The sequence below is a fragment of the Microbacterium stercoris genome, assembly GCF_017592545.1.
Classification (GTDB): Bacteria; Actinomycetota; Actinomycetes; order Actinomycetales; family Microbacteriaceae; genus Microbacterium; species Microbacterium stercoris.
The window spans coordinates 282,693-340,363 of sequence record NZ_JAGFOA010000002.1 but is presented as its reverse complement, the minus strand read 5'-3'; the positions used below and the strand labels follow the sequence as shown (position 1 = coordinate 340,363).

The window sequence follows — 57,671 nt, the reverse complement described above, 5'->3', positions numbered from 1 at the left end:
GACCGCTTCGGCGTGCGGTGGATGATCTCGATCCTCGACGAGGACGACCTCGACGAGGACGCCGAGGAAGAGGACGACTTCGAGGACGACCTCGAAGAGGAGTGACCCTCCCCGTGGGCCTGCGAGCGCTCAGAACTCCTCGTGGGTGTCGGGATCGCCGTCCCACAGACGCCCGCGCTCGAGCCCGCTGATCGCCGCGACGTGCTCCTCGTCGAGCGCGAAGCCGAAGACGTCGGCGTTCTCGATCTGGCGCTCCGGATCCGATGACTTCGGGATCGGGGTCGATCCCAGCTGCACGTGCCAGCGCAGCACGATCTGCGTCGGCGTGACCTGGTACACCTCGGCGAGGTCGCGGATGAGCGGGTCCTGCAGCAGCTCCGAGCGTCGGGCGAGCGGGCTCCAGCTCTCGGTGCGGATGCCGTGCTCGGCGTGGAACGCGCGCAGCGCCCCCTGCGGGAAGTAGGGGTGCAGCTCGACCTGGTTCACGGCCGGCACCACACCGGTCTCGTCGATGAGGCGCTGCAGCATCGGCTCGGTGAAGTTCGACACTCCCACCGATCGCACAACGCCCTCCTCGCGCAGGGCGAGCATGCCGCGGAATGTGTCGACGTACTTGTCGACGCGGGGGTTCGGCCAGTGGATCAGCAGCAGATCGATGCGGTCGAGACCGAGCGTCGCCTTCGACTCGCGTCCGCTCGCGATCGCCTCCTCGTAGCCGTGGTGACGGCCCGGGATCTTCGTCGTGACGATGAGCTCGTCGCGCTGCACCGCGCCCGCATCGACGGCGCGGCGCACCGCCTCGCCGACCTCGCGCTCGTTGCCGTAGTTGACCGCGGTGTCGAGCACGCGGTATCCGGTGCCGATGGCCGCTTCCACCGCCGCGACGCCCTCGTCGCCGGTGAGCTTGTAGGTGCCGAGGCCGAGCTCGGCGAACGTCGTGCCGTCGTTCAGGGTGACCTGGGGGATATCGATCGTCGCCATGTCTGCGAGCCTATGGCTCCCGGCCCCCGGAGGGGCCGGGAGTGTGCGAGTCAGGCGGCGAGAAGTGCGCGGATCACGTCGGCGCGCGGCGTCAGCGGGCGACCGATCACGCGGGCGAGGGTCGGATCCGTCGAGGCGAGCACCCCGCGGGCCACACCGTCGTCGATCGCCGCGACGAAGCCTGCCGTGCCCTCGTCGAGCCCGTACGCGCGCAGGCGCGCGACGTGCTCGTGGGCGTCCAGGCGCTCGTAGTGCACCTCGCGTCCCACGATCTCGGCCACGGCGGCCGCGAGGTCGTCGTAGCTCCAGCCATCCGTCGCGGCCAGCTCGAGCGTCGAGCCGTTGTAGTCCTCGAGCGGGGCGGTCAGCACGGCGGCCGCGGCCTCGGCGTAGTCGCGGCGCGCGGCGGAGGCGATGACCCCGGATCCCGCGGAGTGGCAGATCACGCCGGTCTCGACCGCCTGGCGCACCTCATCGGCGTGGTTCTCGATGTACCAGCCGTTGCGCAGCAAAACGACCGGCACACCGGCGTGGGCGAGCAGCTCCTCGGTCGCCTTGTGGTCGGGCGCGAGCACGAAGTCGGCGTCGGCCGCGTCGAGCAGCGACGTGTACGCCAGCTGCGCCACCCCGGCGCGCGCGGCGGCCTCGATCACGTTGCGGTGACCCGCCAGACGCGCCCCCGGCTGCGACCCCGAGACGAGCAGCACTCGCTCGACGCCCTCCAGCGCGGCGGCGATCGTGTCGGGCTTGTCGTAGTCGAGCTCCACGGTGCGCACGCCCTCGGCTGCGAGATGCGCCAGCCGGCGCGGGTCGCGCGAGGTGGCCACGATCTCGGACGGCCGCACGCCGCGTTCCCGCAGCGCCTCGACGACGAGTGCGCCCAGCTGTCCGCTCGCGGCGGTGACGAGGATGGTCATGAGTGTTCCCTTCTGCGACGGATCCGGCGATCCGCGTCACGATCGGAAAGCACCTCCGATCTCAGAACATTCCATCCGTGGGGTACCCACTTTCGCGTAAGGTACTGGCGTGATGGTGAGTCTTGCGCAGATCCGCGGCGAAGATCCTTCGACCCTGACGGCCGGATGTCCGTCGCGCACGGTCATCGACCACGTGATGAGCAAGTGGGGAGTGCTGGTGCTGCTCTCGCTCGCCGAGGGCACCCGGCGCTGGGGCGAGCTGCGCCGCGAGGTGGAGGGCATCAGCGAGAAGATGCTCGGATCGACCCTGCGCACCCTGACGGCCGACGGCCTGGTGCTGCGACGCTCCTTCCCCGAGGTGCCGCCGCGCGTCGAGTACGAGCTCACCGATCGCGGCCGCGAGCTGATGTCACATCTCGGTCCGCTCGTGCACTGGATCGTCGACCACGCGCATGAGATGGTCGGCACGACCGACTGACCCGCCCCCGGGCCCGGACAGTGCGCCGACTCTTCGCGGAATAGTTGCGTGCGCAGACAGGTTGGACTCGATATGCCCGACTATGGCCAATCCCTGAGCTTCGGCTCCTTCGTCACCCCGACCAACGCCGACCCGCATCGCCCGGTCGCGCTGGCTCAGGCATCGGAGGCGGCAGGACTCGACCTCGTGACGTTCCAGGATCATCCGTATCAGCCGTCGTTCCACGACACGTGGACCCTGCTCACCTGGGTGGCGGCGAGCACCTCTTCGATCACGGTGTCCGGCAACGTGCTCAACCTTCCGCTGCGCCAGCCCGCGGTGCTGGCGCGCTCGGCGGCCTCGCTCGACCTGCTCTCCGACGGGCGATTCGCGATGGGCCTCGGCGCCGGCGGATTCTGGGATGCGATCGGCGCGATGGGCGGGCGAAAGCTCACCCCCGGCCAGGGCGTCACCGCGCTCGGCGAGGCGATCGAGATCATGCGCGGCATCTGGGACGCCGGAAACCGGATGCCCCTGCGCCACGACGGCGAGTACTACCGCGTGAGCGGTGCGAAGCGCGGGCCGAAGCCGGCGCACGACATCCCGATCTGGCTCGGGGCGTACAAGCCGCGCATGCTGAAGCTCACCGGGCGCACGGCCGACGGCTGGCTCCCGTCGCTGGCCTATCTGCAGCCGGGCGATCTGCAGCGCGGCAACGCGACCATCGACGAGGCGGCCCTCGCCGCCGGACGAGAGCCGTCGGAGATCCGGCGTCTGCTCAACATCGCGCCGGTCGCCGACACGGCCCGGTGGATCGACCAGCTCACGGCCTTCGCGCTCGAGGACGGCATGTCGGCCTTCATCCTGGCCAGCGACGACGAGTCGATGCTGCACGTGTTCGGCGAGGAGATCGCGCCCGCGGTGCGCGAGGCCGTGGCGCGCGAGCGCGCGGGTCGCGGCACCGTGGCGGCCGAGGCGCGACGCGGCGCGATCGCGTTATCGCTGCGCCGCGACGGCATCGACTACGACGCGATTCCGCCCTCGCTCGCGGCGAGCGCCGTCGAGCCCGGAGACCGCGGCCACGCCGACCTGCGCCACAACTACCTGCGCTCGGGCGATCCCGGCCTCGTGCTGCTGCCGTCGACCCCCGCAGAGGTGGCCGACGCGCTCGGATACGCCCGCGCCCAGGACGTGCCGCTCGGCGTGCGCTCCGGCGGCCACGGCGTGAGCGGCCGCTCGACCAACGACGGCGGCGTCGTCATCGACCTGCGCCGCTTCCGCGCGATCGAGCCGCTCGACGGCGCGAAGGTGCGGATCGGCGTCGGTGCCACCTGGGGTGAGGTCGCGGCCGCGCTGGCCCCGCGGGGGCTGGCGATCAGCTCGGGCGACTACGGCGGGGTGGGTGTCGGAGGCCTCGCGACCACGGGCGGCATCGGCCTGCTCGGCCGCAAATACGGCCTCACGATCGACCACGTGACGGCGGCCGACCTCGTGACGGCGGACGGGCGGATCCTTCGCGCGAGCGCCGAGGAGAACGCCGATCTGTTCTGGGGTCTGCGAGGAGCGGGCGGCAACCTCGGCGTCGTCACGGCGGTCGAGATCGACGCGATGCGGCTGGGCAACGTCGTGTACTCGCAGATGGCCTTCGACGCGACCGATACCGTCGGCATGCTGGAGCGGTGGGGCGCGGCCGTCGAGGCGTCGCCGCGCGAGCTGACGAGCTTCCTGATCCTCCCGCCCATCCGCGGCGGGCAGCAGCCGGTGGCGCAGCTCATGACCGTGTTCGCGGGCGACGACACCGATGAGGCGATCCGAGCCCTCGAGCGCCTCGCGGATGCCGCTCCCTTGCTCGATCACAAGGCGTACCTGCTGCCCTACTCGGGGGTCGTGCAGCCCGCAGACCGCCACCACCAGGGAGGCGGCGATCCGGTGTCGCGCACGGGCCTCGTAGACCACCTCGATGTGGCCACCGCGAGCGCGTTCTCGAACCTCGCCCGCTCGGGCGCCGCGCACTTCCTGCAGGTGCGCGCGACGGGCGGCGCCGCGCACGACCTCGCCCCCGACGCCACCGCCTATCCGCACCGGCACCAGAACTTCCTGCTCACGGCACTGGGCGCATCGCACGAGCGTCTCGACCCCATCTGGGACGCCGTGGTCGCGCCGCACACCAACGGGCTCTATCTGTCGTTCGACACCGACCAGCGCCCCGAGCGCCTCGTCGACGCCTTCGGCGTCAACCTGCCGCGCCTGCGCGAGGTGAAGGCGACCTGGGATCCGGACAACGTGTTCTCGGCGAACTTCCCCATCCGCTGAGCGCGCGCCCCGGGGATCAGAGCGGCAGGTCGTTCCAGACACCCGGGGTCGCGAGCTCGGCGTACTGCACACGCGAGCGATCCGGGGTGATCTCGGCCACGCAGGCGAGCAGCGACATGGTCGGATAGCCGTGGGAGTGGTTGTCCCGGATGATCGCCCGGTCGTCCGACGGATCAAGCGACGCGCTCTCGCCGAGCACCCGAATCCACTCGGCCGGATCGGCGTTCTCGAACGCCCCGTGCCACGCGGCGATGCGTGCCGTGGTGGGATCGTCGACGTCGTCATGGGCGAGCATGTGCGTGCCCGGGCCGAGCGTTTCACGGCGGATGTCCGTGCCGTCCCAGGAGGTCACCGTGACCTGGGTGCCGTACACCTCGACGAGGTTGAACCCGAGCGTGCGCGGAGCGCCCGAGGGCGAGGTGCCCTCCAGCGCATTCAGCACGATGCCGCCGCGCGACTCCAGCTGCGACGCGGGAACACCCTCGGGGTGACCGGCGCGGTTGAGCAGCACGGCGAGGCGCGGCCCGCGGGCGGCCAGCCAGGCGCCACCGGCCAGCTGATCGCGCACGCCCTGCACACCCGGGCGATCGGGCCACCACTCGCCGAGGGGGTTCCAGGGCCGGTGCGGATCCTCGTCTCGCACGGCGAGCAGCCGCACGGGCTCAGCGGAGGCGGGCGCGGGTACGCGAACGACGACGGTGCACATCGGGGCACAAGCCTACGGGCGCTGAGGGCGACGGGACGCGCGGCGTCCGAGGTGGAAGACTTGCCCCGTGAAGATCGTGGTCGGAGTGACAGGCGGGATCGCCGCGTACAAGACCGTGCAGCTCGTGCGACTGCTCGTCAAGGACGGCCACGAGGTGCATGTGGTCCCCACCGACGATGCGCTGCGCTTCGTCGGCCTGCCCACGTGGGAGGCCATCAGCCGGCATCCCGTCACCACCTCGGTGCACGACGACGTGGCCCAGGTGCGCCACGTCGCCCTCGGCCAGACGGCCGACCTCGTCGTCATCGCCCCGGCGACGGCGAACTCGATCGCGAAGATCGCGGCCGGCCTCGCGGGTGACCTGCTGGGCACCACGCTGCTCGCCACCCAGGCGCCCGTGCTGATCGCCCCCGCCATGCACACCGAGATGTGGCAGCACCCCGCCACTCAGCACAACATCGCCACCCTGCGCGCACGCGGGGTGCACCTGATCGGCCCCGACGACGGCCAGCTCACCGGTGCCGACAGCGGCCCCGGGCGCATGAGCGAACCCGAGGCGATCCACGCCGAGGTGCGGCGCCTGCTCGGCGCGCGCCGCGACCTCGACGGCCTCCGGGTCGTGATCTCGGCCGGCGGCACACGCGAGCCGATCGACCCCGTGCGCTTCATCGGCAACCGCTCCAGCGGACGTCAGGGAGCCGCCATCGCGCTCGCGGCCGCCGACCGCGGCGCCGAGGTGACCCTCGTCGCCGCGCACATCGAAGGATCCGTGCTCGAGACGATCCCCGATCGGATCCGGATCACTCATGTCGGCACCGCACAGGAGCTCGGCGAGCGGATGGCCGCCCACGCAGGCGAGGCCGATGTGCTGATCATGAGCGCGGCCGTCGCCGACTACCGCGTGGCGAACGTGGCCGAGCGCAAGCGCGCGAAGGAGGACGGCCCGCTCACCCTCGAACTCGTGGAGAACGAGGACATCCTCGCCGGGCTCGTCGCCGCACGTCGCCCCGGACAGACGATCGTCGGCTTCGCGGCCGAGATGCCGACCGACACCGAATCGGTGATCGAGCGAGGCATCCGCAAACGCCGCCGGAAGGGTGTCGAGCTGCTCGCCGTCAACGAAGTGGGCTGGCAGACGGGCTTCGAGCGCACCGACAACTGCGTGACCCTCATCGGCGCCGACGACGCCGTGGTCTCGACCACCACCGGCACGAAGCGCGAGGTGGCCGACGCCCTGCTCGACGCCGTGGCGTCCCTGCGGGGCTGAGGCGCCGCGAAGGCTCGGGGCGTCTCGACTCGCTCCGCTCGCTCGACGAGCGACGGGGGTGGGGGCGAGCGAAGGCGGTGGGGCGAGCGCGGGGGCCGGGGCGAGCGGGTGGGGCGGGGCGTACCCTGGCGGCATGACGGATCCGCGTCAGGAGGCCGCACGCTACCTCGCCGAGCGGGGCCTCGAGCGCGAAGAAGGCGAGGAGCGCGCAGAGCGCGAGGAGTCCACGCCGACGTGGAGCACCCCGGAGGAGCGCGCGGCGATCGTCGAGCAGGCGATCCAGCAGGCCATCCGCCGTGGTGATTTCGACGGTCTTCCGGGAGCGGGAAAGCCGCTCACCGGCCTTGCCGCGTCGAGCGATCCGGACTGGTGGATCCGCCGCAAGATCGAGTCGGAGAACCTGCGGGGGCTCGGGCCTCCCGCCCTCGCCCTGCGGGTGGAGGACGCCGAGCTCGAGGAGCGTCTCGACCGCCTCGGCCGCGAGCAGGATGTGCGCGAGACGCTGGAGGACTTCAACCGGAGGGTCAAGCGCGCCCGCCTTCAGCTGCTGGGCGGGCCGCCCGTCGTCACGAAGACGCGTGATGTCGAGGTCGAGCTCGTCGCTTGGCGGGAGCGCCGCGAGCAGCGCGCCCGCGAGCGCGCCGCGGCCGTCGAGCCCGAGCCGCCGCGTCGATCGTGGTTCCGCCGCCGCTCCGGTCGCGAAGACACCCCTCGGGGCGAGGCGAGCGAGGCCGAGGGATAAAGAACTTTTCTTTCTTTACTCCCCGGGCAGCGTCGACCGACGATGGTCAGGGTGCTCTGCACCTCGACTCCTCGGCCCCCAGTCCGGGAGGGCACGTGCGGCTGAGGAGATCGCGGGGGAAGACGGCCCCGGGTCGACGATGGGTCTCGAACGTCGTCCCCGGGGTCGCACCGGTCTTCAGCGCACGGGCGTCATGAACTCGTGCACGAGCCCGCGCACGGCGATGCCGAACAGGCTCCATCGGCCATCCGGCCCCTCGTGGCCCGGCTCGAGATCGAGGCGCGGATGCGCGATGCCCTGGAGGGCCCGGATCGCGAATCCCTCGCCGAGTGCTGCCATCGCCTCCGTGAAGTCGCGGATGCGGTACGGCGTCTTCATCCGCCAGCCGTACGCGTCCATCAGCCGCTGGTAGAAGACATCGAAGCCCGCGATCGAGTCCTCGTGGCGTCGCCGGCTCGCCTCGCGCAGCTCGGGCGCCGTGCCGCCGGCGGCCCGCAGGGCCAGGGCCAGCAGGAACGCCTGTGTGTCCCGGCCGTTCGAGACATCCTGCTTCTGCTCCGCGTCGATCGCGTGGGTCTCGGCCGCCACCCGGATGACCTCGTCGATCGGCGCCTGCCGGGCGATCAGCGGGGCGACCGCGGCGGAGGCGTTGGCGATCGGATCCGAGTAGCGCAGATCGATCATCGCGACCGCGAGGTCTCGCTGGTACTCCGTCTGGTCGGTCCAGAGGCGGTATGCCGCGCCCGTGGTGAGCCCGGCGCGCCGCAGCACGTCCTGCAGCCGGATGTGCTGAACGCCGGCGGCCGCACCCCGCTCGAACAGCATCTCGATCCCCACCCGCAGCAGCAGTGCGCGGGTCTCCTCCCCCGTCCGACGAGCCACGGATCCATCATGCACGTCCCCGAGGAACTTTCCGGAGGGGGCGGAAGAAAGCCTGGTCGGATCTGGCGCGATCCGATCGGCCGGATCGCCGACTCCCGCGGGAGCGCCACCCTATAGTGAAGTACCCTCCCCAATCGCCCGCTTGCGGCGTGCCGCCCGCGCGCCCTGCACGACCACGGGAACACCCATGCAGAGCATCGACGCGCTGCACCGGACCGCCGCCGGTGCGAGTGAGCGGGTCTTCGCCGCCCTCGCGCGCGGCGAATGGGCCGTCGCATCCAGCGCGGCCCTGGGCGCGTGGGGGCCGCTGATCAGCTTCCGCCCCGACGTCGTCGCGGTCGTGTGCGAGGCCGCGCCGGCCGAGGTGCTCGATGCGCATCCGGAGTGGATCGTGCTGCGCGCGTACATGCGCGTGGTGCACACGCGGCCGGATCTGCGTCCCGCCCTCTATATCGACGACGCGCCATCGCCCTCGCCGACAGATCCGCCCCTTCCGCGCGCGATGCTCACCCTCAGCCGAGCCGTCGCCGCCCGCACCGAGGGTCACCACGAGCGCGCCACGGCCCTCGCCTACGAGGCCGAGGCCTGGGCCCGGGAAGCCGACGCGGACGATCCGACTACCGCCGCTCTGCTGGTGCCGCTGCTGATCCAGTGCGCCGTGACGCACGAGTTCTCCGCGCGACCCGGGCCGACCGCTCGACTGCTGCAGGAGGCGTTCCGCCGAGCGAACGAGACCGGCAATGTGCGCGCGGCCCTGGACGCGTCCGGGGAGCTCGGCTGGCTGTTCTCCCTCACGGGCGACGGCACCGCCTCCGACCTCTGGCTCGCCGAGCATGAGGCGTTGCGCGCCGCCGCGCCGACCGCGGTCTCCGATCCGCTGCCCGCCCAGCTCGGGAATGTCATCCGGCGCTGGGATCAGCTGGAGTTCGACGCCGCCCAGACCCTGCTCGCGCAGGCCGACCGCCGGTCGGCCGGCGAGTACGCGCTGCTGCTCGCGGGCGCCGAGGTGCTCGTCGGAGCACGCCGCGCGGCCGATCTCGGGGGCGCCCTGCTGAGCCGCTTCGACAGCCAGGTGATGAGCACCGTCGAGTCGCGCCGCGCAAGCGGCCTCAACGCCTACGCCGACATCGTCGTGCGGTGCGAGGTGCTCGCTCTGCGCGGCGAGGCGTCAGCTGCCCTGCGCGTCTTCCAGGGCTTCGATCCGCAGGTCGCGCCGATGGTCGCCGCCCGTCACGCCCGAGCGCAGCTGCTGGTGGGCGCGAACGAGGCGGCCGATGCGACCGCCCAGACCTCGATCGAGGCCTCGATCGTGTGGGCGCGTGCGCACACCGAGGCCACGCTCGTGCGTGCGGCGGTCGCCCTGCGGCGCAGCCAGGAGGGAGCGGCTCGCGAGCTGTTCGGGCGCGCACTGCAGGCCGCGCGAGACCATCGCTCGTTTATGCCGCTCGCGGCTCTTCCGCTCGCCGACCTGCGGGCCCTCGCGCAGCTGGTTCCCGATGACGAGCACCCGGCCGAACTCGCGACGCTGCTCAGCGGTGAGGTCGCGCTTCCTCCGTCGGCGCAGCGCTTTGTGGTGCCCACCCCGAGCGAGCAGCGTCTGCTGTACGCCCTCGCGGAAGACGCCGACGAACAGAGCATCGCCGATGCCCTCGGCCTGTCGCGCAACACGATCCGCTCCCAGCTGCACACGCTGTATCGCAAGTTCGAGGTGAACAGCCGCGGCGCCCTGCGTGCGGCCGCTCGCAGAGAAGGCCTGCTGTGAACCTCACCGAGCCGATCGTCGCCGCGTTCGTGCGCGGAGACTCCGCGGAGGCCATGCGCCTGCTGCGCGACAGCAACGCGCACACCCCGCAGAGCATCGCCGACCGCGAGCGCCTGCTGCGCTTCGCGACGCTTCTCGAGGCCACGCGCGTCGCACGCGGCCGCGGCGACCACGCGCGCACCGTGGCGCTCGCGCGGGAAGGCGTCGACCTCGCCCTGCGCCTCGAGCCGCCCGAGCGCGCGCGTCTGATGCAGGTGCTGCCGGGCCTGCTCATCGAGTGGTCCCGCGATATCCGCGAGGACTTCGACCTCCGCACGCGGCACGCGCTTCTCGATCGCGCATACGCCTGGGCCATGTCGTGCCGCGACGACCGCGCCGCCGCGATCGCAGCCGGCGAGCTCGCCGCCGATCGCGCCTTCACGGGGCGCACCGAGGAGGCGACGATCTGGCTCGATCGGTCGCGCTGGCTCGCAGACGCCGCGGGGCTCGGAGAGACCAGCCGCGCGCGCCTGGCCACGGCTCTGCTGGCCTCGTCCCGCCTCGACTTCGCCGGCGCGGTGCGCATCGTCGAATCCCTGCTGCCGAAAGGCGGCACCGTCGGCCCGCACCTTCTGCCGCCGCGGGTGATGCGCGCGATCTGGACCGCCCAGCTCCGACCCGAGCTGCTGCCCTCGCTCATCGCCGACCTCGAGAGCCTGCTCGCGGCGGCCCCATGGCCACCGCTCTCACGCGCATACGTCACGATGTCGATCGCGCGCCTACATCTGCGCTCCGGGCGACCGGAGCGCGCGATCCCCCTGCTCGACCCGCGGGAGGCCGGAGCCCTGCGTCCCATGCTGCTCGTGCACCGCTCGGCCGCCCACCTCGCGCGAGGCGACTTCCACGCGGCGGAGCTCGATGCGACCGAGGCGGCGGACACCCCCGACAGCTGGCCTCGCATCCGCACGGAGATGGGAGCGCTCGCTGCGGTGGCGCGCCTGCGCCTCCAGGACGCGAAGGGGGCGGCCGAGCGCTTCCGCGATGCCGTCGCCCAGGCCGAGATCCATGACTCGCCGATCGGGCTCACGGTGATCTCCTCCGCCGATCTGGGGCGTCTCGCCGAGCTCGCCTACGGCTCCGAGGTGCCGCCGATCGTCAGGACGGTGCGGGAGGCCGCGCTTCCCGACCCCGCGGGCCCGCCGCGGACGCACCGGATCACGGAGAAGGAGTCGCGCCTGCTGCACACCCTCCTGGAGCATCCCGACCTGCGGGTGCAGGAGCTCGCGGCGCACCTCGAGGTGTCGCCCAACACGATCAAGACCCAGCTCGGATCGCTGTACCGCAAGGCCGGCGTGTCGAGTCGCGCGCAGCTCCTGCGTGCGGCGCGGACGCGGCTCGAGCTCTGAATCCCAGGGCTCGCGTCGCCGCCGCGCGCCGCCGATCCCTCTGGGCAGAGGTAAGGGTGATCGCGCGGATGAAAACCCCCCATTTGGGGGACAAACCTCTTCTAGTTTCGGTAACCAGATAACCGATATCCGTATCCGGCGCCGCCGATGCGCCCGGCAGGAGGCAGTATGAGCGTGGACCTCGCGCCCGTGAACGTGCAGCCCACGCGGCTCGCGGAGATCGTGTTCGACCGCCTGTCCGCCGCGATCCTCGACGGCACCTTCGCCCCCGGCGCCGCGGTGCGCGACAACGTGATCGCCGCCCAGCTCGGCGTCTCCCGCATGCCCGTGCGCGAGGCCCTGCAGCGTCTCCAGCGCATCGGCCTCATCGACATGGCGGCCAGCCGCTACACGCGCGTGGCCGATGTCACCCCCGAGACCGTGCGCGACACCCTCGAGTTCGCCGCCTGCCAGGCGGAGACCGTCATCCGGAACGTCCTCCCGACGCTCGACCTGCGCCAGGCACGCGGCATGCAGTCGCTGGTCGCAGATGTGATCGCCGACATCGACCGGGGCGCCCCGGCCCTCGCCTCGGCGCACCGCGTGTGCAGCCGCCTGGCCGAGATGTCCCGCAACGTGTACCTGCGCGCCTACCTCTCGGACATCGACCTCGCGATCCAGCACAACCTGCGCCACGCCGACGACAGCACCCCGGTGCGGGAGCACGTGCGCGCGCACCTCGTCGAGCTGGCTGAGGCGGTCGGCCGAGGCGACGCACGCGCGGCCGTGAAGGCCTCGACCGCGCTTCACGACCTCTCGGGCGTCGAGCGCGTGACCGCCGCCGTCTAGCGGACAGGACCCCGCGGGACGCGCGGGTCAGCGCACGATGAGCTCCGGCACGATGAGCGCGTGCGCGGATCCGGGCTCGATGCTGCGCGGCGCGACGACGTCGCCGGTCGCGCCCATCAGCATCTCGAGCACGGCCGATGCGACGTCCTCGGGGCGCTGCTCCACGCTCGAGAACCCGAGCGCCTTGGCGGTCGGGGTGTTGTCGAAGCCGATCACCGGAAGGCGTCGTCCCGCGTCGGCCAGGGCGAGCAGCGCCCCGACGGCGAGGGAGTCGCTCGCGCACACGATCGCGTCGGCGTCGAGGCCGCCTGCCAGCGCATCCGTCACGCTCCCGCGCGCGTGAGGCACGGACTCCTCGGCCACGAGCCGATCGGCGGTCGCCTCCCCCATCTGCTCTCGCCAGCCGCGCTCGCGATCGTCGCCCGTGCCGGATCCGGCCGGCCAACCGAGGAACGCGACGCGGGGCCCGAAGCCGAGCGCGTGAGCGGTCGCGGCACGGGTGCCGGCTGCGCCGTCGACGTCGACCCAGAGGTGAAGCGGGTCGTGGATGTCGTCGTCGCCCCACGGGCGTCCGAACGAGACGAACGGCAGACCGGATCCGTCCAGGCGCGGCACCCGGGGGTCGTCTCGCACCGTGCCGGTGAGCACCGCTGCCCCGATCTCGGAGCCGTCCCAGAGCTCGGCCAGCCGCGCGATCTCCTCCTCCGGCGTGCGCGCGGAGTAGACGAGCATGCGGGTGCCGCGCTCGCTGGCGCGCTCGGTGATGGCGTGCACGAACCGATCCAGCACAACGCCGGAGATGCCGCCGACATAAGGGTCGAGCCGGATGCCGATGGCGGAGCTGCGCCGCAGGCGAAGCAGACGCGCGCCGGCGTGGCGGCGATAACCCAGCGCGTCGATGGCGGCGAGCACCCGCTGACGGGTCGCGGGGCGCACGATGTCGGGCGAGTTGAGCACGTTCGAGACGGTCTGGCGAGACACCCCCGCATGCGCGGCCACATCCTGGACCGTCGGCGTCTTCGCCATCGCACACCTCCTCCGCAGTGCGGACAGGAACCGTTGACAGCCCTGCCCCGCGCGCCTAGCGTAAGCCGCATACGCAATTTGAACGATCTAATTGCGTGTCGACCGCATCCGGGCGGCACCGCACCCCGCACTGAGGCAATGACTCGTCGAAGGAGACAGATCATGACACGGCACATCACGCGCGCGCTCCTGGGCACCGGAGCGGTGCTGATCACGGGCGCACTGACGCTCACGGGCTGCGGCTCGGGCTTCGCCGACGACGGTGGCGAGACCGGCGGCGGTGGCGGTGGCGGCGGACTCACCTCCTCCGACGACGCGCTGACCATGCTCATCGGCTCGTCCGGCGACGCCGAGACGGCCGCCGTGCAGCAGGCGCTCGACGACTGGTCGGCCGACTCCGGCACCGAGGTCTCGCTGCAGGTCGCGAGCGACCTCGGCCAGGAGCTCTCGCAGGGCTTCGCGGCCGGCGAGCCCGCAGACCTCTTCTACCTCTCCACCGACCAGATCGCCGGCTTCGCCGCGAACGGCTCTCTGCAGGCCTACGGCGACGAGCTCGGCAACAAGGACGACTTCTATCCGTCGCTGGTCGAGAACTTCACGATCGACGACACGTTCTACTGCGCCCCCAAGGACTTCTCCACGCTCGCGCTCGTCATCAACACGCAGATGTGGACCGAGGCCGGCCTCACCGACGCCGATCTGCCGAAGACCTGGGACGATCTCGCCGCCGTGGCGAAGAAGCTCACGACGGCGGATCACGTCGGCCTCGCGTTCGGTGCCGAGTACCAGCGCGTCGGCACGTTCATGGCCCAGGCAGGCGGTGGTCTCGTGCGCGACGGCGAGGCGATCGCCGACGACGAGGCCAACGTCGAGGCGCTCGAGTACGTCAAGTCCCACCTCGCAGACGGCACCTTCGCGTTCGCGAAGGACGTCGGCGCCGGATGGGGAGGCGAGGCGCTCGGAAAGGGCGCGGCTGCGATGGTGATCGAAGGCAACTGGATCACCGGTGCGATGTCGAACGACTACTCCTCGATCGACTACACGGTTGCCGAGCTGCCGGAGGGTCCCGGCGGCAAGGGCACTCTGCAGTTCACCAACTGCTGGGGCATGGCCGCCGACAGCCCCAACCAGCAGGCCGCCCTCGACCTCATCGAGTACCTCACGAGCTCGGACAGCCAGCTCGCGTTCTCGAAGGCCTTCGGCCCGATGCCGTCGATCAAGTCGGCCGCCGACGCCTGGACGTCCGACAACCCTGACCTCGCGGCGTTCCTCGCGGGAGCCGACTACGCGCAGTTCCCGCCGAACCAGGACGGCGCCTCGGATGTCATCGCCGACTTCAACGCCCAGCTCGAATCGCTGAAGACCGGCGACCCCGCGACGATCCTCGGATCGGTGCAGTCGAACCTCGAAGCGATCGTCGGCTGAGATGAGCGCACGCGCCGCGTCTCGACGCGGCGGGGCCTCCGGGCTCCGCCGCGGCGAGGCCGCCGCCGGATGGCTGTTCACCGCGCCGGTCGTGGCCATCCTCGGCATCTTCCTCGTTGTGCCGGTGCTGATGGCGCTGTGGGTGAGCGTGTCCGATTGGGGCGGGCGCGGCAGCCCGCTGTCCCCGTCGGTGTCGTTCGTCGGCGCGGACAACTACCGCGCCGTGCTCGCCGACGGCGGCCTCGCGACGAAGGACTTCGGCACCGCGCTGCGCAACAACACCTGGTACGTCGTGCTCGTGGTTCCGCTGCAGACCGCACTCGCGCTGCTGCTGGCCGTGCTCGTGAACCGCGCGGTGCTGCGCGGGCGCGGCTTCTTCCGCACGGCCTACTACTTCCCTTCGGTCACGAGCTCGGTGGCGATCACCGTGCTGTGGATGTTCCTGTTCTCGGCGACGGGTGCCGTCAACGACGTGCTGTCGGCGTTCGGCGCCCGCGGGCCGAACTGGTTCAACGACCCGCGCGGCATCCTGCATCTCCTGCTCGGCGGGCTCGGGGTCACCGGCGGCCCGGAGGCGCTGACCCAGGGCGGCGCGCTCGGGATCTCGTGGTGGGACTGGCTGGCGGGGCCCTCGATCGCCATGACCGCGTACATCCTGATGGCGGTCTTCACGACCTCAGGCACCTTCATGCTGCTCTTCCTCGCGGGGCTGCAGAACCTCGGTGCCGACGTCGACGAGGCGGCGATGATGGATGGCGCGGGCGGCTGGCAGCGCTTCTGGCGCATCACGCTGCCGCAGCTGCGGCCGACGCTGTTCACCGTGCTCACGCTCGGCCTCATCGGCTGCTGGCAGGTCTTCGATCAGATCTACACCGGCACGCAGGGCGCCCCGAGCAAGACGACGCTCACCCCGGCGTTCCTGTCGTACCAGACGGCGTTCAAGAACCAGGACTGGGGTCAGGGTGCGGCGATCGCCTTCCTGCTGTTCGTGATCATCGTGGTCTTCACGCTCATCCAGCGCTGGGTGCTGCGAGACCGCGCGGTGTCGCGCCGCCGCATCCGCGCGTACCAGGCGACGCAGGACGGGGGCGCATCGTGAAGCTCGCGCGCAAGCAGCTGGCCGCCCAGATCGCGCTCTACGTCGTGCTCATCGCGCTCGCGGTGGTCTACATCTATCCGTTCCTGATCCAGGTGGGCACGAGCTTCAAGTCGGACGAGGAGGCCGCCTCCAGCGGCATCTCGCTGATCCCGGATGTGTGGACGTTCGCGGCCTACGAGCGGCTGTTCGCCCACTCGGACTTCCCCCTGTGGTTCGTCAACAGCACCGTCATCACGCTCTGCGTGACCGTAGGCCGCGCGTTCTTCGACTCGCTTGCGGGCTACGCACTGGCCCGCCTGCAGTTCCGCGGTCGCGCGGTGGTGTTCGCGGCGCTTGTGGCGGTGATGTCGGTGCCCACCGTGGTGCTGCTGATCCCGAAGTTCCTCGTGATCAACCAGCTCGGCATGTTCAACTCGTATGCGGGCATGATCCTGCCCCTGCTCGTCGATGCGGCCGGTGTGTTCATCATGAAGAACTTCTTCGAGTCCATCCCGGTGTCGGTCGAGGAGCAGGCGCGCATCGACGGCGCAGGCGCCTTCCGCCTGTTCTGGTCGGTGGTCCTGCCGATGGCGACGCCCGCGCTGACGACCATCGTCATCCTGTCGTTCCAGGGTTCGTGGAACGAACTCAGCCACTTCATCGTGTCGGCCAACGACCCGAGCCTCACCCCGCTCACCAAGGGCGTCGCCTCGCTCGCGAGCGGGCAGCTCAGCCAGGGCACCCAGTACCCGCTCAAGCTGGCGGCCGCGCTCATCATGACCATCCCGGTGGCCGTGATGTTCTTCGTCTTCCAGCGCCGGATCATGAACTCGACAGAAGGAGCCGTCAAGGAATGACCTCCGCCTTGCCTCTTCAGCCGCTGCTGGATGCCGCCGTCATCGTGCTCGAGGCGCCCACGCAGGTGTGGTCGGATGCCCGCGGGCGGATCGGGGGCGAGCCGATCCACGGCGTCTATCACGGCGATGTGCGCCACCTCCGCGCCGTCGAGGTCGTGGTGGAGGGCACCGCGCTCGAATCCATCGGCTGCAGCTCGCCCGATCCGCGGCGCCTGCTGCTGAGCGACCTGCTGCGCGGCATCGACGACGCCGCCGCCGATCCGAAGGTGCGCCTCGACCGAGACCGCCGCGTCTCGGCGGGCCGGCTCACCGAGAGCCTGCGCGTCGCGTCGCACCTCGACGCCGCGCTGTCCCTCTCCCTCTCGGTGCGGCTGGTGCCCGACTTCGCGCCCATGCAGCGGATCAAGGCGGGCCTCGCGGGCGAGGCGCGCTGGCGCTGGGAGGGCCGGACGTGCCGCTCCGGCGAGGCGTCTTTCGAGCTGGAGGCCCCGGGAGCCGACGTGACCGTCGACGACGAGGGCATCCTGCTGCGCTGGGAGGCCACGGTGCCGCGGCGCGGCGATGTGGAGCTGGCCTGGTCTATACGGCTCGCCGACACCACGCTCGTCGTCGCCCCGCCCGCCCCGGCACCCCGGGCCCTTCCTCCGTCCGCTTCCGACCCGCGGTGCGCCCGGTGGCTCGAGCGGGCATCGGCCGACCTCGACGCCCTGCGACTCGCGCTCCCCGACCGACCGGGCGACGCCTTCTATGCGGCGGGGGCGCCCTGGTTCTTCACGCTGTTCGGCCGCGACTCGATCTGGGCGGCCCGCCTGGCGCTGACGGAGGACACCCGGATGGCCGCGTCCACGCTGCGGGTGCTCGCCCGCCTGCAGGGCACGAAGACGGATCCCGCGACCGCCGAGGCGCCCGGGAAGATCCTGCACGAGCTGCGCAGCGGCGAGCTGTCGCTGCCCGGCGAAGGCGTGCACCTGCCGCCGCTCTACTACGGCACGGTCGATGCCACTCCGCTCTGGGTCTGCCTGCTCGCCGACGCCCATGCGGCCGGGCTGCCCGAGGCCGAGGTGCGGGAGCTGCTGCCCCACCTGCGCGCGGCGCTCGCGTGGATGACCGAGCACGGCGACGGCTCGGGCGGCGGATTCATCGACTACCTCGACACCACCGGGCACGGCCTCGCCAACCAGGGGTGGAAGGACTCGGGCGACTCCATCCAGTGGCGCGACGGCCGCCTGGCCGACGGCCCGATCGCGCTCAGCGAGGTGCAGGCGTACGCGTACGAGGCCGCCACGCGCGGCGCCGCGCTGCTCGATGCGCTCGGCGAGCCGGGTGCCGCGCCGCTGCGCGCGTGGGCCGCCGACCTCCGCGCCCGCTTCCGCGCCGCCTACTGGGTGGAGACCGCCGAGGGCCGGTATCCGGCGATCGCCCTCGACGCGCACGGCGCGGCCGTCGACTCCCTCTCGAGCAACATCGGTCACCTCATCGGCACCGGCCTGCTGGATCCGGACGAGGAGCGCGCCTGTGCCGCCCTGCTCACGGCGCCGTCGATGTCGAGCGGCTACGGCATCCGCACGCTCTCGACCGGCGCGGCCGGGTTCTGGCCCCTGAGCTACCACGGCGGCAGCGTGTGGACGCACGACACCGCGATCGCCGTGCACGGCCTGCTGCGCGCGGGCCTCGTTGAGGACGCCCGCCGGATCGCGGAGCAGCTCGTCGATCTGGCCGAGGGCTTCGACTACCGCGTGCCCGAGCTGCACGCGGGCGACGAGCGCGTGCCCGGCGGGCGCCCGCTGGCGTACCCCGCCGCCTGCCGGCCGCAGGCGTGGTCGGCCGCCGCCGCGATCGTCTGCGCCCGCGCGCTCGCCTGACCTCGCTCGACGGGCGAAATCGGCCCTTCTGCGTCAGTCAGGCTCGTGACTACGCTTGCGGACGCCATGCATCCCGCCGTGCGGTGCAGGGCCGATGCACATCAGAGAGGGCGCCCGCACATGCCACACGAACTCCTTCGCACCCGATTGGCCGGCGCGGCTTTTGTGGTCGCCAGCGCCCTCGCCCTGCTCCTCGCGCAGGGGCAGGACATCGCCCTCGGAGGGCGCGACTCGCTGGGCTCGCGTGCGGGCGTGATCGCGGGTGGGCTCGCGGCGGTGTCGTTCGCTGCGGCATATCTCGCCCCCGGCTCCGCCGCGCCCGGCGCCGATCTGCATCGACCTCCGCTGAAGCGGATCCTCGCGCTCGTGGCGCTGGCATCCGGAGTCGGTCTCTCCGCCTACCTGATCGTCATCGCCGTCGCCCAGGTCTTTCAGATCGGCTTTCGCGGCCTGACGATCGATCCGCTGGGCGGCGCGGCACTCGCAGGCTTCGCCGCTGCCGTGGCCAGCTACGCCGCCGCGTCCTTCGGGCCCCGCGTGACCGGCTCGAGCATCGCCTCGCTGAGCGTCTCGCTTCTGTTCATGGGAACTCTGGCGAGCATGGTCAGCTCCCCCGATGCCTCCTGGTGGCAGCTGCATTTCTCGCAGCTGGGCAACACCGCGGGGGTCACCGGGTACCGCTTCAACCTCGCGCTCATCATGACCGGCCTCCTGCTCACCGTGCTCGCCGACTACATCGCCCACTCCTTCGCCCGCGGTCTCAGAGTGCGAGAAGTCGACAGCGTGAAGACGCCGCGCACCATCGCCTGGATCTTCACGGGCATCGGTGTGTGCATGATGACCGCAGGCTGGGTTCCGGATGCGACGAACTTCGCGGTGCATGTCGGCGCGGCATCGGGCATGGTGGTGTTCTTCGGCGCGCTGACCTTCGTCGTGCTGCGCGATGTGCCCGACCTGCCCCGCGAGATGGTCGCATTCACCTACGTCGTCATCGCCGGGATCATCGTGGCCGTCCTGCTGTGGATTCCTGTGGGCTACTACAACCTGACCGGGATGGAGCTCGTCTCGGCAGGCCTGCTCTTCTCCTGGCTGATCGAGTTCACACGATCCGCGGAGTCATACGCGGGTTCGCCGCGGCGTGAAGCCGTCGATGCGTCTACTCAGCGAAAAGCGTCCGCACCCGCGGGATCACCCGCGCGTAGGTCTCCCGGACGTCGACGTACGCGCTGACGAGCCGCGGGTCGGGCTGCATCTCGACGCCGGCGTGAACCATGCCACCCACCGCGGCATCCCACGTGGGATGAATCCCGGTGCCGACCGCGGCACAGATCGCCGCGCCCATTCCGGCCGCATCGTGCACGTTCGGTGTGCGCACCGGCACGCCGTACACGGCCGCGAGGATGCGCAGCATCAACTCCGAACCGCTCCCACCGCCGGTCACGACGAGCCCCCGCCGCTCGCGACCCAGCGCGCGCCGGGCTCGCGCGTCGCCGTTCTCCGTCTCGATCGCCAGTGCTTCGAGGATCGCGCGATAGATATGGAATCGCCCTTGGGTGCCGTCGAAGCCGAGCAGCGCGCCGCGACGCCACGGCTCGTCGTGCGGCGCGAGCCAGTCGAGGGCGGCGACCAGACCGCCGGCGCCGACCGGCACGGCCTCGGCGCCGCGGTTGAGTTCTTCTTCCGACACTCCCCCGGCCGATCCTGACACGAGGTTCCGGAACCAGCTCACCGTCCACATCCCGCGGCGCACACCCGAGCTCTCGTACAAGTATCCGCCGGGCGTCGAGGAGAAGTTCGTCCACACGTCCGGATGCGGCGGCAGCGGACGGTCGCCCGGGGTCATCGTCGCGACGTAGGTGCCGAGCGACAGCAGCGCCTCGCCCTCGTCGCGCAGTCCGGCACCGAGCGCCTCCACCGCCTTGTCGTTCGAGGTCGCGATCACGGGGATGCCGGCCGGGAGGCCGAGCAGCGCCGCCGATGCCTCCGTGAGAGCGCCCAACGGCTCACCCGGTGCGACGAGCTCGAACAGCATCTCCGGCGCCATGCCGGTGCGGACGTACTCCTCGGCATCCGTGCTCCAGGCCCAGCGCCTGGTGTCGATCGGCCAGGTGCCCTGCACGTTGCCCGCCGCGTCCCTCCGCTGTCCTGTCAGCCGATGCCCGATGTACCCCGACGAGGTCGTGACGTACGCGGCATCCTCTGCCTCGGCTTCGTGCGCTCGCGACAGCCGCTCGTCCATCCAGCTCATCACCGGCTGGGCGAGCGAGCCGTCGGCGCGCAGCACAGCCCGGCAGAAGCGGATCGTGCAGAGGCCGACACCCCGGATCGCCGCCGGATCTCCCCGGAATTCGCCCATCGCCGCGCGGGTGGCGGCGACGATCGAGTCCCACAGGTCGTCGTCCGGATGCTCCCAGCGACCCGGCGCGGGCGAGGAGTACGGTCGCAGCGGGACACGGGCGCTCGCGTGAACCGTGCCGCAGCCGTCGACGATCAGGACCTTCGTGCTCTGCGAGCCGTTGTCGATCGCGACGACGTACTCCGCCGCCGGTGCGCTCACGCCGACGTCGCCGTCGTGGCTGCCCGCGTCGAGGACACGTCCTCCCGCGGGTAGATGGTGCCGAGATTCATGATCCCGCGCGGGTCGAGCCCGTCCTTCAGCACACGCAGCAGACGGTAGGCGCTGCCGTGCTCCTCGTGCGTCCACGCCGTGCGGTACTTGCCGACGCCGTGGTGGTGCACCATCGAGCCGCCCAGCCGCAGCGCCTCCTCGACCACGATCGCGTTGAGCGGCTCGTGGTACTCGGTGATCTCCTCCCGCGGCTCGCACGTGATGTCGTAGTCGTACACGAAGTAGAGGTTCGTGCCGGTCTGGTAGCTGTGCGACGAGTGCGCGCCGAGCATCGTCAGGTCGGCGGCGCGCGGGAACTCCGTGCGAGCCCGGCGCATCACCGACTCGAACAGCTCCGCGACACCCGACCAGTCGATCGACACCTCGGTCGTGTACCCGAGATGCGACTTCTCGAGCATCTCGCGCTTCTCGGCGTCGATCTTGTCCTGGCCCCAGTTGAGGTTGTCGAACCACTTCTCGATCAGCGCGGGGTCGACCTTCTCGTGCGGGATGCCGGCGAAGATCTGCTCCACGCCGGCGGCGGTGGCGTCGGCGATGCCCTTCGGCCCCTCCGCGACGACGACCACAACGGCCTTGCCGTCGGCGAAGTGCGAGAAGTGCTGCGCCGCGTCCTCCTCCGAGTACGCACGGGCGACGGAGGGACGGTAGCCCGTGACGATGATCTCGCGAAGGCCAGCGACGCCCGCAGGGAGGGAGTCGACGAGGTAGCCGAGGAAGCGGTTGTTCTCGGGCTGGTAGCTGAACACCTTGACGGTCACCTCGGTGATGACGGCGAGCGCGCCCTCGTTGCCGATCACGATGTGGCGGATGTCGGGTCCGGCCGCGCGACGCGGCACGTTCTTGACGCGCACGACCTCGCCGCCGGGGAGCACCGCCTCGAGCCCGACGACCATGTCCTCGATCCCGCCGTAGAGCGTGGAGAACTGGCCGATCGATCTCGTCGCGACGAGTCCGCCCATCTGCGCGAGCGGCTTCGACTGGGGCGAGTGACCCGTGGTGAGGCCCTGAGCACGCAGGGTGTCCTCGAGCACCTGCAGCGGCACGCCGCACTGCGCGGTGACCATCATGTCGACGGGGTCGATCTCGAGGATCGCGTCCATGCGGGAGCCGTCGAGCACGATCGAGTCCTCCACGATCGTCTCGAGGCCGCCCTCGGTTCCCGTGCGGCCGGTGCGGGGCACGACGTTGACGACGTTCTCCTCGGCGAACGCGAGGATCGCCGAGACGTCGGCGGTCGAGCGCGCATAGGCGATGGCCGCGGGGATCGGTCCGTCGAAGATGCCGTGCACCGAGGTGTACTTCTTGAAGCGGTCCACGCTCGCCTCGCGCAGCGCCTGCTCCTCGGTCTCGACCTGGTCGGCGCCGAGGATCTCCTGCAGTCGGGTGACGATCTCCTCGCGCGAGAGAGCGGATCGTGAAGTGACCATGGGAAAGGTGTCCTGTTCGTTAAAGGTGTCGGCGCGCCGCAGTCAGCGCACCAGGTAGCCGCCGTCGACGGACAGCACGTGTCCGTTGACGAAGTCGGAGGCGGGGCTCGCGAGGAAGACCGTCGCACCCATCAGGTCGGCGACGTCCCCCCACCTCCCCGCCGGGGTGTGGTCGACGATGCGCCGGTTGGCCTCGGCATCGGCACGCGTCTCGGCCGTGATCGGGGTGGCGAAGTACCCCGGCGCGATGGCGTTGACCTGGATGCCGTGACCGCCGAGCTCGTCGGCGTAGGCCTTGGTGAGGCCGGCGATGCCGTGCTTGGTCGCGGCGTACGCGGGCGACCCGATTCCTCCGAGGAAGGAGAACAGCGAGGCGATGTTGATGATCTTGCCGGAGCCCTGCCGGATCATCCGCTTGGCCGCCTGGTGCGACATCTCGAACGCGGCCGTGAGGTTGACGGCGACCATGGGGTCCCACAGCGTTCGGCCGAACTCCGTCACGTCGGCGATGCGGCTGATCCCGGCCGAGTTGACGAGCACGTCCACTCCCCCGAAGGCCTCCACGCACGCGTCGAGGACGCGGGCGGGCGCCCCTTCCGCGGTGATGTCGATGCGGAGCTCGCGGTAGCCGACGCCGGCTTCGGCGAGCAGCGCGGCGGTCTCGCCGTCGTCGTCGAACAGTGTGGGGACGAAGACATCCGCCCCCGCCTTGGCGAGTGCGAGCGTGAACGCCTGGCCGAGGCCCGTGTTGCCGCCCGTGACGATCGCCCGCTTTCCCCGGAGGGAGAAGTGGTCGAGGGAGAAATCGGTGATGTGCACGATGATCCTTTATGCGTGAGAGCCGGCGAACGGGTCGGCGACGCCGATGTAGGTCGTCTCGAGGTACTCGTCGATCCCCTCGAAGCCGCCCTCGCGACCGATGCCGGACTGCTTGACGCCGCCGAACGGCGCAGCCGGGTTGGAGACGATTCCGGTGTTGAGGCCGAACATCCCGGTCTCGAGGCGCTCGGCGAGACGCAGCGCGCGGTTCAGGTCGCGTGTGTAGGCGAAGCACACCAGCCCGTACTCGCTCGCGTTCGCGAGGCGCACGGCCTCGTCCTCGTCGCGGAACACGGTGATCGGCGCGACGGGTCCGAAGATCTCCTCCTGCAGGATGCGGGCATCCTGCGGCACGTCCACGAGCACCGTCGCCGGGTAGAAGTAGCCGCGTCCCTGAGGGATGCTGCCGCCGAGCGCGATGCGCGCACCGTCCTCGACCGCACCGGAGACGAGCTCGGCGACCTTGGTCCTCGTCGACTCGTCGACGAGCGGGCCCAGCGTCGACGCGGGGTCGGTGCCCCGGGCGTTGACGTAGCCCGACATGCGCTCGACGAGGCGCGAGGTGAACTCCTCGGCCACGCTCTCGTGCACGAGGAAGCGGTTCGCGGCGACACAGGCCTCGCCGCCGTTGCGCAGCTTCGCGAGCAGGGCGCCCTCGACCGCGGCGTCCACGTCGGCATCCTCGAACACGAGGAAGGGGGCGTTGCCGCCGAGCTCCATCGAGACGCGCAGCACCTGGTGCGCGGCGTCCGCGATGAGGCGACGCCCCACCTCGGTGGATCCGGTGAACGACAGCTTGCGCAGCCGCGGATCGGTGATGAGGGGACCCGTCACGGCGCCGGCTCGACTGGTGGGGATCACATTCACGACGCCGTCCGGCACGCCGGCCTCGCGGAGCACCTCGGCGAACAGCAGCGCTGTGAGCGGCGTGAGGGCGGCGGGCTTGAGCACGGAGGTGCATCCCGCGGCGAGCGCGGGCGCGATCTTTCGCGTCGCCATCGCGAGCGGGAAGTTCCAGGGGGTGATGAGCAGGCTCGGGCCGACGGGGCGCTTGGCGACGAGCAGCCGGTTGCGGCCGTCGGGCGCGGTCGCGTAGCGCCCCGAGATGCGCGGGGCCTCCTCCGAGAACCAGCGTAGGAACTCGGCGCCGTACGCGACCTCGGCGCGGGACTCGGCGAGGGGCTTGCCCATCTCGAGCGTCATCACGAGTGCGAAGTCCTCGGCGCGCGCCGTGACGAGCTCGAACGCGCGCCGGAGGATCTCGGCCCGCTCGCGCGGAGCGGTTGCGCCCCACGCGGCCTGCGCGGTGGCCGCGGCGTCGAGCGCGGCCATGCCGTCCTCGGGCGTCGCGTCCGCCACGGAGGCGATCACCTCGCCGGTCGACGGGTCGTGCACCTCGAAGGTCCTGCCGGAGCTCGCGTCGCGCCACTGCCCGCCGATGAGCAGTCCGGTCGGGACGGAGGCGATCACCTCGGCCTCGCGTGCCGCGGTCATGCGGCCACCTCCCGGCGGAGCTCGCGGCCCAGCAGCTCTTCGTAGAGCCGCACCGGGGTCATCTCGCCCGCGCTGTCGCCGTAGCGGGCGCGGGCCCGCCGGAAGATCTGCTCGACCAGCGACGACAGCTCGACCGGCATCCCGACGGAGCGGGCGAGGTCGATCGACAGTCCGAGGTCCTTGCAGGCCAGGGCGATCGCGAAGCCCTCGTCGTAGTCGCCGTCGTCGAGGATCGACAGCACGTCGCGCGAGACGAAGGTGCTGTTGGCGGGGCTGGCAACGAGCGCGTTGCGCAGGACGTCGAGGTCCACGCCGGCGGCGACGCCCACGGAGAGGACCTCCGCGGTGGCGACGAGGTGGGAGAACCACAGCTGGTTGATCATGAGCTTCACCGCGTAGCCGGCGCCGTGATGGCCGACGTGGAGGATCCGCTCGGGGTCTCCCATCGCCTCGAAGACGGGGCGCAGTCGTTCGACGTCGTCCGCGTCGCCGCCGACGAAGATCTGCAGCATTCCGTTCGCTGCTCCGACGGACATTCCGCTGACCGGGGCATCCAGGAGGTGGAGCCCCCGGCCCGCGGTCGCGGCGCGCACACGATCGAGCACCTCCGGCACCGAGGTGGACATGTCGATCCATGTGCCGCCGTCGGGGAGTCCTGCGACGAGCCCGTCGGGGCCGGACGCGACGGCCTCGACGTGCTTGGGCGTCGGCAGCATCGTGATCACGAGGTCGCTGGCCTCGGCCACCGCGCGAGGCGACTCGGCCCACTGTGCACCGCCGGCGATCAGCCCGGCCGCCGATTCGCGGCGGAGGTCGGTGACGACGAGGGGGAAGCCGGCCGTCTGCAGGTTGCGGGTCATGCCGGAGCCCATGTTGCCGAGGCCGATGAAGCCGATCGTGGGCTTCGTCTCGACGGGTGTGGCGTCCAGGACGGGTGTGGGAGAACTCATCGGTCGTGTGTGTCCTTGTGAGCGGAGGGGGACGTGGGGGTGAAGAAGGGGTTGCTCGGCGCCTGGCGCGCCTCGAGCACCTCCTCGAGGTCGGGCAGCGATGCCGCCCCATTGGCGAGCGCGGTGCGCATCGCCGTGCGATTGTTGCGATAGACGCTGTCGGCGTCGTCGGCTGCGGGGTTCACCCAGACGGCCGCGATGAGGGCGTGGGTGTCGGCCGCGTCGCGCGGGATCACGCCGTCGGCGACGGCATCCGCGACGCCCGCGGCGACGCCCGCCTGAGCCGGCCCCCAGATGAGGAGCCCGTGCTCGTCGCTCGCGGGGGCGGCCTTCGTGACGAACAGCGTCAGGGGCTTCACCGGGAGAGACGGCCGGAGCACCGCCACGAAGGGCACGTGCCCCTGGCTGGGGCTGGCGAGGGCCGTGGCCCACGCCGTGCCCGCCGGGCCTTCGCGATGACCGAGCACCGTGTTGATGTGCGCCGCGTTGACGCCATCCCCGACGAAGCTCTCGCCGAGCTGGAGGGTCGCGGTCATCAGATGAGTCCCTGCTCCTCGAGCCACTCGATCGCGACGTCTTCGGGGTCCTCGCCGTCGACGTCGACCAGGGCGTTGAGCTCCTGCATGACCTCGGTGGTCAGCAGGGGGCTGAGCTCTGCCAGCACGTCGGCGATCTCGGGGAAGTCGTCGAGAGTGCTCTGCTTGAGGGTGAAACCGCCCTGGTAGCTCGGGAAGAACTCCTTGTCGTCCTCCATCACCACCAGGTCGAGCGCGGGGATGCGGCCATCGGTCTGGAACACCTCGCCGAAGTTGCAGTCGTCGCCCTTCTGCGTCGCGGTGTAGATGACGCCGGTGTCGAGCATCGTGACGTTCGCATCCGGAGCATCGAAGCCGTAGGCAGCCTTGAGTCCGGGCCATCCGTCGTCGCGCGTCGAGAACTCGCTCTCGATGCAGAACGTCTGGTCGGCGCTCGGAAGGGATGCGACGTCGCTCAGCGTCTTCACGCCGAGCTCGTCCGCTTCGCTCTTCCGCACCGCGAAGGCGTAGGTGTTGTTAAAGGGCGCCGGGTCGAGCCACGCGATGCCGTTCTCGGCATCGGCCTCCTTGACCGCGTCGAACTGGGCTTCGGCGCCCTGCACCGGCGCGGTGTTGCCGTTGTAGGTGATCCAGGACGTGCCCGTGTACTCCCAGTACCCGAGGAACTGGTCGTTCTCGAGCGCCTGCCGCACGTTCGCGGATCCGACGAGCTTGGTGTTCGCCTCGACGTCGGCACCGTGGGCGTTGAGCAGCTCGGCCGTCATGTAGGCGAGGATGTACTGCTCCGAGAAGTCCTTCGAGCCGATCTCACCGGTGAGACCGTCCAGCTCGTCGCCCTGAGCGCCGGCGCCTCCGGCGGAGCCCGACGAGCATCCGGTGAGGGCGAGGGCGCCGACGGCGAGCGCCGTGAGCGATGCCGAAGCGATGGTGCGCGAGTTCATTGCTATTTCCTTTCGGGAAGGGAAGAGGAGTATCAGAGACCTTTGGGGCGCACGATGTCTTCGACGACACCGGCCGCCCAGTCGATGAGCACGGCGATCGCGGCGACCAGGATCGCCCCGACGACGAGCACGGGATAGCGCTGCAGCTTGAGGCCGTTGATGATCATGTCGCCGAGACCGCCGGCGTTGATGAAGGTCGCGACGGTGGCCACTCCGACCGCGAAGACGAGGGCGGTTCGGAGACCGGCGAGGATGACGGGCGAGGCCAGCGGCAGTTCGACGCGGCGCAGCACCTGCGTGGAGGTCATGCCCATGCCGCGAGCCGACTCGCGGACGCTCGGATCGACCTGAGCCAGTCCCGCGATGGTGTTCTGCAGGACGGGGAGGAACGAGTAGATCACGAGCGCCAGCAGCGCCGTGGTGAATCCGGTCTGCCAGACGATCGCCAGCAGGATCACCACGCCGATGGCGGGCGTCGCCTGACCGATGTTGGCGATGCCGATGACGATGCCGCGGAACGCCTGGGAACGCGAACGGCTCACGGCGATGCCGGCGGGGATCGCGAGCACCGCCACGAGCACCGAGGCGATGATCGACAGCACCAGGTGCTCCCCGATGCGGGCCGCGATGTAGTCGGCGTTGAGCGTTCGCTGCTCGATGGAATCCAGCTCGAGACTCGACACCCACACGTAGGTGACCAGCAGAACGACGGCGACGACGATGAGCGGCATGAGCCGGCGCAGCAGCACGGGCATCCCCCGCCGGGGAGCGGCGCCCTGCGTCTGCAGCACCGTGGTCGCCGAGGGCACGACCTGGGGCCCGGTCATGCTCATGCCTCCTCGGCACGGCGCGCAGGACCCTCGGAGCCCAGCGCCGCCGAGATGGCCGCGTGGTCGATCGAGCCGACGACGGCTCCAGCCCGCGTCACGTTGACGCGGGGACCCCCGGTCAGCACGAGCGTGTCGAGGGCTTCGCGCAGCGAGGCGTGCTCGTCGACGGTGACGACCGGCGCTGAGGGATCCGCGGATCCGATGCGCGCGTCCGTCACGGGGATCAGCGCGAGCCGCTTGAGCGCCGCGCCCTCGCCGATGAAGGAGCGGACGTAGTCGTTCGCGGGCTCCGCGAGGATGCGCGCCGGGGTGTCGAACTGCTCGATCTGGCTGCGGTCGCTCAGCACGGCGATGCGGTCGCCCATGCGGATCGCCTCTTCGAAGTCGTGCGTGACGAAGATGATCGTCTTGCCGATATCGGCCTGCAGGCGCAGGAACTCCGCCTGCAGCTTCTCGCGGGTGATCGGGTCGGTCGCACCGAACGGCTCGTCCATGAGCATGACGGGCGGGTCGGCGGCGAGGGCCCTGGCGACACCCACGCGCTGCTGCTGTCCGCCCGAGAGCTGGCGCGGGTAGCGGTGCGCGAAGGTGCCGGGGTCGAGCTGCACCGTGCGCAGGAGCTCGTCGACGCGCTCGGCGATGCGGGCCTTGGACCAGCCGAGCAGCTTGGGCACGATCGCGATGTTCTCGGCGATCGTGAAGTGCGGGAACAGGCCGATCTGCTGGATGACATAGCCGATGTGGCGGCGCAGCTCGTTGCCGTCGAGCGACAGCACGTCATCGCCGTTGATGCGGATCGATCCGGACGTCGGCTCGATGATGCGGTTGATCATCTTCATCGTCGTGGTCTTGCCGCAGCCGCTGGGGCCGACGAACATGATCAGTTCGCCGGGCTCGACCCGCATCGAGAAGTCCTCCACGGCGGGGGTCTGCTGCCCCGGGTACTGCTTCGTGATGTGGTCGAGGACGATGTCGACGCCGCCCTGCTGCGCTGCGAGCGAGGTGAGAACGCCGGTGTTCGTGGTGGTGTCAGGCACGGAGACCCCTTGAAGTGGTGAGGCGGGAGACGAGCACGAGGATGCCGTCGAGGACGAGCGCGAGGATGATCGCGGCGACGGTGCCCGTGAGCGCGTAGTTGAGCGCGTTCTTCGAGCCGAGCGAGCTCAGGCCCTTGAAGATGTACTCGCCGAGCCCGGGGCCGGCGACGTAGGCGGCGATCGCCGCGATGCCGACGGTGAGCTGGGCGGCGACGCGGATGCCGGTCATGATGACGGGCCACGCGATCGGGAGCTGCACCGTGAAGAGGATGCGCGTGGGCCCGAGCCCCATGCCGCGTGCTGATTCGAGCACCGACAGCGGCACCTCGCGGAGGCCGACCACCGTGTTCCGGACGACGGGGAGCAGCGAGTAGAAGACGAGGGCGACGACGGTCGGCAGCCAGCCGAGGCCGAGCACCGGGCTCAGCAGGGCGAGGAGCGCGAGCGACGGGATCGTGATCGCGACCGCGGCGGCGGTGAGCACCGTCGTGCGGGCGATGCGGCGGTTTCGGACCAGGATGCCCAGGCCGATGCCGATGAGCGCCGCCAGGGCGACCGAGATGAGAACCACGACGAGGTGATCGCGCGTGAGCTCGAGGATGTCGTCCGCGCGACGGGTGAGGAAGACCATGAGGTCGTTCCAGTTGAATCCGGTCAAGAGGGCTCCTGTCTCGTCGTTGAGGCCGGTACCGGGCGTAGGACTCACGGTAGCTCGCGTGTCCATTTCGTCAAAGGAGGTTGTTGATATGGCAACGAGGATCGGTAGACTGCGAGCGTGACCTCCACCTCGGCCAGCCCCCGCCGCAATTCCTCCGGACTCGGGCGCGACATCCAGATCCTCGAGCTGCTCGGCACCGATGACGCGCTGCGTTCAGGGGGCCTCGGGGTCTCACAGGTCGCCCAGCTCACGGGTCGCGACAAGGCGGTGGTCTCGCGCACGCTCGCGACGCTCGCCGAGACCGGCCTCGTCGAGCGCGACGAGGAATCGCTGCGCTACCTGCTCGGCCCCCGGCTGTACGCGCTCGCCGCTCGCACGGCGAGCTCGACGCTGGTGCACGCGTCGCGGAGCATCCTGCGCCGCCTCGTGCAGTCCACCCGGGAGACGAGCCACCTGTGCGTGCTGCGCGGCGGCAACGTGCTGACGCTGCTCAGCGAGCTGAGCCCGCACGATGTGCGCACGGCAGGCTGGGCCGGCACCACGACGGCCGCGTGGCGCACGCCGTCCGGGCGCGCGCTGCTGAGCGACTGGGACGAGGAGTCCCTCGCACGCTGGTACGACGACCACGGACAGGACCAGCCGCTCGTCGGCCGGTTCGACCAGGCGGATCCCTCGGGGTTCCCGGTGCTGGATTCCCCTCCGCCGGGGAACTCCCCCGTGACCGACCTCGCGAGCCTCCACACGGAACTCGGCCGGATCCGCGAGCAGGGCTACGCCCTCTCGGACGAGGAGCTCGAGTTCGGCGTCGTCGCGGCATCCGCGCCGGTCGTCGACTTCACAGGTCGGATCGTCGCCGCCGTCAACGTCAGCGCGCCGAAGGCGCGGATCGGCCCGCGGCTCGACGCGCTCGGCGGGCTGGTCGCGCGCGCCGCGGGGGAGGTGAGGCGACGCCTGGGGTGGGCTGCGGCCGACGCGAATCGACGCTGCACGACCTCACGGTCGTGCAGCGTCGGTGATCATCCAACGAGACGCTCGCGGACCTTCACACAGCCGGTGCGGCAGTCGCGGCCGATGCCACATTCCCGCCCGCGCGCGGACGGAGACCCTGGAAGATCAGGGTGAACGCGAACCAGATCTCGAACGCGAAGACGGGCACGGCGCAGACGCCGGCCACCGGGCCGTTCAGAGGGATGACCCCGAACAGCTGCGCCGTGTTGCTGCCGAGCACGAGGGCTCCCCCCACGAGGCCGAGGACCGCGAGTGCCCGGGGGACGAGACCCGAGTCCAGGAGCAGCCACCCCAGGACGATCGTGTTGACGCTGATCACCAGGCCCTGGCCGACGAGGAACGCGGCCGTGTGCAGGGCCTCCAGCGTCTCGCCGACAGCGGTTCCCGAGGCGCCGATCCACATCAGGGCCAGCATGGGGAGCGTGCCGGCCGCGATGACGGCCGCCTCCAGGGTGCGCAGGAGCGCGAAGGTGAGCGCCCGCGCCTGGCCCGCCGCGCGCAGCAGGGGCAGGAGAAGCAGGCCCGTGAGCAGGCAGCCGAGCGCGAGGACGACCTCGAGCGCGACTCCCAGCGGCAGGGCCGACGCGCCGTACGCGGCGACAGCGGTCACGGAGGTCACGTGCGTGACGAGATACAGGATGCCAGCGCTGCGGGCATAACGGCGGGACGGGTCGCTCATGGGTGGTCCTCTCGGTTTACGGCGTATACCGCTCAGGTCAGAGTAGGTATACGCTGTACACATGTCAACCGCCGGTCTCCCTCTCGACCGCGACCGCGTGCTGGACGCGGCCATCTCCCTCGCGGACGACGCGGGGTTGGACGGCCTGACGATGCGGCGTCTCGGGCAGGCCCTCGGCGTGACTCCGATGGCGCTCTACAAGCACGTGGCGAACCGAGAAGAGCTCATCGACGGGATGGTCGAGCGGATCGTCGCGGCTTTCGACGTCCCGAAGGAGGAAGGCGACTGGGCGCGCGAGCTGCGGGCGCGCATCCTCGCCGCTCGCGCGGCGATCACGCGCCACGCGTGGGCGCACTCGGCCATCGAGACGCGGACGATGGCGGGCGCCGCGGTGCTCGCGCACATGGACGCGCTCATGGACATCATGTTCCGAGGCGGCCTCTCCGCAGACCTGGTGCACCACGCCATGCACGCGCTCAGCACGCGCATGTGGGGTTTCACGAGGGATGTCATGCCGACACCGTCGCTGCCCGCGGATCCGTCCGAGCGGGCAGCGGCGCTCGCGGAGTACGCCGAGTCGTATCCGGCGATCATCCGCCTGGCGACGACGGCGCCGCACGCCGGCGCGGCGTGCGACGAGGACGCGGAGTTCACCTTCGCGCTCGACATCCTCCTGGACGGATTCGCCCGTCTCCACCACACCGGATGGCGGTCAGCTCCGGGCGAGTGACCCCGTCGCCCCGAGCCATGTCACGGTCCCTATCGAGAGCGCCGCAGGCTCAACCCGGGCGGGGCCACGGCGGGTCAAAAAGCGCCGCGACACTTGCCGCGAGACCGCCCTCGCCAGGCCGAGATATCCGGTCACGAAAAAATAACGGAAACCGCTTGCGGGTCGTTACCCGGCCGTTATAGAGTCCTTTTCACCGGCCAGCTGTTTTGCTGTGGCAGCCCCGGTCATGTGATTGCAGGACACTCTTGGTGCAAGGGACAGGAGCCCTGTCGGATGCCTCTCCGACAGGGCTCTCTTGCTGCCCGCTGACTGCCGCAGCGCGCCCGCGAGCACCCCGGCCGCGATGACCCAGACGAGCGGCTCGCGCCCCGCGATCAGGATGAGCAGCACGGCCCCCGCCGCCGCCAGCAGCGCCGCCGCGGGCCTGCCCGCGCGCACTGCCCGTGCGGCAGGGCGCCGGGGCGCATCCTCGAGGCGCCCGACCGCGCGCACCGTGGCGAGCACCGCGGCCGCCACCACCGCGAGCCACAGCGGGCGGCTCGCCCACCAGGCGCTCGAGAGCGGATCGGGCAGGGCGGCGCCGCCGAGGAGCAGCGCACCGGTGAGCAGGATCAGCACGAGCATGTGCCACGAATAGAGGGTCATGGCGCGCGCGTTCACGCCCGCGACCGCCCGCCCGATCCAGGGCCGCTCCGCGAATCGGCGCAGCCGCGGGCGCAGCAGCGCGAACGCGCACAGCTGCGCGAGGCCGAGGAGCGCGAGCACCGTCGACGGCGGGTTCAGCGCGTCGAAGAGGCTCCACGACGCGAGCCCCATCGCGCACAGCGCCACCGCCGCGGCAAGCGCCCCCGCCCCGACCCGCCGGATGGTCGCCGTGCGCATCCGATCCACCGTGCCGTCGGCGAGGAAGAAGCCGAGCTGCTGGCACAGCAGCCAGACGAACAGCAGATTCGCGAAGCCGATCGCCTCGACGCCGGTGGCCTGCCGCGTGATGTCGACGATCAGCGAGACCGCGGCGAGCGCCCCCAGCGTGAGGAACGGATGCCGGCGGTGCGCCGCGATCATGGCGGGCACAAGACCGGTGCACAGCAGGAAGACGCCGAGGAACCACAGCGGCTGGCCGATCCGGAATCCCGCCTCGGCGACCACCTGCTCCGGCACCCCGCTCGCGCGCAGGCCGAGCAGCAGGATCGCCGTGGCGGCGACCGCGCCGATGGCCGGCGGCAGCAGCCGGCGCAGGCGCGAGGCGATGTAGGCGGCCGCGGGCTCGCCGCGCTCGCGCATCCGGGTCCACTGCGTGAGCGCCGAGAACCCGCCGAGCACGAAGAACAGCGGCATGACCTGCACGACCCACGTGAGCGGGGCGAAGCCGTCCCACCGCTGCATCGCGTTCTCGAACACCGGATGCGCGGCGCTGCCGCCGACGCCCGCCATCATCGCGTGCAGCGCGACGACGATCAGCAGGCAGGCGGCGCGGGCGACGTCCACGGCGGCGTCTCGCGCGAGGCCGCGGGGACGGCCCGCGACCGTCGGGCTCGGATCGATCCGGGTGTCCTGCAGGGTCATGGCCGTCCTCTCTCGGCGGCCGGGCGGCGCGCCGGGACGAGCGTCGCGGTGCGGTGCGGCGCGGCGCATCCCGCGCAGGCTCCGACGGATATCCCTCTCGAGTAGGGGTGCGGATGGCTCCTGCGGACGATGACCGGCGAGGTCGCGCGTCCGTACCGTCAGGGAGACCGAGAGGACTCCCCCACCCATGGACGCCATCACCGCCTTCCTGACCGACGCGATCTCGTCGCCCCTGATGCCGCTGATCGTGTTCGCGGCGTGCGTGATCGACGGGTTCTTCCCGCCCGTGCCCAGCGAGACCTCGGTCGTCGCGGCGGGTGCGCTGGCTCTCACGGGCGGGGGCGACCCCGCGACGCTCGCCGCGGTGGTGCTCGCCGCCGCGGCCGGCGCGTTCACGGGCGACAGCCTGGCCTATCTGATCGGACGCCGGATCGGCACGGATCGCTTCGCCTGGATGCGCCGCCCCGCGGTGCGACGAGCGCTGGGGTGGGCGGCCCGGCAGCTCGAGCGGCGCCCGGCTACGCTCATCCTCACGGCGCGCTACGTGCCGATCGGACGGGTGGCGGTGAACACGATGGCGGGTGCGACGCGGATGCCGTATCGCCGCTTCGCGACCTTCAGCGCGATGGCCGCGGTGAGCTGGGCTGTGATGTGCCTGCTGATCTCGGCGCTCGCCTCGACGTGGTTCCCCCACACCCCGCTGGCGTCCGCGGCGACCGCGGTGGTCATCTCGCTGCTCCTAGGCGTCGCCGTCGATGCCGGCATGCGCCTTGTGCGGCGACTGCGCCGCCGCGGCGCTCCGGATGCCGCCCCGTGCCCGGAGGCGCCCGCGCACGAGGAGGTGCCGGCGTGAACGCCACGTGGAGCCGGGCGCTCTGGAGCCCTCCCGTGCGCGCACTGACCCGCGCCGACTGGATCGCATGGAGCATCGTCGCCGTCGGCGTGGCTGCCGTAGGCATCCCCGTCCAGAGCGCGGTGCACGGCCTCTGGCCGCCGTTCGCGCTCGTGCTCGGCATCGCGCAGGCGGGCAGCCTGCTGCTCGCCGCGCTCTCACCATGGCTCGGCGCCCTCGTGCACGTGCTCGCGCTGCTCGGCATCGCGCTCGGCTCGGCGCCGCAGCTGGCCCCGTGGCCCCTGAGCGTGGTGAGCATGATCGCGCTCAGCGCGCTGCTCGTGCTGCTCGGTCTGCATGCCCAGTGGCGGCTGCAGATGGTCACGTGGGTCGCGGCGATGTTCGGATCGGCCGTGCTCGCGGGCGTCGTAACCCTGCAGCGCGACGACACCGACGCCGGCAACGGCCTCATCGTCGCCGCGAGCATCACCGCGCTGGCGGCCCTGACCGGCGCGATCATCGGCCTGCTGCTGCGCCAGGTGCGCACGGCGCAGCACGAGACCGAGCTCGAGCGCGCCCGCGTCGCCTGGGCCGCCGAGCGCGGCCGCATCGCGCGCGAGATGCACGACGTAGTGGCCCACGGCATGTCGGTTGTGCACATGCGCGCCACCTCCGCTCGCTACCGCATCGAGGGCCTCGACGAGCGGGCCGCCGCCGAGTTCGACGGCATCGCCGCCCAGGCGCGCGATGCGCTGCGCGAGATGCGCGGCCTGCTCGGCGTGCTGCGCGACGAGGACGGCGTGCTCACCGCTCCCCAGCCGGGGCTCGAGGCCCTGCCGGCGCTGATCGACGCGACCCGCGCGGCGGGCACAACGATCCACGCCGACGTCGAGCCGATCGATCCGGCGCCCCCGTCCGCCGTTCAGCTCGCGCTCTACCGGGTGGCGCAGGAGTCGCTGAGCAACGCCGTCCGCCACGCGCGCGGCGCCGACATCACCCTCTCGCTCACGGAGGTCGGCGAGGACATCGTGCTGCGTGTGGCGAACGGGCCCGGAGTCGCCGCCCTGCCGCCGTCCGAGTCCGGGGGTCACGGCCTGCGCGGCATGATGGAGCGCATGAGCTCGGTATCCGGATCCCTCGCGCACGGCCCGGATGCGGCCGGCGGCTACGCGGTGGAGGCGCGCGTGCCGCGTGCCGCCGCGCAGGGTGAGGAGCGCGCGTGACGATCCGGGTGCTCGTCGTCGACGACCAGCAGATGTTCCGCGTCGGGCTGGCGGCCATCCTGAACGCGCAGCCCGACATCGAGGTCGCCGGCGAGGCCGAGGACGGCGCCGGCGCGCTGGCGCGCACGCGCAGCCTGCGACCGGATGTGGTGCTTATGGATGTGCGGATGCCCGGCATAAACGGCATCGAGGCGACCGCGGCGATCCTCGGCGATGAGCTGTCGGCTCATCGGCCGCGCATCCTGATGCTCACGACCTTCGACATCGACGACTACGTCTTCGCCGCGCTCCGCGCCGGCGCGAGCGGGTTCCTGCTGAAGGACGCCACTCCCGACGAGCTGATCGCGGCCGTGCGCACGGTGCACGCGGGCGATGCGCTGCTGGCCCCCAGCGTGACGCGCACGCTCATCCAGGAGTTCGTCGGGGCGCCGGCGCGCCGGGCGACGCCCTCCCACCTGCTCGCGGCGCTGACCGATCGCGAGCGCGAGGTCTTCGCGCTGATCGCCGCGGGCCTCTCCAACGCCGAGATCGCCGGGCGCCTGTTCGTCTCCGAGCAGACGACCAAGAGCCATGTGAGCCGGATCCTGTCCAAGCTGGGGCTGCGCGACCGCGTGCACGCCGTCGTCTTCGCCTACGACTCGGGCCTCGTGCGCCCCGGCGACTCCTCCCCCGCGCCCTAGACGCCGACGCCGGACCCCGCGCCCTAGACGCCGCCGCCCGAGGTGCCGCCGCCTCCGCCTCCGGAGAAGCCGCCGCCCGACGATCCACCCGACGAGCTCGACACGCTCGACGAGTACGCCGTCGACGAGAGCGAGCCGATCCCCGCCGAGAACGCCGCGGCGTTCATCGGCCCCGCCCCGGAGTACCAGCCGGGGGCACCACCCGGGTAGAGCACCGCGAGACGCTCGGCCCACTGCCGCTCCTGCCCGAACACCACGGCGAAGGGAAGCAGGCGCTCGTAGAGCACAAGCATCTGGTGCGGGTCGCCCGTGTCGATCTGACGTCGCTCGGCGCCCCGCGGCGACTGCAGCATCCGGATCCGGTCGGCCTCGGCCCACTCGATGAACAGCTTGAGGCCGAGCAGGTGGTCCCGGATCTCCGCCCCCTCGCGGGTGAACGGGGCTCGCGCGAGCAAGATCAGCACCGCGAACAGCGCGAGGAAGCCGAACACCAGCAGCACGATCGGCACGACCGGGTTCACGAAGGTCGCGATGGCCGCGATGCCGAAGCCCAGGGTGAGCAGGAACGCCACCACCACGAGGATCACCGCGCCGGCCCCGATCCGGAATCCGCTTCTGCCGCGCAGCTTCGCATCGCGCTCGGTCGCCCACGCCTGCAGGTTCTGTGCAGCCTTGCCGAATCGTGTGCTGGTCGTGCCGAACTCGAACGTCGATCCCGGGGCGAGCTTCTTGCCGAACAGGCCCTTCAGGATGATCCGGCCGTTGTCGTCGGCCCGGGAGGCGTCGACGAGCTCCGCCGTGAACTTCGAGCGCCCGAACGCACCCGTCGACTCGATGATGCGCAGCGATCCGATCACCGCCTGCTCGAGGATCTCGGCGGGCACGATCTTGCTCGCCTTGCCCAGGATCACCGCGGCCGTCGCGGCGTCGATGCCCTTCGGCGGCTCGTACTCGGCGATGATGGTTGGCCGGCCGGGCTCGTGCTGCAGCTTGCGGCGCCGGATGGCGAGCGCCCATCCGAGCGCGCCGAGGGTGAGCGCGCCGCCAGCCATCTGCAGAATCGCCCACGGCGACGAGAAGGGCGACGCGTCGAAGGGCGTGAAGGTGCCGGGCTCGAAGCCGATCGCGACCGTGGCGCCATGGCCGGGCTCCACGCCGTCGAGGGCCTGGAGGTTCACCACCTGTCCCCCGTCGTCCTGGCCCCTGCTCATGATCACGCAGCCGTCGTCCGTGCCGAGCGCCCCGACGTAGCAGCGCATCTCGCGGGTCATCGCCGACGCGAGCTCGGGTCCGATCCGGATCTCCGAGGTGAACGTGCCGATCGGCTGCGCCCAGTCGTGGCCGAGCACGTCCCAGTAGAACTCGTCCACGCCGTTCTCCATCGCGCGGCCCACGTTCTCGACCGTGTAGGTGAATGCGTAGGTCTGCTTGCCGTGCACGAACTGCCCCTCGGGCACGGCCGAGGTCACCACGAGCCGGTCGTCGTCGGTCTCGGTCTCGAACGCGCGGTCGGTTCCCTCCCCGTCCGTCACCGAGACGAGCTGCGGCCGCAGCGGGATCCAGTCGTAGTTGGTCGGGATCTGCAGCCGCATGCCGCGGTTCTGGTCGTGGTCGGGGAAGACCGCCGTGAAGGTCTCCGTGATCGTGGCGATGCCCACGCCGTCGGCGTCGCGCGACAGCTCGATCAGGCTCTCCACCCGATCGAAGTGGAAGTCCTGCAGATCGTCCTCTTCGTCGGCGTGAGCCGCCGATCCGGCCCCCGCCACCAGTCCGAGGGCCAGCACGACGGTTGCGGCCGCCCGTGCCAGGAGACGGATCGGTCCGGAGAGTGTCCTTCGCATGGCTGTCACGCTATCGGGCGCGTCTACGCTGGAAGCATGGTGGATCGCAGGCTCGCCGTGGAGGCGTGGGAGAGTCTGTTCCGTGCGCAGTACGAGGTCTTCGCCGAGCTCGGCTCCGACTTCGACAGCGCCGAGCTCTCGCAGCCCGAATACGATGTGCTGCTCACCGTGGTGCGTGCCGAGGGCATGTCGGCGCGGCTGCGCGACGTCACGACCAACATGCTCATCAGCCAGCCGAGCGTCTCGCGCCTGGTCGACCGGATGGTCTCGCGCGGCCTCGTGACGAAGTGCCTCGATGCGGCCGACAAGCGCGGCGCGATCATCACCGCCACCGAGGCGGGGGCGAGCGCTTTTCGCGCGATCGCCCTGCGACACGGCCGCGCGATCGCCGAGCGCATGAGCGTGCTGAGCGACGAGGAGCTCGCCCAGCTGCGCGCTCTCACGCAGAAGCTGCGCCGCGCGCAGCACCTCTACGAGTCCTGACCCGAGGCAGACATCGTTCGCTCTGAGCGAACGTCAGACCAGGGCGGCACGCAGACGCTGGATGCGGACGCTCCACGGCGCCAGGCTGCTGCGATGCAGGATGGCGGCCTGCGCCTCGTCGAGCAGCGCGATGGCGCGGACGATGCGCGGGTCGCGGGTGCGCGACGGCCACGCCCCCCGCGGGCGCATCAGCAGCGGGTGGCCGAGGGCCTCCGACTCGGCGATGAGGAAGCGCAGGATCGCCGGCACACCGGACTCGGCGCGTTCGTCGCGCCCGGCTGACAGGGCGAGTGCGCGCTCCGCATGCAGCCGCGCCTCGACGGGCCGATCCCCCAGACGCGCCGCCCGCGCGATGCACAACAGGGCGCTGACCGCGATGGGGTGATGCTCGCCGAGCACGCGCGACGACGTGGCGAAGAGCGAGGAGGCCAGCTCGAACGCCTCGCGCACGCCGTCGGCGTGTCCGAGACCGAGCGGACCCTCGTCTCGGCGGGCCTCGAGCGGCTCGAGCACGTTGCGCACGGCGGCGACGCGCGCCCCGAGCGTGAGCGGATGCTCGGCGCCGTGCTGGCGCGTGCGCCAGTGGATCGCCGCGTCGACCAGGCGGTGCGCTTCGACGAGATCCTCCGAGGTGCCGCGCAGCCGCAGCAGGCACGCGAGGCGCAGAGCGCGCGTGATCGTGAGATGGTCGGGCGCCTGCAGGGAGCCGTGCACGTCGGCCCGCTCGCGCAGCTCCTCGATCACCCCATCGCGCTGCGCGGGGTCGCCGCCGCGCAGCATCGCCTCCTCGGTCCGACGGCGCTCGAGAGCCGGATCGTCTTCGGCGACGACGGGCTCGATGCTCGACATCTTCCAGCGCAGCTCCGACAGGCGCGCGGCCTCGGGGCGCGAGCGGCCGCGGCGCTCCTCGAGGTACTCGGTCAGATCGACGATCAGCACACGCCGGGCCGCGCTCGACTCCACGCTCTCATCGGCGACGGCGTCGTCGAGCAGGTCCTCGAGACGCTGCAGGATGCCTCGGGCACGCTCCGAGTGCGGCAGCACGGTGACGGCCGCGGCGAAGTACGCGCGTGCCTCGGCCGCGTCCCACTCCTCGCGCAGGTCGCGATTGGAGCAGCGCGGCGCCGGATCCTCCGGCAGCGACAGCTCCGGAACGAGCTCGATGTCAGTCATCCTGCACCCCCACCCTCGTGGCCAGCGAGAGCCGCACGTCCGCCAGCAGCCGATCCACGCGGTCGGCATCCACGCGCGGGTCACCCGAGCGCGCCAGCAGCATCTCGCGGATCTCGCTGATGGCCTCGGCCGCGGCGAGGCGGCTGTGCACCTGCGAGACACGGCGGCGAGCCGGAGGTCCGCCCGCGATCCGGCCGAGCTCGGACAGAAGGTGTCCGTACGCGCCCTCCACGGGCAGGGTCGGGTCCTCGATGAGGAAGGCGATCGCGTGCGAGAGCGCGCGGCCGAGCCGCTCGACCCGCAGCGCTGCGTCCGGGGCCGACACCACCGCACCCGACTCCTGATCGAGCAGACGCAGCAGGTCGTCGAGGTCGAGCGCGACGATCGCGGGCAGCGCGATCGCACCGGCCCGCAGATCCGCGCCCGAGCCACGGCCCGGGAGGGCCTCGTCGCGCTGGCGGCGCTCCAGCTCGGTCGCGCGCGTGAGCCCGCGCCAGCGCGCGGCCCATTCGAGCACCACGCGCACGTAGGCATGCAGGGCGTGCTCGGCGCTGACGGGGACTCCCCCGAGGAAGTGGACGAGGCCGTCGCGATAGCTGAGGAACGTCGCCATCCGAGCCTGCAGGTAGAGGTCGCTCATCGCCTGATGCGAGCGGGATCGCGGCGTCGGATCCTGCCCCAGGGCCGCGCGGAGCTTCTGGCCCGAGGCCTTCAGCGCCCCGTCGTACACGGCGCCGGCGGAGGTGTCCAGGTATGCGGCGAGCGCCTTGACGGTCGGCGCGCTGCGGCGCCGCACATCCGGCCGGTCGTCCGACAGCACCTCGAGGGCGACGAACCAGTCGACCCCCGCGGGGCGCCCGGCCTGGCGCTCGCGCGCCGTGCGCTCCCAGGCGCGCAGCGCGCCGATCTCCCGGAGTCTCACTCCGTTCGTGGCGGCGATGTCGATGAGGATCACGCGCGGCCCCTTCCCCCGACACCTGCGCGGACCCCAATTCGGTGCCCGGTCACGGGATCACCCGATTGCGATGATTCAGTGTGCCCTGCGCCGGGCGGGCAGAAGTGCCCAAATCGGGCGGAAGCGGCCTCTTGAGCCCGAAGTTCACCCTCAGGGTGAATCACCCCCGCCGCTCTTGACAGAAACGAGAAGGCCCTCGCTCTCGCGGGGGCCTTCTCAGTACTGTCTCAACACGGTGTGCGCCGGGTCCATGGCGCAGGTACGTCGACCTATCGCGTACGGAACCGGGTGCGGCCCGCGACGATGGTCTCGACGATGTGGGCGCCGAGCAGTGACCGCGGACCCTCGGCGAACGGGTCCGTATCGAGCACGATGAGATCGGCCGCGAACCCGGGGGCGATCCGCCCTCGCCAGCCCCCGTCTCCCACCGATGCCGCGGCGTCCCGGGTGGCATGGCCGAAGGCGCTCTCCAACGGCAAGGCGTACTGCGGATGCGTCGCCGGCACGGACGGATCGAGAGCCGACGCCCGCGTCGACGCGACGTACATGTTCGCCAGAGACTCGTGGGGTGCCGTCGGTGCGTCCGTCGAGAAGGCCAGGAGGGCACCGGCCGCCTCGTACTCCGGCCACGGGAACGCCCGCTCGACGCGGTGGTCACCGAGCATCTGCGCCCAGTTGTCGAAGATCGCGGGGTCGCTGTGCACGGGCTGCATCGACGCCGTGACGCCGAGGCGCGCCATCCGCTCTGCCGTTCCGGGCGCGGCGTATTCGAGGTGCTCGATGCGGTGACGTCGCGGCCGGTCCCCATTCACGGACGCCGCGTGCTCGAGCGCATCGAGCGCGATGTCGCTGGCCCGGTCGCCGATCGCGTGCTGCGCGATCTGCAGTCCTGCGGCATCCGCGGCGACGACCACCGGATGCAGCTGTTCGACGGGCCAGATCGGTTCTGCGTTCGAGCCGTCGGCGTACGGATGCCGCATCGCCGCCGTGCACGCGTCGATGACCCCGTCGAGGATGAGCTTGATGCCGACGACGCGCAGCCACGGCGAGGCCGACGCCTTCGCGAGGTCGGCGGCCCGCGCCACCTGCGCGAGGTTGGAGTCGTCGTCGCCGGTGTTGTTGACGAGCCAGTGCGCCGCGACGCGGATGGGGAGCTCACCGCCGCGCCGCACGCGTGCCCGCTCGAAGGCCGCGAGGCCGAACTCGTCGAACGCCATGTCGACCACTCCGGTGACGCCCGTGGCGAGGTAGGCGTCGATCACGCGGTCGACGTCGGCGTCGCGATCGGCGTCGGTCGTGGTCTCGTCGCGATGCGCCCACGCGTACTGCGTCGCCGCGGTCTCGAGGAGAAGGCCGGTCGGCTCACCGTCCGCGTCGCGCACGATTCGACCGCCGAGGGGGTCGGGCGTGGCGCGGGTGATGCCGAGTTCCGCGAGCGCAGCCGTGTTGACCCAGCACGAGTGATAGTCGTTCGCGTCGAGGTAGACCGGGATGTCGTTGATGACGGCGTCGATCATCGCGGCGGTCGGCGCACCGTCGGGCACGGAGTCGAACAGCCAGCCGCGCCCGCGGAGGACCGCCGCGCCGGGGTTCTCCGTCCGCGCCTGGCGAAGCGCCTCCTGGATCTCGTCGAGCGATCGGGCGGCGGTCAGAGGCACCTGGCCCAGCGCGGCGCCTGTCATGAGCAGGTGGGTGTGCGCGTCGGTGAAGCCGGGGAGCACCAGGCGTCCCTCCAGGTCGACCGTCTCGTCGGCATCGGGCGCCCCGTCGGCGGTGCCGACGTAAGCGATCTCCTCTCCGTCGATGACGATCACCTCCGCCCAGGTGCGGGTCGGGTCGAGGTCGGCGGTGAAGATGCGTCCGTTGAGGTAGCGGGTGGTCACGGTCGACCGTCCTTTCCGAGAGGGGTGCGCAGCAGCACGGCGTAGAGCAGGGCGGACACGGCCATCCCGACCGGCACGGAGAGGTCGACGTGGCCCGTCAGCTGCGCGACCGGCCCCTCCCACACGCTCGTCGAGAGGCACACCGCGGTGACGATGCCGCCGACGAGGAGGGCGGTGATGCCCGGGATGCTCCATCCCGCGGAGTACCAGAACCTGCCGCCCCTGGCGTCGTCGAAGAGGTCGATCCCGTCGTACCGGTACCGGCGCAGGAGGACGTCGACGACGAAGATGGCCATCGCGGGTCCGGAGACCACGACGAGGAACTGCAGCATCAGATTCGCCGCCTCCAGGAGGCTCGAGGACAGCACCAGGTAGATCGTGAGGGCCGTGCCGACGACACCGACGATGATCGCGGCGGGGATGCGGCGGAGCCGGAAGCCGATCGCCTGCAGCGCCATGCTCGACGTGTAAGCCGTCATGGCATTCAGGGCGATGGTGTTGACGATGACGCCCACAACGAGCACCGGGCCGAGCCAGCCCGGCAGGAGGTCGAGCAAGGCGACGTCGATGCCCGCCTCGAACGCGGCGGCGCTCAGGCCCGTGGCGAGCAGCACACCCACGATCGTGAACACGATGAACGGCACGGCCCCGCCGAGCGCAGTCGCCGCGGCGATGTGCGAGGGCTTCGTGCTGCGCGGCAGGTAGCGCGCGATGTCGGGGCTGTTGATGAACGACAGCGGGGTGGAGGCGAGGATCGTGAAGCCGATCGAGATCGACGACCACAGGGCGGCACCGGTCAGGGGCGCCGGTGCGGAGTACTGCCAGTCGACGGTCGGGGCGATGAATCCGGCGACGGCAAGGAAGATGAGGAAGAGCGCCGCCGCCATGTACGGGTAGGCGCGCAGGATCAGTCCGTGGCCGAAGATCGCGACGAGGATCGTCACGGCTGCGACGACGACGGTGACGCCGATGGGCACCCAGACCGGATCCTGCAGGCCGACGCGGCGCAGCAGGTCGGCACCCATGAAGGACGAGGCGAGCCACGTCAGTGAGAGGAACACGGCGCCGATGAACCAGCCGACGACGGCGACGAAGAGCCGGTTGCCGAAGATCCCGTACATGGCGCGGGTCACGACGGAGCCGGCGGTGCCCGAAGCGGGTCCACTGCCGGCGATCACGCCTGGCAGGATCCACAGCAGCGAGGCGGCGCCGATCACGGCGACCGCCTGCCAGACCTCGAGGCCGAGCAGGATCAGGGACGCGCCGATCGTCAGGTTCAGAATGCTGACGCTCGGCGCGGCCCAGATCAGGAACAGGTCTCGTGCGCGGCCGTGGCGCTGCGTGTCGTCGATGAGTTCGATGCCCCGAGTCTCGGGACGAGTGGCGGAGTCGGACAGACCGGCATCCGGGGCGAGCGCGGGGGCTGCCGTCGTGCCACGGGCGCTGCCGCCGCCGACTGGCACACCGTCGGCGGTGGATCGGATATCGGTCATGGAAGTCCTTCCGGGAGGAGCGTCATTGCTATTGGTCGGGTGCCCAATGGACTATTGGTCAGTCAGTCAATAGCATGGGACGCGTGACGTCAAGCACTGCCTCCCCGCGGATCCGCAAGCAGCCAGAAGAACGGCGCGAGGAGATCCTCGAGTGCGCTGCAGACATCGCCATCGAGGAGGGGCTTGAGCGCATCACCCTCCGCGCCGTGGCCGCGCGACTCGGAGTCCGCCCCGGACTCATCACCCACTACTACCCCGTGGCCGAGGATCTCGTCGTCGCAGCGTTCGCCCGCGCCGCTGTGACCGAACGGGAGCATTTCTTCGCCGCGGAGGGAACGCCCGTCGAGCGCCTGGCCCGCTTCGTCCACCACATCGAGCGCGGCGCCTCGCTCCCCCTCGCGCGCCTCTGGCTGAACGCCCGACACCTGTCTCGGTTCAGCCCCGCCCTCGACGCCGAACTCGAGGTGCAGGACGCGCTCGACCGCGAGCGCCTCACCCGGCTCATCGACGACGGCATCGCCGCGGGCGACTTCTCCCCCGTGGATGCCGAGACGGCGTGCATCCGCATCCTCATCGCCGTCGACGGCGGCGGGTCGTACGTCAACGCCTCCGCGCAATCGAAGCACCCGGCCCACACCCGCGTCGTCGCGGACGTGGCGGAGTGGACGCTCGGACTCGCGCCGGGAGCGCTCGGAACGGTCGTCGCGCGCGAGGCGTGAGTCCTGCTCAGTGCGAGTTCTGTGCCGCGCGGCGCCACCGCACGTCAGACCTCGGTGAGGCCTCCCGAGGCCCCGGGGCGGTGAGATCGCTCATGCGAAGAGCTCACTTGCATCCCCCGATCTCCAACTCCTGCGCCTGCTAGAACGAGAGCCAGCGAGTCTTATGTGACTTCAGTCACCGTCCCAAGCGATCGACATGCTGTTCGAAGAATCGCTCGTATACGGCGTCGGCATACTTCCCTTCCGCTAGGAAGATCACTCCGTTCAGTCGCGCCCAGGATCGCCACTCTCCGACCGAACCGAAGCAAAGAAACTCCGCGATTCGATTCGGCCAACGTCGCGACACGATGAGGGCATGGATCTCGTCTCCAACCCGTGCCGACAGGAGGTGGCAGTTCACATACTGCCCTTCGGTGGCGATGCCCAACACCGAGGGACGATCGTCCGTGCCAATGACTTTAGGCACCTGCATGAGACCACGGACTCGAGATTCCACGGCGGAAGGGCGAACCAGGCCGCTCTTCTGCTCGTACCGACGCCGTGACCATGCTATGAACAGCAGCAACGCGCCTGCCGCGAGGTAGCCCAAAATCGCGACCCAGAGAGGGCCGGGAGCGAAGAACACGAAAGGGAACAGCAACAGATAGGGCCCACCAATGTTCACCTCGAAGGCATACTTGATCAAGGCTCTCATATGATAAGGCTCTTTCCGTGTTTCCGATTGAGACACCAAGACAGACCGCACATCCGAACATTCCCGCGATACCAAGCGCAAAGGCCACATCATCAGCGAATTGGCCGCTGTCGAACTGACCGGCGGCATCGCACCATAGGGCGCACTCCTCAGTGAGGTCATCTTCCCCGATGGGTCGGTGGGCCAGTCGTTGTCCACACCGCCTTCGACGGGGTCGACTTGGAGAAAGCGGCCGAGGGGCATCGACGGATACGCCCATGTGCTGCCGCTGGCGGTGATCGTCACGGTGCCCCACCCGGAAGCCCCACCTGACGCGTCATCTCCGCGCCGGTGGTGGTGGCGAACGGGGTGTCTGCATCCCCGGCGTAGAGGTGCTTCGTCGCCACGGCCGCCGCGGTGCCGGCAGGGTCGATGGTGCGCTGCACGATGCGGCTGGCCGCATCCCGCAGAATCGGCACCACCGCGCCGTCGTCGTACGTGGTCCTCACGTGCCGGTCGGCGGCGTCGTACCCGAGAGTCATATCTTCGAACGCGGCGGGATACCGCTTCGTTGTCGCCTTCCGGCGGCTTGACAGAAACGAGAAGGCCCCCGCTCTCGCGGGGGCCTTCTCAATACTGTCTCAACACAGTGTGCGCCCGAAGGGACTCGAACCCCTAACCTTCTGATCCGTAGTCAGATGCTCTATCCATTGAGCTACGGGCGCTTGTTCTGTTTTCGTCGCCGTGGCAACCAGTACAGCTTACAACGGGGCCTGCCTGGAACGCCAATCGGGCCATGTCGACGCGCCTCCCGGGCGCGTCGCGCCGTCACGTCGCGGCGTCGACCGCCTCCGTGAGCGGGTCGGCCGAGCCGCCGGCGTCGGCTGCCTCGGCATCGGCCTTGCGCTTGCGGCGGGCCTGAGCCGACAGCTTCTGCAGGTCGACCAGGCGCAGCGCCTGCATCCGCGCCTCGCGCATCGACGCGTAGTCCGGATCCTGCTCCGGACGCATCGCCTCGACCCGCAGGCGCCCCTGCAGGTTGATCTCGACGTCGTGCCAGGCCGCCTCACGCGCGTGCTCGACGAGCTCGCGCAGCACACCCTGATCGGCCGCCTTGGCACGCAGCACCTTCGCGACGCCGGCGTACTGCTTGGCACGACGACGGAGGTTGCGCACATCGCGGTCGCGGTAGTCGTGCGTGCCGTGCGGCGCGGTGTGCCGGCCCCAGGCCGCCTTCCGTGCCTTCGAGACCGCCTCGGCGGCCGCCTCCTGCTCCTCGGCGAGCGCGATCAGCGCCGCGTGCGCCGACCCGACGAAGTGCAGCGGATCAAACGACTCGTCGAGCGAGATCGTGCTCACCAGGATGGTGTTCTTCACCGAAAGGCGCGCGGCAGCGAGCGAGATCGCGACGCCCTCTTCGATGGCCTCTGCGTTGCGCCCCACGACACCTCCCAGCATTCGCCTTCCAGGGTAGTCGCCACCGGGCTCTCGCCACGCCCTCAGACCTGCAGCGCTGCGCGCTCCGGCGAGGCGAGCACCACCGGCTCCCGCACGGGCAGCACCGCCGGATGCGCCCCGGCCATCTGCTCGAGCACACGCACCACCTGGCACGAGTAGCCGTACTCATTGTCGTACCAGACGTAGAGGACCGCGTTCTCGCCGTCGGCGATCGTGGCGAGCCCGTCGACGATGCCCGTGCGGTTCGATCCGACGAAGTCCGTCGAGACCACCTCGGGCGACTCGATCCAGTCGATCTGCTGTCGCAGCGGCGAGGTCAGCGAGACCTGTCGGAGGTACGCGTTGAGCTCGTCCTTGGACGTCGGACGCGCAAGCGTCAGGTTCAGGATGGCGAGGGAGACATCCGGCGTCGGCACGCGGATCGCGCTGCCGGTGAGCTTGCCCTCGAGCTGCGGCAGCGCCTTGGCCACGGCTTTCGCCGCCCCGGTCTCGGTGATGACCATGTTCAGCACGGCGGACCGCCCGCGGCGATCCCCCTTGTGGAAGTTGTCGATGAGGTTCTGGTCGTTGGTGAAGGAGTGCACCGTCTCGACGTGTCCCCGGACGACGCCGTAGGCCTCATCCAGCACGCTCAGGATCGGGGTGATCGCGTTGGTGGTGCAGGAGGCGGCCGAGAGGATCCGGTCGCCCTCCTCGATGACGTGGCTGTTCACGCCCGCGACGATGTTCTTGATGGCGCCCTTCCCGGGCGCGGTGAGCAGCACGCGCGCGACGCCGGCGGCGCGCAGGTGCCGCGAGAGCCCCTCCTCGTCGCGCCAGCGTCCCGTGTTGTCGACGACGATGGCGTCGCGGATGCCGTGGCTCGCGTAGTCGACAGTCGCCGGATCGTCCGAGTAGATGACATGGATGAGCGTGCCGTTGGCGAGGATGGTCGAGCGCTCCTCGTCGATCTCGATCGTGCCGGCGAACGAGCCGTGCACCGAGTCGCGCCGCAGCAGGCTCGCCCGCTTCCGCAGATCGTTCTCTCCCCCGCGGCGTACGACGATCGCCCGCAGCCGCAGGCCGGATCCGCCCGCGTGGGCCAGGAGGATCCGTGCGACGAGGCGCCCGATGCGTCCGAACCCGTAGAGCACGACATCGGTCGCCTCGGGGCGGGTGGCGCCGACGACCTCGCCGAGCTCTCCGCAGAGGAAGGCGTCGAGATCATCGACCGCGTACGAGCCGCCGCGCTCGTCGTAGCGCGTCACCAGCCGCCCCACATCGATCGAGGCGGCGCCGGGGCCGATCCGGTCGATCGCCTCCAGCACCGCGAGGGTCTTCGCCGGGCGCAGCACCTGGTCGCCGTGCAGACGCGCGAAGCGATGCGCCTTGAGGATCTCGACCGGCGAGCGGCCGATGAGCCGTCGTCCGTGGATGGAGGTGACGATGCCGCGCGAGCGGTGCAGGCGGCCGATCAGCGGAATCATCCGCTCCGCCAGCTCTTCGCGGGCGATCCAGTCCTCCCGGTACCGTGCCGCCGGATCGGCGGCGGATTCGCGAGGCTCGTGGGGGTCGTTCACTGTCGCTTCACTCCTTTGTGGGGCGTCTTCGTCGGCGGGTCGCGCCGTCCTCTCTCTCATCGTGCGCGCCGGCCGCCGGCGCCGGCGGCCGCGCGCACCGTCAAGATCCGCGGATCTTGCGCCGATCGAAGGATCCGTCCCCGCGGCGGGCGAATCGGACGCCCGGCGCACGCGAAGAAGGCCCTGGCATCAGCCAGGGCCTTCCTCAGGTGGGGCGCAGGGTCAGGACTGCGTGTCCACCACGGCGTCCGCCTCCGCACGACGGCGGCGGATCAGCAGCAGCGCGCCGGCGGCCAGCGCCAGCGAGCCGGCTGCGAGCGCGGGCCAGACCACCGCGCCGGTGGCCGCGAGGCCTCCCTCGGCGACGACCTGGAACGTGCCCGTGACCGTGCCGCGGATGTTGCCCGTCAGCGTCACCCCGTGCTCGCCCAGATCCTCGTTCGAGCGGATGGTCCACTCGAACCGGACCGTGCCGTTCTCATCGGCGACCTGAGTGCCCAGCGCCAGCGGGGCCGAGGTCTGCGTGCCGGTGACGACCTCGCCCGGCGCGAAGCCGTAGCCGTAGGTCACCTGGGTGTCACCGCGGTGCAGCACCGGGTTGACGACCTTGATCGAGATCTCCCAGGCCTCGGGGCCCGACACCACGGCCGGCGCGGTGAACTCCGATCCGTCCGGAGTGGTCACGACGACCGTGTAGTCGCCGGGCTCGGCGTCATCCGGAATCGGCACCTCGGTCTCGAAGCCGCCGTCGCCGTCCGTGTCGACCACGACCGGACCTCCCACGGGGTTCCCGTCGGGATCGAGCACCTCGACCTCGACCTCGGTGTTCGGCGGGAAGCCGCCACCCGTGACGGGCAGCTCCTCCCCGGGCGAGACCGGACCACCCGGCGTCACCACCGGGGTGTACACCGTGACGGTGTCCTCGGCGGTCAGGCCGTCCTCGGTCGATCCGACCACGGTGTGCTCCCCCGCAACCACGCCCTCGGGCACGGTGATGACCGTGGAGAGACCGCCCTCGTCGTCGGTCTCCACGGAGACCGGCTCGCCGACGGGGTCGCCGTCCGCATCCGTGAGCACGACCTCGACCTCGGTGTTCGGCGGGAAGCCCTCACCCGTCACCGGGATCTCCGTGCCGGGGTACGCCGGGGCGTCCGGAACGGTGATCGTCGGCTGGTAGTCGGGCACGGTCACACCAACCGGCGCGGACGGATCCGACACGTTGCCCGCCGGATCGGTCGCGGTCGCGGTGATCTCGTGCTCTCCCGGCGTGAGCGGCGTCGTGGGCGTGAACGTCCAGTCGCCATCCTCGTTGACCGTGGTCTCGCCGACCGGCTGGCCGTCGATGATCACCGTGACCGTGCTGCCAGGCTCGGCCGTACCGGTGATCTCGGGGGTCAGGTCGGTCAGGACGTCACCGTCCGTCGGGCTCGTGATCACCGGGGCATCCGGTGCCGTGGTGTCGACGATGAAGGTGATCGGACCGTCCGTCGCCGTGTTGCCGGCGCCGTCCTCCGCCACGACCTCGACCTCGTGCTCACCGTCGGCGAGCGCCTCGTCGGGCGTGAACGTCCAGTTGCCGTCCTCGTCGACCTCGGTCGTGCCGAGCTCGACGCCATCGACGATCACCGTGATGGTGCTTCCCGGCTCGCCGGTCCCGGAGATCTCCGGGGTCGGGTCGTTCGTCAGCGCGCCCTCGGCCGGCGAGGTGATGTCGACCGCGGGGATCGTGCTGTCGACGGTGAAGGTCACCTCGTCCGACGGCGCCGAGACGTTGCCGGCCGGATCCGTCTGGGTCGCGGAGACCGTGTGGTCGCCGTCCGCCAGCGGCTCGGTGGTCGGGAACTGCCACGCGCCGCCCGCATCGACGAGCGCGGTGCCGACCTCTTCGCCGTCGATCACGACCGTCACGGTGGCACCCGGCTCGCCCGTGCCCTGGATCAGCGGCGTGGTGTCGCCGATCGTCTGGCCATCGGTCGGGCTGGTGATCGCCGGGGCCGCCGGCTCGGCGGTGTCGACCTCGAAGGTCACAGGAGCCGACACCGGCGAGGTGTTGCCCGCGTCGTCCGTCGACGTGGCCGTCACCGTGTGCGCGCCGTCGGCGAGCTCGGGCGAGGTCACGCTCCACGCGCCGTCGACGACGGGCACGTCCTCGATGACCGTGGTGGATCCGTCGGGGTTCGTGATCGTCACATCCACCGTGGTGCCGGGCTCCGCGGTGCCGGTGATGACCGGCGTGGCGTCATTCGTCACCGATCCGTCGGCCGGGCCCGTGATCACGGGAGCCACGGGAGCGACGGAGTCGATCGTGAAGTCGACCGGCTCCGACGGTGCCGACACGTTGCCGGCCGCGTCGACGGCGACCGCCGTCGCCGTGTGAGCGCCCTGCGCAAGTGGCGTGGCAGGCGTGATGGTCCAGGCGCCGCCGGCCGAGACCGGGACATCCTCGAACACCGTGGTGCTGCCATCCGCGTTGGTGACCGTCACGTCGACCGTCGTCTCCGGCTCGGCCGTGCCGCTGATCACCGGTGTGGTGTCGGCGGTGATCGATCCGTCCGTCGGAGTCAGGATCGCCGGGGCCTCGGGCGCGGTGGTGTCGACCGTGAACGTCACCTCATCCGACACCGGCGAGACGTTGCCCGCCACATCGGTCGAGGTGGCGGTGACCGTGTAGTCGCCGTCCGCCAGCGTGCCGGCCGGAACCGTCCAGCTGCCCGTGCCGTCGCCGTTGTCCGTGACCGGAACGTCCTCCAGCACCGAGGTGGTGCCGTCCGGGTTCGCGATCGTGACATCCACCGTCAGACCCGGCTCGAACACCGGCACGGTGCCGGTGATGTCGGGCGTCCCGTCGGAGATCGTGGAGCCATCGGCGGGGCCGGTCACCGTCGGCGCCTCCGGCGCGGTGGTGTCGACCGTGAAGGTCACCGCATCCGACACGGGCGAGACGTTGCCCGCCGCGTCCGTCGAGGTGGCGGTCACCGTGTAGTCGCCCTCGGTCAGCGTGCCGGCCGGAACCGTCCAGCTGCCCGTGCCGTCGCCGTTGTCCGTGACCGGAACATCTTCGAGCACCGAGGTGGTGCCGTCCGGGTTCGCGATCGTGACATCCACCGTCAGGCCCGGCTCGAACACCGGCACGGTGCCGGTGATGTCGGGCGTGCTGTCGGAGATCGTGGAGCCATCGGCGGGGCCGGTCACCGTCGGCGCCTCCGGCGCGGTGGTGTCGACCGTGAACGCGTTGATGTTCGACACGTCCGAGACGTTGCCCGCGGCATCGACCGCCACCGCCTCGACCGTGTAGTCGCCCGGCACGAGGGTGCCGGCCGCAACGGTCCAGGTGCCGCTGCCGTCACCGGCGTCCACGACGGGGACGTCCTCGAACAGCGTGGTGGAGCCATCCGGGTTCGTCAGGGTGACGGTCACGGTCAGGCCGGTCTCGAAGGCCGGAACCGTGCCGGACAGATCCGGCGTGGTGTCGTTGCTCGCCGAGCCGTCGGCCGGGCTCACCACCACGGGTGCCGCCGGCGCGATCGAGTCGACCGTGAACGCGTTGATGTTCGATCCGGGCGAGGCGTTGCCCGCCGCATCGACCGAGACGGCCGAGACGGTGTGCGCGCCCTGCGCGAGCTCGGGTGCCGTGGTCGTCCAGGTGCCCGTGCCGTCGCCGGCGTCCGCGACGGGGACATCCGGGATCACCGTGGTCGAGCCGTCGGGGTTGGTGATCGTCACGTCGACCGTCAGGTCGGGTTCGTACACGGGCACCGTGCCCGCGATCTCCGGCGTGTCGTCGGTGACCGTCGCGCCGTCGGCCGGCGTGACCACCACCGGGGCGTCCGCCGCGGCGGTGGTGTCGACGGTGAACGAGTTGACGTTCGAGGTGTCCGACACGTTGCCCGCGGCGTCGGTCGAGGTCGCCGACACCGAGTGGACGCCGTCGGCGAGGGCCGGCGAGGTGCCCACCCAGCTGCCGGTGCCGTCTCCGTTGTCTGTCACGGGCACGTCCGCGATCACGGTAGTCGAGCCGTCGGGGTTCGTGATCGTCACATCGACGGTCATCCCGGGCTCGTACGTGGGCACGGTGCCGGTCACCGGCGGGGTGCTGTCCGCGATGAGGTCGCCGTCAGCCGGCGTCACCACGGTCGGCACCTCGTCGTTGGTCAGGTCGACCGTGAAGGTGTTCACGTTCGATGCCCCCGACGTGTTGCCGGCGAGGTCGGTCGACGTGGCGGAGACGGTGTACTCGCCCTCGGCCAGCGGCGTCCCATCCGGCACGACGGTCGCCCACGTGCCCGTGCCGTCGCCCGCGTCGGTCACGGGGACATCCGCGATCGTGGTGGTCGAACCGCCGGGGCCCGTGATCGTCACATCGACGGTCAGGCCCGCCTCGTAGGCCGGCACGGTTCCCGTGACGGCGGGGGTGGCGTCATTGGTGACCGAGAGGTCGGCAGGCGTCACGACCGTCGGCGCGGCCGGGGCGGTGACGTCGATCGTGAAGGTGTTGACGTTCGAGGTCGGCGAGCCGATGCCCGCCGCGTCGGTCGACGTCGCCGAGACGGTGTGCACGCCCTCGGCCAGCGCCGACCCGTCCGGCACCACCGTGGCCCACGTGCCCGTTCCGTCACCCGCGTCGGCCACCGGCACGTCGCTGATCACGGTGGTCGATCCGTCGGGGTTCGTGATCGTCACGTCCACGGTGAGACCCGCGGAGTAGACGGGAACAGTTCCCGTGACCTCCGGGGTGGTGTCGTTCGTGGCCGACCCGTTGGCCGGGGTCACGACCACCGGCGGCTCCGTGGCGAGCGCGCGCACGGTCGAGGACGCCAGGTCGATCGCCGCGAGGTCGAGCACGTTCGGCAGCAGCTCGATGCTCAGGGCGTTGACGGTGAAGGCCTCGGGGCTGCCGACGAGGTAGTCGGTGCCGGTGGGCGTGGTCTGCTCGTTGATCACGATGTTCGCGACCTCATTGAGCGCGCCGAGCACCGGCGAGAGCTGATCGAGGATCGCGCCGGTCGCACCCGTGAGCGTGGAGCTCAGCGCGGGGCCGACTCCCGTGAGCAGGGCCTGCGTCGCGGTGCCGGCCGTGGTGATCAGGCCGGGCAGGAGGTTGGCCACGATGCCGTCGGTGACCAGGGCCACCAGGCCGTTCAGGTCGACGCCGAGCAGGCTCAGAAGCGTCGGCAGCAGGCCTCCCGCGGTCACGTCCACCGAGATGTCGTCGCTGGTGACCGCCGGATAGTCCGGTGCCCCGGCCAGCGAGCCGAGCGTGGTGTCGACGGTGATCGTCGCGTTGACGGTGTTGCCCAGCACGGTGAGGGCCGCGGGGATCGTGATGGCCACGGCCGTGTCGTACACGGCCGCCTCGACCGCGTCGACGATGCGCGTCGTGACCGCGCCGAGCACCTCAGAGACGCCCGCGGTGATCGCCGACAGGGCCGGCGCCGAGAGCAGCGCGGTGTTCGGGTCGAGACCGTTCAGGCCCGTTGTGGCACCCCCGTCGTAGGAGATGTTCTCGAGGTTGACGGTGACGACGCCCGTGTTGAGGTCGACCGAGACCACTCCGGCGGCGTCCGCGATCGGCGCGGCCAGGACGCTGTCGACCGCGGCGGCGAGGTTCGGCGGCGTCGCCGCGACCGTGGCACCCGTGAGGTTCACGCCCAGCAGGCCGAGGTTGATGTTCGGAAGGCCGCTGACGAGCGTGTTGATCGGGCCTTGAAGACCCGTGATGGTCGTGTCGACGAGCGACTGGACGCCCGTGACGGCGGTGTCGATCGTGCCGCTCAGCCCGCCCACCAGCGGCGAGCTCAGCTCGAGCTGCGCACCGGCGATCGCGTAGTCCGACGTGTAGCCGACGGTGCCGTCGGGCTGCGTGGTCGCGGTCGCGGTCGAGGCGAGCGCCCCGATGCGCAGTTCGAGCTGGTCGATGATCTGATCGGTGAGGCCGTCGATGCCGGCCTGGGCGAGCAGGTCGGTGAGGTTGAGCGTGGCGTAGTTCTCGGGGTCGGGCGGAAGGTTCGCGGGGTCGACGTCCAGGGCGCCGTCGGCGGTGATCGTTCCCGCGGAGGCGGTGGAGGTGGTCGAGCTCGGAGCGTTGGCGTAGGAGCCGGCGGCGCCGAGGGAGCCGAGGTCGAGCAGTCCGCCGTTGGTGCCGTCGCCGATCAGCGGCATCTGGATGGCGCCGAGGTCGAGCGACACCAGGCCCAGCGCGCCCACGTCGAGCGTGCCGTTGACGGGCGTCGCGGGGTCGCCGCTGGGGTATCCGTCAAGCGCACCGCCGAGCGCCAGCAGGTCGACCGCGCCCAGCAGGTCGCTGATGATCACCTGCCCGCGCGCTTCGGAGTCGTCCGTCGGCGCGGCCTGCGCCGGCAGCGCCCCCTGGATTCCGTAGGACGCGAGCGCCGCGGCGACGACGCCGGCGACGCCTGCGAATCCGCGCTTTCGCGCTCTGCGGATCCGACCTGATTTTCCTGAACTCGTCGACGCTTCCTTGCGAGGCATGCTCTGCTTCCATTCCCCTCTGAACATGGCGGGGCGCGCAGATAGCCGGAATGTCGGCATCCCTTCCCCCCAGGGAGACCAGTATGTTCCTGGGAGTTTCGTAAGTCCACAGCCAATTTCGGACGTACTCCGCCTCTTCACGTCCGATTTGCCATCCGGTCAGTCGATATCCCGGATTTCGAGCATCCCGCTCGACCGCGCCCTCGCGAGTGCGATATACGAGCGCGGAGGCGGCCGGTGGCCGTTCGCGACGAGACCGTCAGGATCCGTCCGAGCGCCGTGAGGAATCCGTCAGGACGCCCGATCGGCGAGGGTCCCGGGCGTACAGTCGAGCGCGACGAAGAGGGCCGGCGAGAGGTGGATCCGTCATGAGCGAGAGCGCACTGCGTCTGCCCCGGTTCCGGACGGGAGCCCTCGGCTGGCGGCGGCAGATCGCCGGATTCGTCGTGGCGCTGACCGTCGGACCGGTGCTGTCCTGGGTGCTGTTCCAGGTGGCGCACGACGACCTTCTCGCGGCCAACGTGCTGGCCTACCAGCTGCTGGTGGTGGTCGTGGCCCTGATCGGCGGCATCTGGCCCGCGCTGTTCACCGCCGTGCTGTCGGGGCTGACGCTGAACTTCCTGTTCCTGCACCCGATCTTCACGATCACCGTCGCCTCTCCCGCGCACGCGCTCTCCGTGATCTTCTACGTGCTGAGCGCGGTGCTGGTGAGCTGGATCGTGGCGCAGGCCGCGCGCCGCGCGCGCGTGGCGGAGCGAGCGGCGGCCGAGTCGGAGCTGCTCGCGACGATCTCGGGAAGCGTGCTCCGCGGCGAGAGCGCGGCACAGGCGCTGGTGACGAAGGCTCGCGAGGCGTTCCACGCAACGGGCGCGCGCCTGGTCGGGCTCGACGGCGCGACGATCGCCGCCGACGGGGAGCCGACCCGCGACGGCCGCTCGGTCTCCGTGGCGGTGGGCGCCGCCCACACTCCGCGCGCCACGCTCGAGCTGCACGGCACCCGTCTCGACGAGCCCGAGACCCGCCTGCTCTCCGTGGTGGCGACCCAGCTCGGCGCCGCGCTCGAGCACGCGCACCTCAGCGAGGCCGCGCGCGAGGCCGAGACCCTCGCCGCGGCGGACAGCGTGCGCACGGCGCTCCTCTCTGCGGTCAGCCACGATCTGCGGCGCCCCCTCGCCGCGGCCGTCGCCTCGGTCGGCGGCCTGCGCGCGGCCGGGTCGTCGCTCAGCGCCGACGACCGCGACGAGCTGCTCGCCACCGCCGACGAGAGCCTGCGCACACTCACCGCCCTGGTCGCCGACCTGCTCGATGTGAGCCGGATCGAGGCCGGTGTGCTCGCGGTCTCGCTCGCCGATGTCGACGCCGCCGAGATCGCCAGAGCCTCCCTCGCCGAGCTGCGCCTCGGGCGCGAGCGCGTGGTGGTCGCGATCGATCCGGATCTGCCGGAGCTCTCCGCCGATCCGGGCCTGCTGCAGCGGGTGATCGTCAACCTCGTCGCGAACGCCGACCGGCACTCCCCCGCGACGGCCCCCATCCGCATCGAATCGCGCGTCTCGGGCGGGCGTGCGCAGCTGCGCATCGTCGATCACGGACCCGGCGTCGCGCCCGACCGCCGGGACGAGATGTTCGCGCCGTTCCAGCGCATGGGCGACACCGACAACACCGCAGGCCTGGGCCTGGGCCTCGCCCTGTCCCGCGGCTTCATGGAGGGCATGGGCGGCACGCTCACCCCCGAGGACACTCCCGGCGGCGGGCTGACGATGGTCGTCGAGCTTCCGCTCGCCGCGCACGTCGGGCGGGGCAGCAGACTGGACGCATGAAGATCCTGATCGCCGATGACGATCCGCAGCTGATCCGGGCGATGCGGATCACGCTGGGCGCGCACGGCTACGACGTGGTGTCCGCCACCGACGGCGCCGAGGCGATCGCGGTCGCGGCGCAGGCGCGCCCCGATGTCGTGCTGCTCGACCTGGGCATGCCGCGCCTCGACGGGGTCGAGGTCATCCAGGCCCTGCGCGGGTGGACAGACGCGCCGATCGTTGTGGTCTCGGGCCGCACCGGGTCGGCCGACAAGGTCGACGCGCTCGATGCGGGCGCCGACGACTACGTCACGAAGCCCTTCCAGATCGACGAGCTGCTCGCGCGCCTTCGTGCCCTGGCGAGACGGATCAGCAGCGCCTCCTCCGATCCGGTCGTCGCCTTCGGGGACGTGAAGGTGGATCTCGCCACGAAGTCGGTCACGCGAAGCGGCGAACCCGTGCACCTCACCCCGACCGAATGGCGCATGCTCGAGTTCCTCGCGCGTCACCCCGGCGCCCTGGTCACCCGCCAGACGCTGCTGAAGGACCTCTGGGGATCCGAGCAGATCGCCGACACCGGCTACCTGCGGCTCTACATCTCGCAGCTGCGCAAGAAGCTCGA

Annotated in this window: 49 protein-coding genes and 1 tRNA gene (2 of these 50 cut by a window edge); 22 read left to right on the top strand and 28 right to left on the bottom strand. The window is 71.0% G+C overall.

Features of this window, described 5'->3' with window-relative positions; translation table 11 throughout:
* Positions 1–105, top strand: partial view of a VOC family protein gene (locus tag J5V96_RS05750; protein WP_208501621.1) — the 3' end only. 363 nt of this gene lie to the left of the window's left edge; only the last 105 of its 468 coding nucleotides appear in the window; its start codon lies beyond the left edge, outside the window; the stop codon is at positions 103–105.
* Between the two features lie 24 nt (positions 106–129).
* Here J5V96_RS05750 and J5V96_RS05745 read toward each other — a convergent pair whose 3' ends face one another.
* Both J5V96_RS05745 and J5V96_RS05740 read right to left on the bottom strand, forming a co-directional pair.
* Positions 130–981 carry an aldo/keto reductase gene (locus J5V96_RS05745; protein WP_208501619.1) on the bottom strand — a complete coding sequence of 284 codons (852 nt, stop codon included), beginning with the start codon at positions 979–981 and terminating at the stop codon, positions 130–132.
* A 50-nt stretch (positions 982–1,031) separates the two neighbouring features.
* Entirely contained in the window at positions 1,032–1,898 is an 867-nt protein-coding gene (locus J5V96_RS05740) for an NAD(P)H-binding protein (protein WP_208501617.1), read from the bottom strand.
* 109 nt (positions 1,899–2,007) lie between these two features.
* On the opposite strand from J5V96_RS05740, the gene J5V96_RS05735 reads away from it, so the two are divergent.
* Together J5V96_RS05735 and J5V96_RS05730 are read left to right on the top strand one after the other, a co-directional pair.
* Positions 2,008–2,376, top strand: a complete 369-nt coding sequence (locus tag J5V96_RS05735; protein ID WP_372439929.1) for a winged helix-turn-helix transcriptional regulator — start codon at positions 2,008–2,010, stop codon at positions 2,374–2,376.
* A gap of 72 nt (positions 2,377–2,448) precedes the next feature.
* The gene (locus tag J5V96_RS05730) at positions 2,449–4,668 is read left to right on the top strand and encodes an LLM class flavin-dependent oxidoreductase (RefSeq protein ID WP_208502393.1); all 2,220 of its coding nucleotides are present in this window, start codon (positions 2,449–2,451) and stop codon (positions 4,666–4,668) included.
* A 16-nt stretch (positions 4,669–4,684) separates the two neighbouring features.
* On the opposite strand, the gene J5V96_RS05725 is transcribed toward J5V96_RS05730, so the two are convergent.
* Entirely contained in the window at positions 4,685–5,374 is a 690-nt protein-coding gene (locus tag J5V96_RS05725) for an NRDE family protein (protein ID WP_208501615.1), read from the bottom strand.
* A gap of 67 nt (positions 5,375–5,441) precedes the next feature.
* Here J5V96_RS05725 and coaBC point away from each other — a divergent pair, with 67 nt between their 5' ends.
* Together coaBC and J5V96_RS05715 are read left to right on the top strand one after the other, a co-directional pair.
* Complete coding sequence (coaBC, locus tag J5V96_RS05720; protein WP_208501601.1) at positions 5,442–6,641, top strand: bifunctional phosphopantothenoylcysteine decarboxylase/phosphopantothenate--cysteine ligase CoaBC; 1,200 nt, start codon at positions 5,442–5,444, stop codon at positions 6,639–6,641.
* A gap of 133 nt (positions 6,642–6,774) precedes the next feature.
* Positions 6,775–7,383 (top strand): DnaJ family domain-containing protein, encoded by a 609-nt coding sequence (locus tag J5V96_RS05715; RefSeq protein WP_208501585.1) that lies wholly within the window; start codon positions 6,775–6,777, stop codon positions 7,381–7,383.
* Between the two features lie 177 nt (positions 7,384–7,560).
* Here the strand turns inward: J5V96_RS05715 and J5V96_RS05710 are convergent, their stop codons facing one another.
* Positions 7,561–8,265 carry a hypothetical protein gene (locus tag J5V96_RS05710; RefSeq protein ID WP_208501582.1) on the bottom strand — a complete coding sequence of 235 codons (705 nt, stop codon included), beginning with the start codon at positions 8,263–8,265 and terminating at the stop codon, positions 7,561–7,563.
* Positions 8,266–8,452: 187 nt separating this feature from the next.
* Between J5V96_RS05710 and J5V96_RS05705 the strand changes: the two genes are divergently transcribed.
* From J5V96_RS05705 to J5V96_RS05695, 3 genes are all read left to right on the top strand, one after another.
* On the top strand, positions 8,453–10,027 hold the full coding sequence (locus tag J5V96_RS05705) for a LuxR C-terminal-related transcriptional regulator (RefSeq protein WP_208501581.1): 1,575 nt from the start codon (positions 8,453–8,455) through the stop codon (positions 10,025–10,027).
* Positions 10,024–11,412 carry a helix-turn-helix transcriptional regulator gene (locus J5V96_RS17370; RefSeq protein ID WP_208501580.1) on the top strand — a complete coding sequence of 463 codons (1,389 nt, stop codon included), beginning with the start codon at positions 10,024–10,026 and terminating at the stop codon, positions 11,410–11,412. Before J5V96_RS05705 ends, J5V96_RS17370 begins: the two co-directional genes overlap by 4 nt.
* A gap of 168 nt (positions 11,413–11,580) precedes the next feature.
* Positions 11,581–12,240, top strand: coding sequence for a GntR family transcriptional regulator (locus J5V96_RS05695; protein ID WP_208501578.1), 660 nt, complete (start codon positions 11,581–11,583; stop codon positions 12,238–12,240).
* Positions 12,241–12,267: 27 nt separating this feature from the next.
* Here the strand turns inward: J5V96_RS05695 and J5V96_RS05690 are convergent, their stop codons facing one another.
* A complete protein-coding gene (locus J5V96_RS05690) occupies positions 12,268–13,266 on the bottom strand; it encodes a LacI family DNA-binding transcriptional regulator (protein WP_208501576.1) in 999 nt (332 codons plus the stop codon).
* Between the two features lie 162 nt (positions 13,267–13,428).
* Between J5V96_RS05690 and J5V96_RS05685 the strand changes: the two genes are divergently transcribed.
* The 5 genes from J5V96_RS05685 to J5V96_RS05665 all read left to right on the top strand — a co-directional run bounded on the left by J5V96_RS05685 (position 13,429) and on the right by J5V96_RS05665 (position 19,718).
* Complete coding sequence (locus tag J5V96_RS05685; protein ID WP_208501574.1) at positions 13,429–14,691, top strand: sugar ABC transporter substrate-binding protein; 1,263 nt, start codon at positions 13,429–13,431, stop codon at positions 14,689–14,691.
* 1 nt (position 14,692) lies between these two features.
* Positions 14,693–15,790, top strand: a complete 1,098-nt coding sequence (locus J5V96_RS05680; protein WP_208501572.1) for a carbohydrate ABC transporter permease — start codon at positions 14,693–14,695, stop codon at positions 15,788–15,790.
* On the top strand, positions 15,787–16,626 hold the full coding sequence (locus tag J5V96_RS05675) for a carbohydrate ABC transporter permease (protein WP_372439928.1): 840 nt from the start codon (positions 15,787–15,789) through the stop codon (positions 16,624–16,626). Before J5V96_RS05680 ends, J5V96_RS05675 begins: the two co-directional genes overlap by 4 nt.
* Entirely contained in the window at positions 16,623–18,488 is a 1,866-nt protein-coding gene (locus J5V96_RS05670; RefSeq protein ID WP_208501570.1) for a glycogen debranching N-terminal domain-containing protein, read from the top strand. The genes J5V96_RS05675 and J5V96_RS05670 overlap by 4 nt, the downstream gene beginning before the upstream one ends.
* Before the next feature lie 120 nt (positions 18,489–18,608).
* Entirely contained in the window at positions 18,609–19,718 is a 1,110-nt protein-coding gene (locus J5V96_RS05665) for a DUF998 domain-containing protein (RefSeq protein WP_208501568.1), read from the top strand.
* Here J5V96_RS05665 and J5V96_RS17365 read toward each other — a convergent pair.
* The 10 genes from J5V96_RS17365 to J5V96_RS05615 are packed head-to-tail and all read right to left on the bottom strand — an operon-like array spanning position 19,645 to position 29,809.
* Positions 19,645–21,045 carry an FGGY-family carbohydrate kinase gene (locus tag J5V96_RS17365; protein ID WP_208501566.1) on the bottom strand — a complete coding sequence of 467 codons (1,401 nt, stop codon included), beginning with the start codon at positions 21,043–21,045 and terminating at the stop codon, positions 19,645–19,647. The genes J5V96_RS05665 and J5V96_RS17365 overlap by 74 nt on opposite strands.
* Positions 21,042–22,544, bottom strand: a complete 1,503-nt coding sequence (locus J5V96_RS05655; RefSeq protein WP_208501563.1) for an FAD-binding oxidoreductase — start codon at positions 22,542–22,544, stop codon at positions 21,042–21,044. The genes J5V96_RS17365 and J5V96_RS05655 overlap by 4 nt, the downstream gene beginning before the upstream one ends.
* 42 nt (positions 22,545–22,586) lie before the next feature.
* Positions 22,587–23,363 (bottom strand): SDR family oxidoreductase, encoded by a 777-nt coding sequence (locus tag J5V96_RS05650; protein WP_208501561.1) that lies wholly within the window; start codon positions 23,361–23,363, stop codon positions 22,587–22,589.
* Between the two features lie 9 nt (positions 23,364–23,372).
* The gene (locus tag J5V96_RS05645; protein WP_208501558.1) at positions 23,373–24,857 is read right to left on the bottom strand and encodes an NAD-dependent succinate-semialdehyde dehydrogenase; all 1,485 of its coding nucleotides are present in this window, start codon (positions 24,855–24,857) and stop codon (positions 23,373–23,375) included.
* Entirely contained in the window at positions 24,854–25,807 is a 954-nt protein-coding gene (locus tag J5V96_RS05640; protein WP_208501556.1) for an NAD(P)-dependent oxidoreductase, read from the bottom strand. Before J5V96_RS05640 ends, J5V96_RS05645 begins: the two co-directional genes overlap by 4 nt.
* Positions 25,804–26,343: a formaldehyde-activating enzyme gene (gene fae, locus J5V96_RS05635; RefSeq protein ID WP_208501554.1), complete on the bottom strand. Its 540-nt coding sequence runs from the start codon at positions 26,341–26,343 to the stop codon at positions 25,804–25,806. Before fae ends, J5V96_RS05640 begins: the two co-directional genes overlap by 4 nt.
* Positions 26,343–27,284 (bottom strand): glycine betaine ABC transporter substrate-binding protein, encoded by a 942-nt coding sequence (locus J5V96_RS05630; protein ID WP_208501552.1) that lies wholly within the window; start codon positions 27,282–27,284, stop codon positions 26,343–26,345. Before J5V96_RS05630 ends, fae begins: the two co-directional genes overlap by 1 nt.
* Positions 27,285–27,316: 32 nt before the next feature.
* Positions 27,317–28,117 (bottom strand): ABC transporter permease, encoded by an 801-nt coding sequence (locus J5V96_RS05625; RefSeq protein ID WP_208501550.1) that lies wholly within the window; start codon positions 28,115–28,117, stop codon positions 27,317–27,319.
* Positions 28,114–29,151 carry an ABC transporter ATP-binding protein gene (locus J5V96_RS05620; protein WP_208501548.1) on the bottom strand — a complete coding sequence of 346 codons (1,038 nt, stop codon included), beginning with the start codon at positions 29,149–29,151 and terminating at the stop codon, positions 28,114–28,116. The genes J5V96_RS05625 and J5V96_RS05620 overlap by 4 nt, the downstream gene beginning before the upstream one ends.
* On the bottom strand, positions 29,144–29,809 hold the full coding sequence (locus tag J5V96_RS05615; protein WP_208501538.1) for an ABC transporter permease: 666 nt from the start codon (positions 29,807–29,809) through the stop codon (positions 29,144–29,146). Before J5V96_RS05615 ends, J5V96_RS05620 begins: the two co-directional genes overlap by 8 nt.
* Before the next feature lie 117 nt (positions 29,810–29,926).
* On the opposite strand from J5V96_RS05615, the gene J5V96_RS17360 reads away from it, so the two are divergent.
* Positions 29,927–30,931 carry an IclR family transcriptional regulator gene (locus J5V96_RS17360; protein WP_307793535.1) on the top strand — a complete coding sequence of 335 codons (1,005 nt, stop codon included), beginning with the start codon at positions 29,927–29,929 and terminating at the stop codon, positions 30,929–30,931.
* On the opposite strand, the gene J5V96_RS05605 is transcribed toward J5V96_RS17360, so the two are convergent.
* Entirely contained in the window at positions 30,852–31,496 is a 645-nt protein-coding gene (locus J5V96_RS05605; RefSeq protein WP_208501536.1) for a DUF4386 domain-containing protein, read from the bottom strand. The two genes, J5V96_RS17360 and J5V96_RS05605, sit on opposite strands and share 80 nt — an antisense overlap.
* Positions 31,497–31,557: 61 nt before the next feature.
* Between J5V96_RS05605 and J5V96_RS05600 the strand changes: the two genes are divergently transcribed.
* Complete coding sequence (locus J5V96_RS05600; RefSeq protein WP_208501534.1) at positions 31,558–32,226, top strand: TetR/AcrR family transcriptional regulator C-terminal domain-containing protein; 669 nt, start codon at positions 31,558–31,560, stop codon at positions 32,224–32,226.
* 165 nt (positions 32,227–32,391) lie between these two features.
* Here J5V96_RS05600 and J5V96_RS05595 read toward each other — a convergent pair whose 3' ends face one another.
* Complete coding sequence (locus tag J5V96_RS05595; RefSeq protein ID WP_208501526.1) at positions 32,392–33,792, bottom strand: acyltransferase family protein; 1,401 nt, start codon at positions 33,790–33,792, stop codon at positions 32,392–32,394.
* Positions 33,793–33,979: 187 nt separating this feature from the next.
* Between J5V96_RS05595 and J5V96_RS05590 the strand changes: the two genes are divergently transcribed.
* The 3 genes from J5V96_RS05590 to J5V96_RS05580 are packed head-to-tail and all read left to right on the top strand — an operon-like array spanning position 33,980 to position 36,527.
* The gene (locus tag J5V96_RS05590) at positions 33,980–34,645 is read left to right on the top strand and encodes a DedA family protein (protein WP_208501523.1); all 666 of its coding nucleotides are present in this window, start codon (positions 33,980–33,982) and stop codon (positions 34,643–34,645) included.
* Positions 34,642–35,847, top strand: a complete 1,206-nt coding sequence (locus tag J5V96_RS16965) for a sensor histidine kinase (RefSeq protein WP_208501521.1) — start codon at positions 34,642–34,644, stop codon at positions 35,845–35,847. The genes J5V96_RS05590 and J5V96_RS16965 overlap by 4 nt, the downstream gene beginning before the upstream one ends.
* The gene (locus tag J5V96_RS05580) at positions 35,844–36,527 is read left to right on the top strand and encodes a response regulator (RefSeq protein ID WP_208501519.1); all 684 of its coding nucleotides are present in this window, start codon (positions 35,844–35,846) and stop codon (positions 36,525–36,527) included. Before J5V96_RS16965 ends, J5V96_RS05580 begins: the two co-directional genes overlap by 4 nt.
* A 23-nt stretch (positions 36,528–36,550) precedes the next feature.
* Here J5V96_RS05580 and J5V96_RS05575 read toward each other — a convergent pair whose 3' ends face one another.
* Positions 36,551–38,368 (bottom strand): DUF2207 domain-containing protein, encoded by a 1,818-nt coding sequence (locus J5V96_RS05575; protein WP_208501511.1) that lies wholly within the window; start codon positions 38,366–38,368, stop codon positions 36,551–36,553.
* Between the two features lie 36 nt (positions 38,369–38,404).
* Between J5V96_RS05575 and J5V96_RS05570 the strand changes: the two genes are divergently transcribed.
* Positions 38,405–38,851, top strand: a complete 447-nt coding sequence (locus J5V96_RS05570; RefSeq protein ID WP_208501510.1) for a MarR family winged helix-turn-helix transcriptional regulator — start codon at positions 38,405–38,407, stop codon at positions 38,849–38,851.
* Between the two features lie 33 nt (positions 38,852–38,884).
* On the opposite strand, the gene J5V96_RS05565 is transcribed toward J5V96_RS05570, so the two are convergent.
* From J5V96_RS05565 to J5V96_RS05550, 4 genes are all read right to left on the bottom strand, one after another.
* Positions 38,885–40,024, bottom strand: a complete 1,140-nt coding sequence (locus J5V96_RS05565; RefSeq protein ID WP_208501500.1) for a hypothetical protein — start codon at positions 40,022–40,024, stop codon at positions 38,885–38,887.
* Entirely contained in the window at positions 40,017–40,979 is a 963-nt protein-coding gene (locus tag J5V96_RS05560) for a hypothetical protein (RefSeq protein WP_208501499.1), read from the bottom strand. The genes J5V96_RS05565 and J5V96_RS05560 overlap by 8 nt, the downstream gene beginning before the upstream one ends.
* Before the next feature lie 269 nt (positions 40,980–41,248).
* On the bottom strand, positions 41,249–42,862 hold the full coding sequence (locus tag J5V96_RS05555) for an amidohydrolase (protein ID WP_208501492.1): 1,614 nt from the start codon (positions 42,860–42,862) through the stop codon (positions 41,249–41,251).
* Positions 42,859–44,355, bottom strand: a complete 1,497-nt coding sequence (locus J5V96_RS05550) for a purine-cytosine permease family protein (RefSeq protein WP_208501491.1) — start codon at positions 44,353–44,355, stop codon at positions 42,859–42,861. Before J5V96_RS05550 ends, J5V96_RS05555 begins: the two co-directional genes overlap by 4 nt.
* Positions 44,356–44,429: 74 nt before the next feature.
* Here J5V96_RS05550 and J5V96_RS05545 point away from each other — a divergent pair, with 74 nt between their 5' ends.
* A complete protein-coding gene (locus J5V96_RS05545; RefSeq protein WP_236014525.1) occupies positions 44,430–45,074 on the top strand; it encodes a TetR/AcrR family transcriptional regulator in 645 nt (214 codons plus the stop codon).
* A gap of 175 nt (positions 45,075–45,249) precedes the next feature.
* Here the strand turns inward: J5V96_RS05545 and J5V96_RS05540 are convergent, their stop codons facing one another.
* The 6 genes from J5V96_RS05540 to J5V96_RS05515 form a co-directional block, all read right to left on the bottom strand.
* A complete protein-coding gene (locus J5V96_RS05540) occupies positions 45,250–46,053 on the bottom strand; it encodes a hypothetical protein (RefSeq protein ID WP_208501478.1) in 804 nt (267 codons plus the stop codon).
* Positions 46,050–46,289: a hypothetical protein gene (locus J5V96_RS05535; RefSeq protein ID WP_208501476.1), complete on the bottom strand. Its 240-nt coding sequence runs from the start codon at positions 46,287–46,289 to the stop codon at positions 46,050–46,052. The genes J5V96_RS05540 and J5V96_RS05535 overlap by 4 nt, the downstream gene beginning before the upstream one ends.
* Positions 46,290–46,399: 110 nt before the next feature.
* A tRNA-Arg gene (locus tag J5V96_RS05530) sits at positions 46,400–46,472 on the bottom strand.
* Between the two features lie 103 nt (positions 46,473–46,575).
* Entirely contained in the window at positions 46,576–47,190 is a 615-nt protein-coding gene (locus J5V96_RS05525) for an asparagine synthase (RefSeq protein WP_208501474.1), read from the bottom strand.
* Positions 47,191–47,246: 56 nt separating this feature from the next.
* Positions 47,247–48,671: a glyceraldehyde-3-phosphate dehydrogenase gene (locus tag J5V96_RS05520; RefSeq protein WP_236014590.1), complete on the bottom strand. Its 1,425-nt coding sequence runs from the start codon at positions 48,669–48,671 to the stop codon at positions 47,247–47,249.
* A gap of 315 nt (positions 48,672–48,986) precedes the next feature.
* On the bottom strand, positions 48,987–55,253 hold the full coding sequence (locus tag J5V96_RS05515) for an Ig-like domain-containing protein (protein ID WP_208501464.1): 6,267 nt from the start codon (positions 55,251–55,253) through the stop codon (positions 48,987–48,989).
* Positions 55,254–55,621: 368 nt separating this feature from the next.
* Here J5V96_RS05515 and J5V96_RS05510 point away from each other — a divergent pair, with 368 nt between their 5' ends.
* Positions 55,622–57,070, top strand: coding sequence for a sensor histidine kinase (locus J5V96_RS05510; RefSeq protein ID WP_208501456.1), 1,449 nt, complete (start codon positions 55,622–55,624; stop codon positions 57,068–57,070).
* On the top strand, positions 57,067–57,671 hold the 5' portion of the coding sequence (locus J5V96_RS05505; RefSeq protein ID WP_208501454.1) for a response regulator. Its footprint extends 67 nt past the window's final position; the window shows 605 of its 672 coding nt (coding positions 1–605); the start codon lies at positions 57,067–57,069; its stop codon lies beyond the right edge, outside the window. Before J5V96_RS05510 ends, J5V96_RS05505 begins: the two co-directional genes overlap by 4 nt.

Bases quoted from the DNA above. Each gene is read 5' to 3' on its own strand.
- J5V96_RS05745 (WP_208501619.1), bottom strand. From the start codon at position 981: ATGGCGACGATCGATATCCCCCAGGTCACCCTGAACGACGGCACGACG.
- J5V96_RS05740 (WP_208501617.1), bottom strand. From the start codon at position 1,898: ATGACCATCCTCGTCACCGCCGCGAGCGGACAGCTGGGCGCACTCGTC.
- J5V96_RS05730 (WP_208502393.1), top strand. From the start codon at position 2,449: ATGCCCGACTATGGCCAATCCCTGAGCTTCGGCTCCTTCGTCACCCCG.
- J5V96_RS05725 (WP_208501615.1), bottom strand. From the start codon at position 5,374: ATGTGCACCGTCGTCGTTCGCGTACCCGCGCCCGCCTCCGCTGAGCCC.
- J5V96_RS05715 (WP_208501585.1), top strand. From the start codon at position 6,775: ATGACGGATCCGCGTCAGGAGGCCGCACGCTACCTCGCCGAGCGGGGC.
- J5V96_RS05705 (WP_208501581.1), top strand. From the start codon at position 8,453: ATGCAGAGCATCGACGCGCTGCACCGGACCGCCGCCGGTGCGAGTGAG.
- J5V96_RS05695 (WP_208501578.1), top strand. From the start codon at position 11,581: ATGAGCGTGGACCTCGCGCCCGTGAACGTGCAGCCCACGCGGCTCGCG.
- J5V96_RS05690 (WP_208501576.1), bottom strand. From the start codon at position 13,266: ATGGCGAAGACGCCGACGGTCCAGGATGTGGCCGCGCATGCGGGGGTG.
- J5V96_RS05685 (WP_208501574.1), top strand. From the start codon at position 13,429: ATGACACGGCACATCACGCGCGCGCTCCTGGGCACCGGAGCGGTGCTG.
- J5V96_RS05680 (WP_208501572.1), top strand. From the start codon at position 14,693: ATGAGCGCACGCGCCGCGTCTCGACGCGGCGGGGCCTCCGGGCTCCGC.
- J5V96_RS05670 (WP_208501570.1), top strand. From the start codon at position 16,623: ATGACCTCCGCCTTGCCTCTTCAGCCGCTGCTGGATGCCGCCGTCATC.
- J5V96_RS05665 (WP_208501568.1), top strand. From the start codon at position 18,609: ATGCCACACGAACTCCTTCGCACCCGATTGGCCGGCGCGGCTTTTGTG.
- J5V96_RS05655 (WP_208501563.1), bottom strand. From the start codon at position 22,544: ATGGTCACTTCACGATCCGCTCTCTCGCGCGAGGAGATCGTCACCCGA.
- J5V96_RS05645 (WP_208501558.1), bottom strand. From the start codon at position 24,857: ATGACCGCGGCACGCGAGGCCGAGGTGATCGCCTCCGTCCCGACCGGA.
- J5V96_RS05640 (WP_208501556.1), bottom strand. From the start codon at position 25,807: ATGAGTTCTCCCACACCCGTCCTGGACGCCACACCCGTCGAGACGAAG.
- fae (WP_208501554.1), bottom strand. From the start codon at position 26,343: ATGACCGCGACCCTCCAGCTCGGCGAGAGCTTCGTCGGGGATGGCGTC.
- J5V96_RS05630 (WP_208501552.1), bottom strand. From the start codon at position 27,284: ATGAACTCGCGCACCATCGCTTCGGCATCGCTCACGGCGCTCGCCGTC.
- J5V96_RS05625 (WP_208501550.1), bottom strand. From the start codon at position 28,117: ATGAGCATGACCGGGCCCCAGGTCGTGCCCTCGGCGACCACGGTGCTG.
- J5V96_RS05605 (WP_208501536.1), bottom strand. From the start codon at position 31,496: ATGAGCGACCCGTCCCGCCGTTATGCCCGCAGCGCTGGCATCCTGTAT.
- J5V96_RS05600 (WP_208501534.1), top strand. From the start codon at position 31,558: ATGTCAACCGCCGGTCTCCCTCTCGACCGCGACCGCGTGCTGGACGCG.
- J5V96_RS05595 (WP_208501526.1), bottom strand. From the start codon at position 33,792: ATGACCCTGCAGGACACCCGGATCGATCCGAGCCCGACGGTCGCGGGC.
- J5V96_RS05590 (WP_208501523.1), top strand. From the start codon at position 33,980: ATGGACGCCATCACCGCCTTCCTGACCGACGCGATCTCGTCGCCCCTG.
- J5V96_RS05575 (WP_208501511.1), bottom strand. From the start codon at position 38,368: ATGCGAAGGACACTCTCCGGACCGATCCGTCTCCTGGCACGGGCGGCC.
- J5V96_RS05570 (WP_208501510.1), top strand. From the start codon at position 38,405: ATGGTGGATCGCAGGCTCGCCGTGGAGGCGTGGGAGAGTCTGTTCCGT.
- J5V96_RS05565 (WP_208501500.1), bottom strand. From the start codon at position 40,024: ATGACTGACATCGAGCTCGTTCCGGAGCTGTCGCTGCCGGAGGATCCG.
- J5V96_RS05550 (WP_208501491.1), bottom strand. From the start codon at position 44,355: ATGACCGATATCCGATCCACCGCCGACGGTGTGCCAGTCGGCGGCGGC.
- J5V96_RS05545 (WP_236014525.1), top strand. From the start codon at position 44,430: ATGGGACGCGTGACGTCAAGCACTGCCTCCCCGCGGATCCGCAAGCAG.
- J5V96_RS05535 (WP_208501476.1), bottom strand. From the start codon at position 46,289: ATGACTCTCGGGTACGACGCCGCCGACCGGCACGTGAGGACCACGTAC.
- J5V96_RS05520 (WP_236014590.1), bottom strand. From the start codon at position 48,671: ATGATTCCGCTGATCGGCCGCCTGCACCGCTCGCGCGGCATCGTCACC.
- J5V96_RS05515 (WP_208501464.1), bottom strand. From the start codon at position 55,253: ATGCCTCGCAAGGAAGCGTCGACGAGTTCAGGAAAATCAGGTCGGATC.
- J5V96_RS05510 (WP_208501456.1), top strand. From the start codon at position 55,622: ATGAGCGAGAGCGCACTGCGTCTGCCCCGGTTCCGGACGGGAGCCCTC.